Raw genomic sequence first — 57,312 nt, 5'->3', positions numbered from 1 at the left:
CGTCCGCGCAGCCGCCCGCGATGGCCGCGTCGATGTCCGCGCGGGTCACCGCGTTGCAGGAACAGACCTGCGCGGAAGCCGGCAGCGCCCCCACCGTCGCATCGCCCGCACCGGCCGGGGCGAGCAACGCCAGCGGGGGCGCCGGCAGCGGTGCGCCCACGCTCGCCCGCAGGGTCGGGTACGCGCTGGCGTCACCCACCAGCACCCCGCCGAGCAGCGTCGTCGCGTCGTCGGAGAGGACCAGCTTGGCGTAGACCCGGGTGGCCGGATCGGTGTACGTCACGTCCAGGCAGCCCGGCGTGGTGCCGTGCGCGTCACCGAACGAGGCCACGTCGACGCCGAGCAGCTTGAGCTTGGTGGCGGTGTCCGCGCCGGGGAAGGTGGCCGCCCCGCCGACCAGCCGGTCGGCCACCACCTCGGCCATCGCGTACCCGGGCGCCACCAGGCCGTAGCAGGTCCCCTCGACGGCCGCGCACTCGCCGACCGCGTAGATCCGCTCGTCGCAGGTGCGGCAGGAATCGTCCACCAGCAGCCCGCCGCGCGGGCCGACGTCGAGCCCGGCCGCGCGGGCCAACTCGTCGCGGGGGCGGATGCCGGCGGCCACCACCACCAGGTCGGCGTCGAGCAGCGAGCCGTCGGCCAGCTCCAGGGCGGCGACCGTACCGTCCGGGCCGGGTCGCAGCGCGGTGGTGGCCACCCCGAGGTGGCAGCCCACCCCCAGTTCCTCCACGTAACGGCGCAGCAGGGCACCCCCGGCGGTGTCGATCTGAGCCGGCATCAGCCGGGGGGCGAACTCCACCACGCTGGTGGACAGGCCGAGCAGGCGCAGGGCGTTGGCGGCCTCCAGGCCGAGCAGGCCGCCCCCGATCACCGCGCCGGTCCGCCGGCCCCGGGCATGCTCCTCGATCGCCGCCAGGTCGTCCAGCGTCCGGTAGACGAACACCCCGGGCAGGCCGACGCCGTCCACCGGAGGCACGAACGCCGACGAGCCGGTGGCGAAGACCAGCACGTCGTACGGGTAATCGCCGCCCGCCGTGGTCACCACCCGGCGAGCCCGGTCCACCCCCAGGGCCGCCTCGCCGAGGCGCAACCGCACCCCGTCGTATGCGGTGTGCAGGTTCAGTTCGTCAGCCGAGACGCCGTCGAAGTACGCCGAGAGCCGCACCCGGTCGTACGCCGGCCGGGGCTCCTCGGCGAGCACGGTGACCCGCCAGCGGCCCTGCGGGTCCCGCGAACGCAGTGCGTCCACGAACCGCTGCCCGACCATGCCGTTGCCGATCACGACCACGTTGCCGCCGGTCATCGTCCCACCTCCACCGGATCCGCTCTGGACAACCAGTCGACGATGCCGGCGACGGCGTCCCGGCAGCTGCCGCAGCCGGTACCGGCCCTGGTCCCGGCGACGACCTCGTCGAACGTGCGCGCCCCGCTCCGCCAGCAGGTCACCAGCGCGCCCTTGCTGACCGTGTTGCACTGACACACCGTGGCCGTGTCGGGCATCAACGCCGGGGAGGCGGCCGGAGCCGCGACGGCCCCACCCACGGCCCGGCCGAGCAGCAGTGCCCGCCGGTCGGCGGGTACCGGGTGACCCCGGTCGAACAACTGGATGACCGTGCCCACCGACGGGTTGTCGCCGAGCAGGATCGCGGCGGCCAACCGCTCGTCGTGGATGCGCAGCCGGGCGTAGGTGCCCCGGGCCGGATCGGCGAAGGTCAACTCCTCGCCGGGGCCACTCGTCGGGTCACCCATCGCCGCGAGGTCGATGCCGGCCGCCTTGAGCCGGGTGACCACCGGCCGGGCCCGGTACCGGGCCTGCGGGTCCTGCCCGGTCAGCAGTTGGGCCACCACCCGGGCCTGCGCCCAGGCCGGGGCGACCAGCCCGGTCGGGGCCGTGCCGTGCTGCGCGCAGTCGCCGATCGCGGAGATCCGCGGGTCGCTGGTACGCAGCCGGTCGTCGACCAGCACGCCCCGACCTACCGTCAGGCCGGCCGCCTCGGCGAGCGTGGTGTCGGGACGTACCCCGCAGGCGAGGACCAGCAGGTCGGCGTCGAGCGTACGGCCGTCGGACAGGCTCAGCCGGACCCCGGAGGCGTCGGCCGTCAGGCTGGTCGGGGTGACGGCCAGGTGGGTGGTCACCCCGAGTTCGGCGAGGGTGCCGGCCAGGATCTCGCCGGCCATGGCGTCGAGTTGGCGTTCCATCAGGTGCGGCACCCGGTGCACCACCGCGACGTCCAGCCCTCGTGCGGCCAGCCCGCGGGCGGCCTCCAGGCCGAGCAGCCCACCGCCGAGCACCAGGGCGCGTCGCGCGCCGTCGGCCAGGGCGAGGATGCGCCGGCAGTCGGCCAGGGTCCGGAACGCGACCACCCGTTCCGGCGGCGACGTCGGGTCGAGGCCGGGCAGCGCCGGCACCACGGCCCGCGCGCCGGTGGCGAGCACCAGGTGGTCGTAGCCGATCCGGTCGCCGTCGTCGGTGCGTACCTCCCCGGCGGCACGGTCGATGGCCCGTACCGCGACTCCGGTACGCAGATCGACGCCCCGCCCGGTGGCCTCGGTCAGCTCCACGTCCGGCTCGCCGATCTTCCCGGCGAGCAGCGTGGACAGCATGATCCGGTTGTACGCCCGGTGCGGCTCCGCCCCGACCACTGTGACCTTGTCCTGGCCCCGGGCGTGCAACTCGGCGGCGAGGCGGGCTCCGGCCATGCCGTTGCCGACCACCACCACCCGCTCGCCGCGCATGGCGCTCTGCCCGGTCACGACGCCACCCGCTCCACCCGGACCGCGCAGATCTTGAATTCGGGCATGCCGGAGATCGGGTCGACGGCGTCGTTGGTGACGGAGTTGGCCCGGGCGGCGCCACCCCAGTGGAACGGTGCGAAGACGGTGTCCGGCCGGATCGCCGGGCTGAGCCGGGCCGGCGCGCGGAACTCGCCCCGCCGGGAGAGCACCCGCACCGGTTCGCCGTCGGCCACCCCGAGCCGCCCGGCGAGGTCGGGGTGCAGCTCCACGAAGGCGTCGGGAGCGGCCTGGCGCAGCGCGGCCACCCGGCGGGTCTGGGTGCCGGACTGGTACTGGGCGAGCACCCGGCCGGTGGTGAAGTGCAGCGGGTACTCCGCGCAGACCTCCTCGGCCGGCGGTCGGTGCTCCACCGGATGGAACCGGGCCCGCCCGTCGGGGGTGGCGAAGCCGTCGGCGAACAGTCGTGGCGAGTCCGGCCCGTCCTCGCGGGGGCACGGCCAGAACACGCCGTCCGCGGCGTCGATCCGCTCCCAGTCGATCCCGGCGTAGTCGGCGATCCCGCCGGCCGAGGCCCGCCGCAACTCCGCGAAGACGGTACGCGGGTCGGCGGCTAGCGCCGCTCGTTCGCTGTCGGCGGCTGCTTCGGCGTCGCTGTCGGCTGTTAACAGGGGGCCCTTGCTATGCACGAGGCGATAAGAAGGTGCCCCTCCTTCCAACCGGGCGGTGAGGGTGGCGAGGATGGCGAGGTCGGTGCGGACGCCGGGTGGGGGCGGGCGCAGGGCACGGCGACGCAGCACCCGACCCTCCAGGTTGGTCATGGTGCCGTCCTCCTCGGCCCACTGGGCGGTGGGCAGCACCACGTCGGCCAGCGCCGCCGTCTCGGAGAGCATCAGGTCGGCGACGACCAGCAGGTCCAGGTCGCGTATCCGGCTCTCGATCTTCGCCGCCCGAGGGGCGGAGACCACCGGGTTGGAGCCGAAGACCAACAGCGCACGCGGGCCGTCGTCGGTGCCCAGCGAATCCAGCAACTGGTACGCGGGCACCCCGGGGCCGGGCAGTTCGTCGGCGGGTACGCCCCACACCTGCGCGACGTGGGCGCGGGCCGCCGGGTCGTCGATCCGGCGGTATCCGGGCAGTTGGTCGGCCTTCTGCCCGTGCTCGCGGCCACCCTGCCCGTTGCCCTGCCCGGTCAGGCAGCCGTACCCGGAGCCGGGGCGGCCGGGCAGGCCGAGCGCCAGGGCGAGGTTGACGAAGCCGGTGACCGTGTCGACGCCCTTGGCGTGCTGTTCCGCGCCGCGTGCGGTGAGGATGATCGCCCGTTGCGCGGTGCCGAGGGCGCGGGCGGTCGCCTCCAGGTCGGCCACCGGCACGCCGGAGAGCGCCTCGGCCCGCGCCGGCCACCAACCCGCCACCGTGCGCCGGACGTCGGTGAAGCCGGTGGTACGGGTGGCCACGTAGTCGTGGTCGACGTAGCCCTCGGTCAGGGCGATGTGCAGCAGCGCGTTGGCCACCGCCAGGTCGGTGCCGGGCAGTGGTTGCAGGTGCAGGTCGGCCTGCCGGGCGGTGGCGGTGACCCGGGGGTCGACCACGATCAGCGTGCCGCCGCGCTGCCGCATCTCGGTGAGCCACCGCACCAGCGGGGGCATGGTCTCCGCCGGATTCGCGCCGACCAGCAGCAGGGTGTCGGCGTGCCCGAGGTCGGACAGCGGGAACGGCAGTCCACGATCGACACCGAAGGCGCGCATCCCGGCGGCGGCGGCCGACGACATGCAGAACCGTCCGTTGTAGTCGATGTTGCGGGTGCCCAGCGTGACCCGGGCGAACTTGCCCAGCGCGTACGCCTTCTCGTTGGTGAGCCCGCCGCCACCGAAGACGGCGACCGCGTCGTGGCCGTGCCGTCGCTGCACCTCGCCGATGCCGGTGGCGATGCGGTCCAGCGCGGCCTCCCAGCTGGCCGGGCGGAGTTCGCCGCTGGCCGGGTCGCGCAGCAGCGGGGTGGTCAGCCGGTCCGGGTGGGTCAGCAGCTCGGCCGAGGTCCAGCCCTTCTGACACAGGCCGCCGCGGTTGGTGGGGAACTGCCGGGGGAGTACGGACACCCGGCCGTCCTGCTCACGCAGCGTCATCCCGCACTGAAGGGCGCAGTACGGGCAGTGCGTCGCCACCTCCCGGGGCGTGCGCCCCGGTGCTGTCGCCGACCGTGCACCGTCTGTCATGTCGGCAAAGCGTGCCGCCGCCCAGTTTCCGGCCCGCGTCCCGTTTGTTTCGGTCCTGTCAAGTGCCGCTCACACCGCACGGCGGCAACGCATCGGATCGCATGGCCTGGAATGTGGAACGACACTTCCGCATAATGGGAGGTCGGAGGTGGTTGCCGTGGACGTGACTGAGGCGTTCGACGCCACAGCCGGTAGTTACGCTGCGGCCCGGCGACGTCTGGCTTCGGCGGACACGCCCCGGACCAGTCCGACGATGTACGGATCGGATGACTGGTGGTCATACCGGCGGTAGTCTGTCTGGCATGACAGCCAAGGTGACTCTGTCGTTCTCCGACGAGACGATCGCGGACGCCCGACGGTTCGCCAAACGGGAAGGGCTCTCCCTCTCCGCCTGGATGGACCAGGCCGCGCGGGAGAAGGCGCTGCGTGAGGTCTTCGCGGCCCACGCCGCCGCGGTGGGCCGGGCCGGGCTGGATCTGGAGGCCGCCTCGCTGGCCGATGCGCAGGAGGTGGGCCTGGTCGACGACCTGCTCTTCGGTGGTCGCCCACGTGCTGCGTAGGGGCGAGGTCTGGCGGATCGAGGGGGCCCGCGAGCGGCTCGGGCTGGTGATCAGCTCCGACGTCTACAACTCCACCGCCGTGCCCATCGTGATCGTCGCCGAGGTGGTCGAGGCGGCACTGCTGCGTGACTCACCGCTGGCGGTGCCGATGGGTGGCTGGGTGGTGATGCCCGACCGGATCTCCTCGCCGATGAAGAAGTGGTTCACCGAGTGCGTGGACGTGGCCGACGCCGAGACGATGCGCCATGTCGATCGGGCGCTGCGCATCATCCAGCAACTCTGAACCGGCGCGTCTCACCGCGCACCCCGGCCGGTGGTGCGCTTCCCGTTGCCGGGTCGACCCGAAGGACGAACGCCGCGGTAACTGTCGATTCCTAGCTTCAGCGCCATGACCACGACGAGCGCGCAACCCGAGGTCGTCCAGGAGGAGATCCTGGACCGCCGCCCCGGCCGCTGGATCGGGCACTGGGCACCGGAGGACCACACCTTCTGGCGTACGACCGGCAGCCGGATCGCCCGCCGCAACCTCATCTGGTCGATCTTCGCTGAACACGTCGGCTTCTCGGTGTGGTTGCTGTGGAGCATCGTCGTCGTCCGGCTCGGTGACGCCGGTTGGCAGTTGACCACCAGCCAGGCGCTCTGGCTGACCGCCGTGCCGAGCGGAGTCGGCGCGTTGCTGCGGTTGCCGTACACCTTCGCCGTGCCGGTGTTCGGCGGCCGGAACTGGACGATCGTCTCCGCCCTCCTGCTGATCGTGCCGTGCGCGGGCCTGGCCTGGGCGGTCGAGCGGCCGGAGCTCGGCTTCCCGGTGTTGTTGCTGATCGCCGCCACCGCCGGGTTCGGCGGCGGCAACTTCGCCTCCAGCATGGCGAACATCTCGTTCTTCTATCCGGAGCGGGAGAAGGGCTGGGCCCTGGGCCTCAACGCCGCCGGTGGCAACATCGGCGTGGCGGTGGTGCAGTTCCTGGTTCCGCAGGTGATCGTGCTCGGTGGCGGGCTGGCACTGGCCCGGGCCGGGCTGATGTACATCCCGCTGGCGGTGATCGCCGCGGTCTGCGCGTACCTGTGCATGGACAACCTGGTCGAGGCGAAGGCCGACGTGCGGCCGGTCTGGTCGTCGCTGCGGCATCGGGACACCTGGATCATGTCCCTGCTGTACATCGGCACCTTCGGCTCGTTCATCGGCTACTCGGCGGCCTTCCCGACCTTGCTCACCTCGGTGTTCGGTCGGCCGGACGTCGCACTGACCTGGGCGTTCCTCGGCGCGGCGGTCGGCTCGTTCTGCCGCCCCTTCGGCGGTCGGCTCTCCGACGTGGTGGGCGGTGCCCGGGTGACGATGGTCAGCTTCGTGCTGATGGCCGTCGGCGCCCTGGCCGCGCTCTGGTCGGTCGAACAGCGCAGCCTGGGGGTCTTCTTCGTGGCCTTCCTGATGCTGTTCGTGGCCACCGGTGTCGGCAACGGCTCGACCTACCGGATGATCAGTCGGATCTTCCAGGTGAAGGGGGAGGAGTTGGGCGGCTCGCCGGAGGTGATGCTGGCGATGCGCCGGCAGGCCGCCGGCGCGTTGGGCATCATCTCGGCGGTCGGTGCCCTCGGCGGTTTTCTGGTGCCGATCTGTTACGCCTGGGCCCGGTCGACCTATGGTGGGATCCAGCCGGCGCTGCGGTTCTACGTGGGCTTCTTCCTGGTGCTGCTCCTGCTCACCTGGGTGGCGTACCTGCGTCCGGGGGCCCGATTGGCGCGGGCCGGGGTGTGATCAGGGCCATTCCCGACGCCGTCGGTACGCCTGTCGGACCCCGTTTTGACCGGCCGGGCAGGCTGCGGGTATCGTTGCCTGCTGTTGTACGACATCTGTGGGCGTGCCGCCTGAGGTACGCTTGGTCGTTCGTGCGCGCTGGTCCGGCTGGGGGAAGTCCTGGTCACCTCGGCGCGCGACCCCAGACCGACGACGAGACAAGGTAGACCTGTGCGTACGTACAGCCCGAAGCCGGGTGAGATCGAGCGTCAGTGGCACGTCATCGACGCCTCTGATGTCGTGCTGGGCCGCCTGGCCACCCACGCCGCCACGCTGCTGCGGGGCAAGCACAAGCCGACTTTCGCGCCGCACGTTGACACGGGCGACTTCGTCGTCGTCGTGAACGCGGGCAAGGTCGCGCTGACCGGCAACAAGCGCCAGCAGAAGATCGCTTACCGGCACTCCGGTTACCCGGGTGGCCTCAAGCAGGTCGGCTACGAGGAGTTGCTTTCCAAGCGCCCCGAGCGGGCCATCGAGCTGGCTGTCAAGGGGATGCTCCCGCACAACAAGCTCGGCCGTCAGCTGATCAAGAAGCTGAAGGTCTACGCCGGTGCAGAGCACCCGCACGGCGCGCAGCAGCCGGTGCCGTTCGAGATCAAGCAGATCGCGCAGTGAGCGCGGGCGAAGGAAGCAGCATGACCGACATCACCGCCACCGAGGTCGCCCCTGAGGCCACCGAGGCGCCGGCGCCCGTCGCCCGCGCGCCTCGTGGTGACCGCCCGATCCAGACCGTGGGCCGCCGCAAGGAAGCCATCGTCCGGGTCCGGATCGTGCCGGGCACCGGCAAGATCACCTGCAACGGCCGGGAGCTTGAGGCCTACTTCCCGAGCAAGGTGCACCAGCAGCTGATCAAGGACCCGCTGGTCACCGCCGAGAAGCCCGAGGCGTTCGACGTCATCGCCAACCTGCGTGGCGGCGGCACCACCGGCCAGGCCGGTGCGCTGCGGCTGGCCATCGCCCGGGCGCTGATCGTCAACGAGCCGGACGACCGCCCGGCCCTGAAGAAGGCCGGCTTCCTGACCCGGGACGCCCGGGTCAAGGAGAGCAAGAAGTACGGCCTCAAGAAGGCCCGTAAGGCTCCTCAGTACTCGAAGCGCTGATCTTCAGCCGCACCTTGTACTTCTGACGGACGGCCGGTCCGCCTCCCTCGACTGGGAGGTGGGCCGGCCGTTTCCGCCTCTGCGTCACAGGGCATTTCCCTCCTTCTCGCAGGGTATTTTCTCCCACAACGGTTGTTTAATCGGAGGTTGGCGGGTATGGGCCGGTTGTTCGGTACGGACGGGGTACGCGGGCGGGCGAACGCCGATCTCACCCCGGAGTTGGCGCTTTCGGTGGCGATCGCCGCCGCCCACACCCTTGCCGAATCCGACCGCAGTCATGCCCCCATTGCCGTGGTCGGGCGGGACACCCGGGCCAGCGGCGAGATGCTGGAGGCCGCTGTGGTGGCCGGGCTGACCAGCGCAGGCGCGACCGTCATCCGGGTCGGTGTGCTGCCCACCCCGGCGGTGGCCTTCCTCACCGCAGAGGCCAAGGCGGACCTGGGGGTGATGCTGTCGGCCTCACACAACCCGATGCCGGACAACGGGATCAAGCTTTTCGCGGCCGGTGGGCACAAGCTGCCCGACGAGATCGAGATGCGGATCGAGGCGGCCATCGAGGCCAACGGCAGTGTCGCCTGGCAGCGTCCGGTCGGCGCGGGAGTCGGCCGGGTGCACGACCTGCTCGACGGCGCCGACCACTACGTGCAGCATCTCGTCGGCACGGTGCCGCACCGCCTCGACGGGATCAAGGTCGTGGTCGACTGCGCCAACGGCGCCGCCGCCGAGGTGGCTCCGGTGGCGTACCGGGAGGCCGGTGCCGAGGTCATCGCGATCCATGCCGAGCCGGACGGGCTGAACATCAACGACGAGTGCGGGTCGAACCACATCGAGGCCCTGCGTCAGGCCGTGGTCGAGCACGGCGCCCACCTGGGCATCGCGCACGACGGTGACGCCGACCGGTGCGTCGCGGTGACCGCCGACGGCGAGGAGGTCGACGGCGACCAGGTGATGGCGATCCTGGCCCTGGCCATGCGGGACGCCGGCACCCTGACCGCGGACACCGTGGTCGCCACCGTGATGAGCAACCTCGGTCTGCGCCTGGCCATGTCCGCCCAGGGCATCCGGCTGATCGAGACCAAGGTCGGCGACCGGTACGTGCTGGAGGAGTTGCGCGCCTCCGGGCTGGCCCTCGGTGGTGAGCAGAGTGGGCACATCGTGATGCCGGCGTACGCCACCACCGGCGACGGGGTGTTGACCGGACTGCACCTGATGGCCCGGATGGCGGCCACCGGCCGTACCCTGGCCGACCTGGCGGGGGTGGTGACCAAGCTGCCGCAGGTGCTGATCAACGTGCCGGTCGGTGACCGTACCGTGGGCGCCGCGGCACCGGCCGTCCGGGCCGAGGTCGAGCGGGCCGAGGCCGAGTTGGGCGAGACCGGCCGGGTGCTGCTGCGCCCCTCGGGCACCGAGCCGCTGGTCCGGGTGATGGTCGAGGCGGCCACCGAGGAGGCCGCCCAGCAGGTCGCCGAACGCATCGCCGCCCTGGTCCGCACCGCCAGCCCCGCCTCCTGAACCCGTCTCGCCACAGGGGTGCGCCCTGAGCGGGGTCAGCATCCCTCCCGCGAGTGAGTATCGGGCGAAATAGGGCATAGCTCTCCTTCCCCTACAAATGGGTCGATAGGCTGCGGCCGAATCGACATCCAGTGGGGGAAGTGAATGGGCACTCTTATTCGAACGCGGCGGGCCGGCGTCCTTCGGACATCGTGGACAGCCATCGCGGTGCTGTTCCTGGCGGCCCTGTCGCTCGGTGCCGCGCCTGCCCATGCGGCATCGGCGGTGGGTGCGGCGTCCAGGTACGCGGCACCGGCAGTGGGTGCGGCGGTCGGTCCCGTCAATCCCGTGGATCCGGCGCTGAGCTTCGGGGTGATGACCGAGGGCGACGCCGCTCTCCTCGGGGACGAGAACGAGGGCACCATCGCGGTCGGCGGCAACCTGAGGTTCGGCAACTACCAGGTCGCGAACCAGACGGCCGGCTCCTTCATCGCGCCCGGTGACAGTGTCCCCTCGGCGCTGGTGGTCGGCGGCCGCGTCGACTTCGCCAACAGCGTACCGGGCACCCGGCTCCAGGTCCTCTCCGGCGGATACGCAAAGGTCGGTGACCTGACCGGTACGTTCGTCCGGGACACCGACAACAACGGTGCGGCCGTCAACACCCGCATCCTGCCGGCCAACGACTACGAGGCCACCCCCCGGGTGGAGTTGACCGTCCGGCAGGATCCGGACGATGTCGGTCCCACCTCCCCGATCGACTTCGCGGCGGCGTTCCAGACCTTCCGCAGCACCTCGAATGCCCTCGCCACCTGTGCGAACACCGTGGTCCTGCGAAACCCCGAAGGCGAGGTGCTGCCGCGGCCGATTCCGCCCGGCAGCAATGCGGTGGTCACCCTGGCTCCTGGGGTGACAAATGTGCTGAACATCAGCGCCACCGACCTGAACAACATCGACATCCTGACCTTCGAGGACCGGCCGACGGCGAGTACGCCCCTGCTGGTGAACGTCGACACCAGTGAGGTCGGCGACGAATTCGACTGGGAGGTGCCGATCTTCGCCGGCATCGGCGGTGAGGAAGCCCGCTACATCCTGTTCAATTTCCCCACCGCCACCGAACTCACGCTCACCGCGGGGTCAGCGAGCCTTGAGGGAACCATCTACGCCCCCAACGCGGACCTGACCGATCTGGCGTCCTCCAACACCGAGGGCACCATCATCACCCGCACCTTCGAGCACCGCAGCGGTGAGGTCCACTACTTCCCGTTCGCCACCACGCTCACCTGCAACGGGGAGGCCCCTGCCGGAATCAGCGTGGTCAAGTCGTCGACGACGACGGTGATCAACGAGGTGGGTCAGCAGGTGCCGTACCGGTACCTGGTGACGAACACCGGTGAGGTGACGCTGACGGAGGTCACCGTGACGGACGTGCGGACCCCGCCGTCCTCGGGTGCCGATCTGGGCCCGATCAGTTGCCCGGACACGGAGCTGGCACCCGGTGAGTCGGTGACGTGTACGGCGACGTACACGGTGACGCAGGCGGATCTGGATGCGGGCGAGGTGGCGAACACGGCGACGGCGTCGGGGGTGACCCCCCAGGGTGAGACGGTGACGTCGCCACCCTCGTCGGTGAGGATTCCCGCGCAGACCGGTACGGCGTCGATCTCCCTGGTGAAGTCGTCCTCGAAGAAGATCGTGCACCGCGTCGGCGAGAGTGTCGTCTACCGGTTCCTCGTCACCAACACCGGCTCGGTTCCGCTGACCCAGGTGACTGTCACGGACACCCTCGCCGCGCCGGCGGACCCGGCGAACCTCAGCCCGATCGTCTGCGGGCCGGATCAGACCCCCAACGGTCAGGTCACCCTGGCCGCCGGCGCGTCGGTGACGTGTACGGCCACCTACACGGTGGGCAAGGCGGACCTCCGCAATGGTGCGATCACCAACACGGCAACCGCGACCGGCACGCCCCCGTCCGGACCGGCGCCGGTCTCGCCGGAGTCCCGCCTGACCATCCGGGTGAAGGGAATGCTGCCGGTCACCGGCAGCTCGTCACTGATGCCGCTGCTCGGCATGGGTGCGGCAGCGCTGGGCGCGGGTTCGGTCCTGCTGCTGATCACGCGACGGCGCGTCCGGCACGAGCTCGGGGCGTAATCGCCTGACCTGTCGGTGGGCCGGGACCTGGACGGTCCCGGCCCACCGGTGCGTGACTGCCGCGAGCACTCCTCAGGAGCCGAGGGCCAGGCGATGCAGCCGGGTCACCGCCTCGGCCAGCACCTCGGTGCGTTTGCAGAAGGCGAACCGGACCAGCCGTCGGCCGGCCTCGGGGTCGTCGTAGAAGACCTGGGTCGGTACGGCCACCACCCCGCACCGCTCGGGTAGGGACCGGCAGAACTCCACCCCGTCGGAGCCGCCGAGGCCGGTGATGTCGGCGGTGACGAAGTAGGTCCCCTCCGGGGTGAGCACCTCGAACCCGGCCTCGGTCAGCCCACCGATCAGTTGGTCCCGGCGGGCCTGTAGGTCGGCGCGGAACTCGGTGAAATAGGTGTCGGGGAGACCGAGGGCCACCGCCACGGCCGGTTGCAGAGGAGCGGCGTTGACGAAGGTGAGGAACTGCTTGACCCGCAGCACGGCGGAGACCAGCGCGGCCGGTCCGCTGACCCAGCCCACCTTCCAGCCGGTGCAGGAGAAGGTCTTGCCGGCCGAGGAGATGCGCAGCGTGCGCTCACGCATCCCGGGCAGGCCGGCCAGCGGCACATGTGCGGTCGCCGCGTCGGTGAAGATCAGGTGTTCGTACACCTCGTCGGTGACCGCGTACGCGCCGTGCTCCTGGCAGAGGTCCGCGATCATCGCCACTTCGGCCGGGGTGAAGACCTTGCCGGTCGGGTTGTGCGGGGAGTTCAGCAGCACCAGCCGGGTACGCGGGCCGAAGGCGGCCCGCAGCGCGGAGGGGTCGAAGACGTACCGACCGTCGGGGCCGGGGCGCAGGGTCACCGGGCGGCGCACCGCACCGGCCAGGGCGATCGAGGCCGCGTAGGAGTCGTAGTAAGGCTCGAAGCAGACCACCTCGTCGCCGGGCTCGCAGAGGGCGAGGATCGCGGCGGCCACCGCCTCGGTGGCACCGGCGGTGATGACCACCTCGCCGTCCGGGTCGTACTCCAGGCCCCAGAAGCGACGTTGGTGGGCCGCCACCGCCGTGCGCAGCTCGGGGATGCCGGGGCCCGGGGGGTACTGGTTGTGCCCGGAGCGCAGTGCCTCGGCGGCGGCGGTGAGCATCTCGGGCGGGCCGTCGGTGTCCGGGAAGCCCTGCCCCAGGTTCACCGCACCGGTGCGGACGGCCAGGGCGGACATCTCGGCGAAGATCGTCGTCCCGAAGGGGCGCATCCGGTTCACCAGCGGGTCGACATCGGTGCTCGTCACGCTCGTCAGGGTACGGGGATCAGGTGGCGGGGCGCTCGACCCCGTCGGGGAGCTTTGTGACCCCGATCACCGAAACTGCGCCAATCGCTCAAGTTCGGTGATTGTTTACCCGACTTTCGAGCAGGCGGGTTGAGCAAAACTGGGTTAGGCTGCCACCCATGTGTGGAATCGTGGGTTTCGCCGGTGGTCGACCGGCGCTCGGCATCGTGCTCGACGGTCTGCGGCGGTTGGAGTACCGCGGCTACGACTCGGCCGGAGTGGCGATCGCCTGCGACGGGGAACTGCTGACCGAGAAGAAGGCCGGCAAGCTGGCCAACCTGGAGAAGGTGCTCTCCGAGCGCGCCGCCGAGGACCCGCAGGGTTGCGGCGCCAGCCCGATCGGCATCGGCGACGGCACCACCGGCATCGGCCACACCCGCTGGGCCACCCACGGCGGACCCACCGACCGCAACGCCCACCCCCACCTGTCCCCGGACGGACGGGTCGCGGTGATCCACAACGGCATCATCGAGAACTTCGCCAAGCTCCGTGCCGAGCTGGAGGACGAGGGCGTCACCTTCGTCAGCGACACCGACACGGAGTGCGCCGCGCACCTGATGGCCAAGGCGCTCGCCGAGCTGCGCGCGGCCGGTCAGCCGGAGGGGCCGCACCTGCTCTCCGCCGCCATGCAGGTGATCTGCCAGCGGCTGGAGGGCGCCTTCACCCTGCTGGCCGTGGACGCCGGAATACCCGGTGCGGTGGTCGGTGCCCGGCGCAACTCGCCCCTGGTGGTCGGCCGGGGCGACGGGGAGAACTACCTGGCCAGCGATGTCGCCGCCTTCATCGAGCACACCCGGGAGGCGGTCGAGCTGGGTCAGGACCAGATCGTCCTGATCACCGCCGACACCATCGAGATCACCGATTTCGCCGGTCAGCCCGCCACCGGCAAGGACTTCCACATCGACTGGGACTCCTCGGCCGCCGAGAAGGGCGGTTACGACTGGTTCATGCTCAAGGAGATCGAGGAGCAGCCCCAGGCCGTCGCGGACACGTTGCTCGGCCGACTGACCGACAGCGGCGAGATCGTGCTCGACGAGGTCCGGCTCAGCGACCAGGATCTGCGCGACGTCGACAAGATCTTCATCGTGGCCTGCGGCACGGCGTACCACTCCGGGCTGGTGGCCAAGTACGCCATCGAGCACTGGACCCGGATCCCCTGCGAGGTGGAGCTGGCCAGCGAGTTCCGCTACCGCGACCCGGTGCTGGACCGCTCCACCCTGATCGTGGTGATCTCGCAGTCCGGCGAGACCATGGACACCCTGATGGCGCTGCGGCACGCCAAGGACCAGAAGGCCCGGGTGCTGGCCATCTGCAACACCAACGGCTCCACCATCCCCCGCGAGTCCGACGCGGTGCTCTACACCCACGGTGGGCCGGAGATCGCGGTCGCCTCCACCAAGGCGTTCCTGACCCAGCTGGTCGCCTGCTACCTGATCGGCCTGCACCTGGCCCAGGTGCGCGGCATCAAGTTCGCCGACGAGGTGGCGGCCGTGGTGGAGCAACTGCACCAGGTGCCGGACAAGCTGCGGCAACTGCTCGGGCGCATCGAACCGGTGCGGGAGCTGGCCCGCGAGCTGGCCGACGAGCCGACGGTGCTGTTCATCGGCCGCCATGTCGGCTACCCGGTGGCCCTGGAGGGAGCCCTCAAGCTCAAGGAGCTGGCGTACATGCACGCCGAGGGGTTCGCCGCGGGCGAGCTGAAGCACGGCCCGATCGCCCTGATCGACCAGGGCACCCCGGTGATCTGTGTGGTGCCCTCCCCGGTGGGGCGCGGCCTGCTGCACGACAAGGTCGTCTCCAACATCCAGGAGGTACGCGCCCGAGGCGCCCGCACCATCGTGATCGCCGAGGAGGGGGACGAGTCCGTGGTCCGGTACGCCGACCACCTGATCTACGTGCCGCGTACCCCGACCTTGCTCGCGCCGCTGCTGACGACCGTGCCCCTGCAGATCTTCGCCGCGGAGATCGCCGCAGCCCGGGGGCACGACGTGGATCAGCCGCGCAACCTGGCCAAGTCCGTCACGGTCGAGTAGTCGCCGGGCCGGGGGGTCCTCGGACCGGCCCGGCCGGGCCGGGCCGGTAAAGACTCTTGGTGCGGGCGACGAGTCCGCCTCCGGTCGGCCCGGCCGCACCTGCCCGGTCAGCCGCCGACCACGATCCGGGCCATGCCGTCCAGGGCCGGATTGTCCGGATGCCAGTAGCCGCTGTGGCCGTACCGGCCGCTGGGGAAGCGGCGGCCCCCGAAGGAGGGGGCGGCGGGATCCCGCCCGAACCAGCGCTGGTCGTCGTCGCTGGCCAGCATCCCGGCGATCGCGGCGACCGGGGAGAGACCGACCAGCGCCTGTCGGGCCAGCTCACCGGGCGGGCGGGTCAGGCGGATCACGTCGTCGGGTGCGGCACTGGCCCACACCTGCCCGGCGGGCACCCCCAACTCGTCGGCGTGCCCCACACCGACCCCGGGCGAGCCGACGAAGATCAGGGCGTCCGCAGCCAGCCCGTGATCCCGGGCGGCGGTGCCCACCACCAGGGACCCGTAGCTGTGCCCCAGCACGGTCTGCCGAGCGGGCGGCCCGTCATGGGTGGCCCGCAACCCTTCCTGGAACCGGTGCAGCGCCTCACCGGCCGCGTGGGCCTGGCGGTCCCAGGCCGCCTCGTGCAGGAAGTCCGGGGCGTCGTAGTCCAGCCAGAGCACCGCCGAGGTCTCCTGTCCAGGTGCCAGGTCGGCGCCGCGTGACAGCACCCGGGTGGCCCGCCCCAGCTCGCCGGTGGCGTCGTCGAGCCCGGCGGTCGTGCCCGGAACGTGGGTCAGGATGGCGGTGGCCCGATCGGGGTTGCCCAGGGCCACCACCGTCCGCCCCTCACCCCCGACGTCCAGCCCCAGCAGGTACGCCCGCGGGGGCTGCGGCGAGGCCAGCCGAGCGGTCAGGGCGTCCAGTCCGCGCAACGCGGCGTCGACCGTCCGTAGCCCGAGCACCTCGGCGGGCCCGCGTGGCACCCGGTTCAGCAACTGCTCCCAGCGTCGCACCAGCTCCTCTCGCCGGGCCTCCAACAGCAGCCGGTTGGCCTGGTCGCGGGCGGCGGCCGGAACTCCGTCCAGCCGACCGACCAGCTCCGGCTCGTGGCCGATCAGCCACCGGCGCTGGGCCGGGCTGAGCCCCGCCCACCAGAGGTTGACCTGGGCCGGATCGGCGTGCGGGGCGGGTCGATCCGGTGGTGGTCGGGTCATCCAGCCCGACTCGGCCTCGGCGGCCAGCTGGTCCAGCCGGGCGGCGGCCTCCCGATCCGCCGCAGTGGCCAGGGCCAGGGCGTCCCGGATGGCCGCCGTCACCGGAGCCACCGTCTGCACGGCCCGGTGCGGTGGCACCCGAGAAGGATCGGGGCTGGTCCGACCCCAGCGGTCGATCAGCACCCCGACGGTGGCGGCCAGGGTCACCGCCGCCGTCAACCGTGCCCGAGCCGCCGCCAGCCGGGCGGCGAACTCCGCCAGCACCTGGTCGATCTCGATCGCCACCGGGGCCAGGGAGAGCAGCTGAGCCCGCAGGTCGGACAACTGGCCCTGGGCTGTGGTCGCGGCCAGCCCCGACCACTGGGCGCGCAGGGCCGCCGCGTCGTCGGCGAGCTCACCGGCCCGTCGTCGGGTCAGGCCGCACAGCCCCGCCCAGGCCGTCCCGGTGGCCTGCCAACCCGCCGGATCGGCCGTCGAGAGCTGGGCGTAGCCGACCTGGCCGGCCGCCTCGGGGCCGGTCACCGGGGCAGGCCGGACAGTCGGGTGGCCGCCCGAGCATCCGCCGACTCGTACGACCGGGCGGCGGAGCGTACGGCTTCACCGGTCTGGGTTATCCGGCCGCCCAGCCGGGCCGACCAGGACTGCACGGCCGCCTCCAGGGCGCCCAGCGCGGCCCCGGCGGACCAGCCGGGGGTCGGCGCCGCCAACCCCGGCAGCCCGGCCAACCCGCTCGCCACCCGTTGGCCGTGATCGCCCAGCGACCGGCCGATCCGGTGCAGCTGCTCCGGCTGCACGGTCACCTCCTGCTGGTGCAGCACACCCGGCTGCCCGGTCGATCCCTGCTGGTGCATCGCCCCTCCCGTGGTCCCGTACCGTCGACTCACCGGACGCTAGGCGGCCCAGGCGGCAGCGGGGGTGCCCTGTGGACAACCGGTGCCGAAGGTGCCGCCGGGTTGTCCACAGGCATTGCCGGGCGATCGGCGGAGGGCTACCCTGCGGCCCCCGCGCCGGTAGGGTGAGCCGGGTGAGATCGGTCTGGCGGGTGGCGGAGGTACGGGCGGCCGAGGCGGCACTGATGGCCGAACTCCCACCGGGCACCCTCATGCAGCGCGCCGCCGCCGGACTGGCGCGCCGGTGCGCGCTGCTGCTCGCCGAGCGGGGCGGGGTGTACGCCGCCCCCGTGCTGCTGCTGGTCGGCTCCGGGGACAACGGTGGTGACACCCTGTACGCCGGTGCGCGCCTGGCCCGGCGGGGAGCGGCGGTGTCGGCGTTGCTGCTGACCCCGGATCGGGTCCACACCGAAGGGCTGGCCGCGTTGCGGGCCGCCGGTGGACGCGTCGTGCCGGACCCACCGGCCGTGCTCGACCTGGTGCTGGACGGCATCGTGGGCATCGGCGGGCAGGGTGGGCTGCGAGAGCCGGCCGCCCGGGTGGTGGCGAGTCTGCCGGACCATCGGGGGCGCGACGGTGCCCGGCCGACCGTGGTGGCGGTGGACGTGCCCAGCGGGGTGGTGGTGGACACCGGAGACGTGCCCCTGACCCCCTCCGGTCGACCCGACGCGGTCTCCGCGGACGTCACGGTCGCCTTCGGTGCGCTGAAGCCGGCCCTGGCGGTCGGCCCGGCCGCCGCCCTGGCCGGGCAGGTGGAGCTGGTCGACATCGGGCTCGCGCCGTGGCTGCGCGGCACCCCCGCCCTTGAGGTGGTGGAGTGGTCGGATGTGGCCGAGTGGTGGCCCCGGCTGGACGCCGCCTCGGAGAAGTACACCCGGGGGGTGGTGGGGGTGGCCACCGGTTCGGCCACCTATCCGGGTGCCGCCACCCTCTCGGTCGGTGGCGCCCTGGCCGGGCCCACCGGTCTGGTCCGCTACGCCGGTGGGGCCCGGGAGGAGGTGGTCCGCCGGCATCCGTCCGTGATCGCCACCGGTCGGGTGGCGGACGCCGGCCGGGTGCAGGCCTGGGTGTGCGGGTCGGGGTTGGGCACGGACGAGCGGGCGGTCACGGAACTGCGGACCGTGCTTGCCGCCCCGGTGCCGGTGGTGCTGGACGCGGACGCGTTGACCCTGCTCGTCGACGGCTCCCTCGCCGACCAGCTGCGGCGGCGGGACGCCCCGATCGTGGTCACCCCGCACGACCGGGAGTTCACCCGGCTCTGCGGTGAGCAGCCCGGCGGCGACCGGGTGGCCGCCACCCTCCGACTGGCCGCCTGGATGAACGCCGTGGTGCTGCTCAAGGGGAACCGCACGGTGATCGGCACCCCGGACGGTCGGGCGTACGTCAATCCGAGCGGCACCCCCGTACTGGCCACCGGCGGAACCGGGGACGTGCTGGCCGGGCTGCTCGGTTCCCTGCTGGCGGCCGGACTGCCGGCGGAACGGGCCGCCGCCGCGGCGGCGTACGTGCACGGCCTGGCCGGTCGTGAGGCGGCCCGCAGCGGCCCGGTCACCGCGCCCGAGGTGGCCACCGCCCTACGGGCTGTGCTCGCCCGGCTGCCCTGACCCCCTGGGTCGACCCGCCCGCACCCGCCGGACCTGTCCGGTGCGCAGCGCGCTGATCAGGGTGGAAAGTAGGGTGGAGGCATGTGGCAGGCCGAGGTGCGCGTGGATCTGGACGCGATCCGGGAGAACGTGAGTCGGCTGTGTGCCGGCACCAGCGCCGAGCTGATGGCGGTGGTGAAGGCCGACGGCTACGGCCACGGGATGGTTCCGGCCGCCCACGCCGCCCTCGATGCCGGGGCCGCCTGGCTAGGGGTCTGCACCCTGGACGAGGCGCTGGCCCTGCGCGCGGCCGGCATCGAGGCCCCGGTCCTGGCCTGGCTGCTGGTGCCGGGTTTACCCCTGCACACCGGCATAGCGGCCGAGGTGGATCTGGGGGTGGCGAGTCTGCCGCAACTGGAGGAGATGACCGAGGCGAGTCGACAGGCGCGACGGCCCGCCCGGGTCCACCTGAAGATCGACACCGGGTTGTCCCGGGGCGGAGCGATCCTCGACGACTGGCCCGCGCTGCTGGACGCCGCCGCCAAGGCCCAGGCCGACGGTCTGGTCGAGGTGGTCGGGGTGTGGAGCCACTTCGTGTACGCGGACATGCCCGGTCATCCGACCACGGACCGGCAGTTGGCGGTCTTCCACGAGGGGCTGGCCATGGTCGAGCGGGCCGGACTGCGTCCCCGCTACCGCCACCTGGCCAACTCGGCGGCCACCCTGACCCGACCCGACACCCACTTCGATCTGGTCCGCCCGGGGTTGGCCGTCTACGGGCTCTCCCCGGTGGCCGGCCAGACCCACGGGCTGCGTCCGGCGATGACCGCCCGGGCCCGGGTGATGCTGACCAAGCGGGTCCCGGCCGGCACCGGGGTCTCCTACGGCCACACGTACACCACCGGCAGCGACGCGAACCTGGCGGTGGTGCCGCTGGGATACGCCGACGGGGTGCCCCGGCACGCCTCCAACACCGGCCCGGTGCAGCTCGGTGGACGCCGCCGGACCATCTCCGGGCGGGTCTGCATGGACCAGTTCGTCCTGGACTGCGGCGACGACCCGGTGGCCGCCGGTGACGTGGCCACCCTCTTCGGCAGCGGTGCCGAGGGCGAACCCACCGCGGACGACTGGGCCGAGGCGGTCGGCACCATCAACTACGAGATCGTCACCCGCTTCGGCAGCACCCGGGTCCCCCGGGTCTACGACGGGGTGACCACATGAGCAACCGTTTCCACATCCCCCGGCCACGCACCGCTGCGGGTCGGGCCGCAGGTCTGGTGGGTGCGGCCCTCGGGGTGGCCGCCGCGGTGACCGCGGTCGGAGTCGCCACCGAGCGGGCCCTGGTCCGTCGACTGAAGGCCGATCCCGCCGACCCGTACGCCGACGAGGTCTTCGGCCGGCAGCGCTACGACGAGTCGTACCGGCTGGAGATGCCGGACGGTACGGACATCCATGTCGAGGTGGTCGAGCCGACCCGCCCGGTGGAGGGCAACCCGACCGTGGTGCTGGTGCACGGTTTCTGCCTGGACATGGGCACCTTCCACTTCCAACGCAAGCTGCTCGCCCAGCGGGGCGAGCACCGCATCGTCGCGTACGACCAGCCGGGTCACGGCCGTTCGGGTCGGCTGGAGAGCGGTGAGTACGACCTGGACGCCCTCGGCCACACCCTGCGCCGGGTCATCGAAGAGGTGGCGGCCGAGGGGCCGCTGGTGCTGGTCGGCCATTCGATGGGCGGGATGACCATCATGGCGCTGGCCGAGCTGTATCCGGAGATGTTCGGCGACCGGGTGGTGGGCACCGTGCTGATGGCCACCTCGGGCGGGTTGCTGGCGGAGACGAAGCTGGTCGCCCCGGCCCTGCTGGGACGGGTGAGCAGCCCGGTGCTCTACATGGCCGGCAATGTCACCCGGTACGGCGGGGCGGCGATCGACCGGGCCCGCAGGTCGACCACCAATGTTGCCTGGCTGCTCACCCGCAAGTACGGCTTCGGCACGGACAACCCGAGTCCCGCACTGGTGTCGTACGTGGAGCAGATGAACTCGCGTACCTCGGCGGACACGGTGACCCGCTACCTGCGGACGATCGCCACCCACTCGCGGTTTCCGGCGCTGGCGGCGCTGGAGGGTACTCCGGTGCTGGTGATCGTCGGGGACAAGGACATGATCACACCCGTGACTCATTCCGAGGAGATCGTCCGGCGGCTGCCGCACGCCGAGTTCGTCAAGATCCATGACAGTGGGCACGTGGTGATGCTGGAGCACGCCGACGACGTGAACGAGGCCCTGATGGCGTTCCTCGGCAGCTACGGGCCGGGATCGGCGTGACCCGGTTCGTCCTGCCGACGGCCGCCGACACCCACACCTTCGGTCGGCGGCTGGCCGGGTTGCTGCGCGCCGGTGATCTGGTGCTGCTCACCGGCCCGCTGGGGGCCGGAAAGACCGCGCTGACCCAGGGCATCGGGGCCGGCCTCGGGGTGCTCGGTGACATCACCTCGCCGACGTTCGTGATCGCCCGGGTGCACCGGCCCGATCCCGTCTCAGGACGGCAGGTGGCGCTGGTGCACGCCGACGCCTACCGGCTCGGCGACGCGACCGATCCTCGGGCCGAGATCGACGACCTGGACCTGGACGCCTCGGTCGACGAGTCGGTGACCGTGGTCGAGTGGGGCGAGGGGCTGGTCGAGCAGTTGGCCGACGCACATCTGTGGGTCCGGCTGGACCGGCACGACGACGACACCCGGGTCGCGGAACTGGTGCCGGTCGGCGGCGACTGGGCGCAGCGGCTGATCGCCCTGGACTGACCCTCGGCCCGGCCAGCGGACAGTGCCGTCGGACCGTGCGCCTACAGTGCCGGGGACCGACCTCACCGCGCGGAAAGGCCGCCGATGCCCGACGATCTCGCCCCCCTGGACCTGCCCGCACTGCTGCCCGAGGCCTGGCGGGAGGTGCTGACCCCGTACCTCGACCCGACCCGCACGGCCGCGCTGGGCGAGTTCGTCGCCCGGGAGTACGCCTCCGGCGCGGTCTTCCCGCCGGTGGAGGACCTGTTCTCCGCCTACCGGCTGTGCGCCCCGGCCGACTGCCGGGTGCTGATCCTGGGCCAGGACCCCTACCACCGGGTGGGCCAGGCGCATGGGCTGAGCTTCAGCGTGCGGGAGGGGGTGTCCGTGCCGCCGTCGCTGCGCAACGTCTTCAAGGAGTTGGGTGAGGACCTGGGCGTGCCCAAGCCGCGCAGCGGCAACCTGGACGGCTGGGCCGCGCAGGGTGTGCTGCTGCTCAATTCGGTGTTGACGGTGCGGCAGGGCGCCCCGGGCTCGCACGCGAACCGGGGTTGGGAGGAGTTCACCGACGCCACCATCCACGCTCTCGACGCGATGGCGTCCCGGGTGGTCTTCCTGCTCTGGGGCGGTTACGCGCGCAAGAAGGCAGCGCTGGTCAGCAATCCGCAGCACGTGGTGCTGGAGGCGGGGCACCCGAGCCCGATGAATCCCCGCGGCTTCCTCGGCAGCCGGCCGTTCAGCGCCGCCAACAAGGCGCTCGCCGACGCCGGCCTGCCCACAATCGACTGGGAGCGGTCGGCCGGCTGAGCCGTCTGCTCCTCCCTCCACACTGCCGGCACGTACCAGGTGGTGGCCTCCGCCTGGTTGATCGCTGGAGTCGGTCGGACGACATTCCTTGACTGGCGTCGATATTTGGATAACGATATCGAAAGATAGATGCCAGCGAACGCCTTCAGTCTGGGAGGTCAGTGGCGACGCAACGTAGCAGTGGAGCACCCACACAACCGACAGTTCGGAAATTCATACAACCAAGGCGCAGCATCGACGCGCGGTGACCGTCCCTCAACCACCCACACCCCGTCGATTACGCCACGCCGCCTCTCTCAAGGAGAAGCACGCCACCATGAACGAAGTCCCCACTCACCGCAAGAGTCGCCGACGCGGCCGCATCAGGATGCTGGCTGCCGCCGCCTTCGCCGCAGTGTTGGCCACCACCGGCACCATCGCGATCACGGCCGGCCCCGCCCACGCCGAGGCCGACCGGCAGGTCTGCTCGAACACGGAAGGCACCCACAACGGGTTCTTCTTCTCGTTCTGGAAGGACAGCGGCGACGCCTGCATGGTGTTGCGCGAGAACGGCCGCTACTCCAGCTCATGGGGCAGGAGCACCAACAACTGGGTCGGCGGCAAGGGCTGGAACCCCGGAACCCGCCGCACGATCACCTACTCGGGCAACTACAACCCGGGCAACAACAACACCTATCTCGCCCTGTACGGCTGGACCCGTAACCCGCTTGTCGAGTACTACATCGTCGAGAACTTCGGCAACTACAACCCGAGCAGCGGCGCCACCCGGCTCGGCAGCATCACCACCGACGGCGGCACCTACGACATCCTGCGCAGCCAGCGGGTCAACCAGCCCTCGATCGACGGCACCGCGACGTTCTACCAGTACTGGAGCGTCCGGCAGCAGAAGCGCAGCAGCGGCACCATCACCACCGCGAACCACTTCGACGCCTGGGCCCGCGTTGGCCTGAACCTCGGCAACCACTACTACCAGATCATGGCCACCGAGGGTTACCAGAGCCAGGGAAGCTCCGACATCACCCTGTCGGAAGGCGGTAACTCCGACCCCGGCAACCCGGGCAACCCGACCACCCCGCCGCCCGGTGGCGGTAGCGGCCAGATGCTCGTCGGTCAGCAGTCCGGCCGGTGTCTGGACGTGCCGAACTCGAGCACCAGCAACGGCACCCAAATCCAGTTGTATGACTGCTGGGGTGGCGCGAATCAGCGGTTCACCCACACCTCGAGCCGGCAGCTGACGGTGAACGGCAAGTGCCTGGACGCCCAGGGTCAGGGCACCAGCAACGGTACGCGGGTGGTCCTCTACGACTGCCACGGCGGTGCGAACCAGCAGTGGAACATCAACTCCAACGGCACGATCACCGGAGTGCAGTCAGGGCTGTGCCTTGACGCCGGTGGCAGCGGTAACGGGGCGCTCATCCAGCTGTACAGCTGCTGGAGTGGAGCAAACCAGCAGTGGAGCCGCCGCAACTGATCCGTCGCTACGGGGCCAGGCGCTGACGGGCCTGGCCCCGTGCCTCCTTGAGAACCGCAGCAATATTGAATATTGATTGCTCTGTGCAATCACAGCGCCGGTACCTGGTGCGACTGACGCCGTTCAATGTCCTGACTACTCACCGTCATGGGTGCGGTGCGCGCGAGCGCTACGGCGATGGCGGGCGGGCGTCCAAGGGCCGCAGGCGATGCGGCTAGGCTGGGTCATTGTGCTCGTACTGGTGGTGGACAGCTCGACCCCGGCGGTGACCGCGGCGCTCGTCGAGGTCACCGCGAGTGGCGTCACGACCCGGGCGCACCGCTGCACCGTCGACGCTCGGGCGCACGGCGAACTGCTCGCCCCGCAGGTCGATGCGGTGCTCGCCGACGTCGCCGCCAGGCCGGCCGACCTGCACGCGATCGTCGCCGGGGTCGGCCCGGGGCCGTTCACCGGGCTGCGGGTGGGGCTGGTCACCGCTGCCACCATGAGTCAGGTGCTCGACATTCCGGCGTACGGTGTCTGCTCCCTGGACGCCATCGGTCACCCGGCGGCGGCCGGTGAACCGGTGCTGGCGGCGAGCGACGCGCGCCGCCGGGAGATCTACTGGGCGATCTACGACGGTGCCGGTCAACGGCTGGTCGGGCCGGAGGTCTCCGCGCCCGGCGTCGCCGCGCAACGGGCCCGCGACCTGGCCGTGACGGTCGCGGTCGGCGACGGCGCGCACCGCTACGCCGACCAACTGGGCCTGCCGCTGCGGGCCGAGCCGCGCTACCCGGAGGCGAACGCCCTGGCCACCCTGGCCGCCGAGCGGATCCGGGCCGGGGCCCCTGGGGACCCGTTGACCCCGCTGTACCTGCGTCGGCCGGACGCCGTGGCGGCGACCGCCCGCAAGTCGGTCCTGCCGTGACCGAGGTACGGCTGGACCGGTTCCGCTGGTGGCACATCGAGGAGGTACTGGCCATCGAGGCGGACCTCTTCGGTGCCGAACAGTGGTCCGCCGCGATGTTCTGGAACGAACTGGCCAACGGGCACCACTACCGGGTCGCCACGGACGAACAGGGTGGGGTGCTCGGCTACGCCGGACTGGCCGTGGCCCCGCCGGACGAGGCCTGGGTGCAGAACATCGCGGTACGCCGGGAGGCCCAGCGGCGGGGGATCGGGCGACTGCTGTTCGAGGAACTGCTGGCCGAGGCGGAACGGCGCGGCCTGCGCTCGGTGCTCCTGGAGGTCGCTGCGGACAACGCCCCGGCCCAGCGGCTCTACGCCAGCTACGACTTCGAACCGATCGGCGTACGCCGTGGCTACTACCAACCGAGCAACACGGACGCACTGGTGATGCAGCGGATCGAGGATGCGAGACCCCATGGCTGACGAACCGTTGATCCTCGGCATCGAGACCTCGTGCGACGAGACCGGGGTCGGCATCGTACGCGGGCACACCCTGCTGGCGGACGCCCTGGCCTCCAGTGTCGACCAGCACGCCCGCTTCGGTGGGGTGGTGCCGGAGGTGGCCAGCCGGGCCCACCTGGAGGCCATCGTGCCGACCATGCAGCGGGCCCTGACCGAGGCGGGGGTGACCCTGGCCGACATCGACGCGATCGCGGTGACCGCCGGGCCGGGCCTGGCCGGTGCCCTGCTGGTCGGGGTGGCCGCCGCCAAGGGCTACGCGGTCGCCGCCGAGAAGCCGGTGTACGGGGTCAACCACCTGGCCGCGCACGTGGCCGTGGACACCCTGGAGCACGGTCCGCTGCCCGAACCGGCGGTGGCGTTGCTGGTCTCCGGGGGGCACTCCTCCCTGCTGATGGTCGACGACCTGGCCCGGGGGGTGACCCCCCTGGGCGCCACCATCGACGACGCGGCCGGTGAGGCCTTCGACAAGATCGCCCGACTGCTCGGGTTGCCCTTCCCCGGTGGCCCGTACATCGACCGGGAGGCCCGCTCGGGTGACCCGGCGGCCATCGCCTTCCCGCGCGGGTTGACCGCCGCCAAGGATCTGGCCGCCCACCGCTACGACTTCTCCTTCTCCGGGCTGAAGACCGCGGTGGCCCGCTGGGTGGAGGCCCGGCAGCGGGCCGGTGAGTCCGTTCCGGTCGCCGATGTCGCCGCCTCCTTCCAGGAGGCGGTCTGTGACGTGCTGGTGGCCAAGGCGTTGGACGCCTGCCGCAGCAACGGCATCGAGACCCTGGTGATCGGTGGGGGAGTGGCGGCCAACTCGCGACTGCGGGCGATGGCCGAGCAGCGCGCGGCCCGCCACGGCATCCGGGTACGCGTGCCCCGACCGGGGTTGTGCACCGACAACGGCGCGATGGTGGCGGCGCTCGGCTCCCACCTGGTCGCCGCCGGGGTAGCGCCGAGCCGACTGGATCTGCCGGCGGATTCGGCCATGCCGCTGACCACGGTCAGCGTCTAGAGGGAGGACGGCTACGTGATCGTACGGATGTGGGAGGCGCGGGCCGAGCCGTACGCGCTCGCCGAACTGATCACCTGGGTCTGCGACACGGCGCTACCCGAGTTCGAGCACGATCCCCTGCACGTCTCCAGCGAGGTCTTCTCCTCCACGGATCACCGGGTGGTGGTGATCTCCAAGTGGCGCAGCAACCCTCGCCCGCTGCCCGAGCCCCCGGTGATGCTGCTCGCCCGGCCGGCGCACTCCTGGGACTTCACCCAGGTCGACCGCTGAGCACTCAGCGGATGGTCACCGTGGTGGTGGCGGTGGAGCGGTCGATCTCGCTGGTCCGGGCGGCGATGCGCAGGGTCCAGTCACCGGGTACCGGGAAGTGGATCTCGGCGCTGCCGTGGTGTGGTTCCAGCGCGAAGACCTGCACGGTGATCGGCTCGATGCCGGCCTCCGGCAGGGCGGCCGTGATCGTCCACTCGGCGACCGGCAACTCCCGCGCCTGGGGCGTGTACACGTAGGCGTGCAGGCTGTTCGTGGTGCCGGCGGCGGCCGGGTAGATGTCGAACTGGAGGGTGAACAGGTCGGTGGTCACCGACTGGGCGACCCCCTCCCGGGTGACCCCGGCGGCGGCCGTGCCAGCGGTACGGCCCGGTGGGGTCTGCACCAGCAGGGCGGTCACGGCCAGGATCACCGCAGTCACCCCGAGTTCCACTCCGGCCGCGCGGGCTACCCGTCGGGGCTGGACTGCGGCGGCCCGGCGGCGGATCAGTCGGCGCTGCCCGGCGGCCACCGCCAGCACCACGGCCAGCAGCCCGGCCTTGGCACCGAGCAGCCGCCCGTAGGTGCTGTCCAGCAGGGCTGAGGGTCGACCCAGTTCGATCGCGGCCTGGACCAGCCCGGCGGTGAGGAACCAGGCCACCGCCACGGTGGCCCACCGGGACCAGGCCGGCAGGATCCGGGCCAGGACCCGCTCGTGGGTGCCCGGCAGCAGGAACACCGTCAGGGTCAGCAGGCCGCCCAGCCACCCGACGATCCCGATGAGGTGCACCGTGGTCAGGGCGATGCTCACCGGCGGCACCGGTGCGGCCACCGGATGCCCGGCCAGCGGCCAGGTGGCCAGGGCGGCCACCCCCACCACCGCCAGGGCAGCCGTACGACCCCGCCCCGCGCTGCCCCGGGTCACCGCCGGCAGCAGGGCCACGGCCAGGCAGACCAACCCCAGGCGTACGGCCAGCACCAGCCCGATGTCGCTGTCGGCGACCGCCCGCAGGTCCGCCGGAGACAGCCGCCCGACCGGTGCGCCGACCACCTGGGCGGCCTGCCCTACCCAGGTGCCCACGGTGGCGACGGCCACCAGACCCAGCCCGACCAGGGCCATGATCGTGGCGCGGCGGCGGGACCGTCGGCGCGGCCACATCGTCGCCGCCAGCAGGGGTGGGCCGACGGCCAGCAGCAGCCCCAGGTAGCCGACATACTTGGCCACCGGCACCAAACCCCCGCCCGGTGACCCGGCTGCGGCGTCCTCCGGCAGGGGTGGGGTGGCCGAGGGTGCCCCGGCGGCGAAGGTGAGGCTGCCGGAGATCGGGTGGCTGTCCGCCGAGACCACCCGGTAGCTGACCAGGTAGGTGCCCAGCGGCCGGTCGGCCGCCCGCAGGGCGATCCGCATGGTGCGGTCGCGGACCTCCGGGTCACCCACGTTGATCCGCTTGCCGTCGGGGGCCAGCACCTGCACCCGGCCGGGCACCACGGCCACCGGCTCGCTGAAGGTGACCAGCACCTCGCGCGGGGCGTAGCCGAGCACCTCGTCACGCTGCGGGGTGGTGGCGACCACCACGGCGTGCGCCGCCGCCGGACCGGCCGCCCCCAGCACCGCGCCCAGGGTGGCGCAGAAGGTGGCCAGGACCAGCCCGAACAGAACCCCGGCCCGGGTACGGGTGGGCATCTGGCGCGGTCAGTTGCGGCGCAGCAGGCGGTAGCTGAGGAAGCCGCCGGTGCCGATGGCACCGAGGAAGATCACCCAGATCACGGTGTTGCTGATGCCGACCTGGGGGCCGGTGTTGGCCGAGGCGGCGGCGATCAGCCCGTCGTTGCCGGGGGCGGGCAGGGCGGCCGGGGGCAGTTCGGCGTACCGGACCAGACCGGTGCTCTCCAGCATCAGCATGTGGTCGCCGACGAACTTGTTTGTGGCGTTGGCCAGATCCCGGATGACCTCGTTGCGGGTACTGGCCCGGACCGCGCCGACCACCGGGAAGATCTTGCCGTGGGCCACCCGGAGGCGGGTGACGAAGATCTGGTCGAAGCGGGCCCCGGTGGCGTCCTTCATCTCCGTCAGCCACTGCTGCTGTTCGGCGGTCGGCTGGTTGGGGATGGTGGCGCCGAGCTTGTTGGCGGCCTCCACGGTCAGCCGGTCCAGCTCCTCGTGCTGACGGGCGATCTCCGCACCGATCTCCCGGACCACCCGGGACTGGCCCTTCTCGGCGGCCATCTGCCCGGCCGGCATCTCCCAGAGCCCGGCCAGCCGTACACCGTCGAGCAGGGCCTGGTCGGCGGCGGCGAGTTGCTGACCTGTGGGCGCGGCCAACGCCACCCCGGGCAGCACGACGAGGGCCGCGGCGATCGTGGTGAGCAGCACCGCCAACCGGGGGGACCGATTGCCCTGCCGGCGACGAGCGGAATCCAGCGATGCCATGTCTGCGGTGCCTCCTCGGTCGAGAACCGAACATCTGCCCGACGAGCGTCCGCACGCCGTTGGTCGCCCGTCCGCACACTGGTACGGATCGACCGGCCGATCAGTTCATCGCTCGCGGATCCACCTCATCGCGCGGCTCGCGTACCTGGTCAGCCGACGTCGAGGGGGTCGGCCAGCAGCCGGTCGAAGGCCAGTTCGGCCGCGCCGATCAGCGGAGCGTCCGCGCCGAGCAGGGGAGTGCGCAGGCGTACGTGCTCCAGGCAGGCGGGCAGCCCGTTGGAGTTCAATCGGCTGCGTACCTGAGCGGCGGCGGCCAGGTAGAGATCCCGCATGGTGCCACCGAAGATGACCATCTCCGGGTTGAAGATGTTCACCAGGTTGGCCACGCCGAAGCCGAGCCAGTCGCCGGCCTGGCGTACCGCCGTCTGGGCCCGGGCGTCCCCCCGGTCGGCGGCGTCGAAGACCGCCAGCAGGGCCTCCCGGCCCCGGGCGTCCGAGCGCCCGGCGGCCCGCAGCAGGCCGTGCTCGCCGATCTCGGTCTCCCAGCAGCCCCGGTTGCCGCACTCGCAGCGGGCCCCGTCCCGGACCACCACCATGTGACCGACCTCGCCGCCGTACCCGCCGTGCCCGGTCAACCGCCTCCCCCCGGCGATGATTCCGGCCCCGACCCCCACGTCGCCGTAGAGGAAGATGACGTTGTCGCAGCCCGCCGCCGTGCCCCGGGCGTGCTCGGCGAAGGCGGCCACCTCGGCCACGTTGCCGACCGTCACCGGCACCTCGGCGCCGAGTTCGGCGCTGACCGCCGCCCCGATCGGCTCGTCCACCCACCCGGTGGTCGGCCCGAGCCGCACCAGGCCGTCGTGGCGACGCACCATCCCGCAGACCGCGATGCCGGCCCCGACACAGACGGCGTCGGCCGGCAGCGCCTGCCGCATCTCCTTGACCGCCCCGGCCAGCAGGGGGGCGGCCTCCGCGGCGGTCAGACCCCGGGGCCGGTCCAGCTCCCGGCGGTCGAGCACCGCGCCGCCCAGGCCGACCCGGGCGGCCCGCAGCCGGTCCACCTCGATGCTGTACGCGTACGCGAAGATCCGTTCCGACTCGGGCCGGACGACAAGTGAGGGTCGTCCGGCCCGGCCGGTCTCCTTCGGCGCCCCCTCGGTCACCAGGCCGGCGGCGGCCAGGTCGGCGGTGAGCGCACCGATGGTGCTGCGGTTGAGTCCGAGCGCGTTGGTCAACTCGGCGCGGGTGGTCGCGCCGTGCAGATGCACGTAGCGCAGTAGCGCGCCGAGATTCTGCCGGCGGATCTCGTCCTGGCTGGGTCCTACGCGCATCGAATGGTTACTACTTTCGGTGGTGCGTTCAGCGGTTTCCGGTGGCCGATGCTCGTCGTCGGGACAGCGCGTCGACACTGGCCGCGAGCAACAGCACCACGCCGGTGACCACGTACTTGACGCCGGAGCTGTAGCCCATCAGACCCATCCCATTGTCGATCACGGCCACGACGGCGCCACCGAGAACCGCGTCCAATACGCGGCCTTTGCCCCCGAACAGACTTGTGCCGCCGATCACCGCCGCGCCGACGGCGTAGAGCAGCACGTTGCTGCCGCCGGTGTTCGGGTCCACGGAGTTGGCCCGGCTGGCCGCCACGATGCCACCGACCGCGGCCATGGTCGAGCAGATCATGAAGGCCGAGATGCGGATCCGGTCCACGTTGATGCCGGCCCGCCGGGCCGCCTCCCGGTTGCCGCCGACCGCGTAGATGTGCCGACCGTAGCTGGTGCGCTGGAGCACGAAGGTCAGGACCACCAGCAGTACGGCGACGATCGGTACCACGATCGGCACCCCCTTGAGGGAGGTGATCAGCACGTTGAGGCTGCGCTCCAGGTTGAGCACGTAGACGGCGAGGCCCAGGACCAGCGCCAGGGCGGCGATGCGACCCAGCACCACCGGGAACGGATCGTTGATCAGGTTCCGGGCGGCGCGGCTGCGGTAGCGGAGCAGTTGCACCACGGCGAATCCGGCGACCGCGATCGCGGCGAGGGTCCAGCCGAGCGCGACCGGCATGTTGCGGTTGACGATCGCCACCACCACCGGCTCGCGGACGGAGATGTTGCGGCCCTCCTTCATCAGCAGCAGCACCACCCCCTGGAAGGCGAGGAAACCGGCGAGGGTGACCACGAAGGAGGGGATGCCCACCTTGGCGACCAGGAAGCCCAGGGTGGTGCCGATGACCATGCCGGTGAGCAGGGCGGCGAGCACCGCGACGTACCACGGGTAGCCCAGAACGGTGACCAGGTTGGCCAGCACGGCCGCGCAGACCCCGCTGGCGAAGCCGGCCGACAGGTCGATCTCGCCGAGCAGCAGGACGAAGACCAGCCCCATCGCGATCAGGGTGACAGCCGCGCCCTGGGTGAACAGGTTGGCGAAGTTGCCGGCGGTGAGGAACGACGGCCGCATGATCGAGAAGATCGTGCAGAGGACGAGCAGACCGGCGACCGCAGGCAGGGCGCCGATGTCTCCGCCGCGTACCCGCTGCCAGTAGTCGCGGAGGTGGCTGCCGATGGTCGGTGCCGGTGCGACGGCGGCGGGGCCCTCCTTCGTGACGGCGGTGATGCTCATGACACGCCTCCAGTGGTGCTGTCGGCCGGCGCCGCGCCGTTGCCGTTGACGCCCGGGTCGGCGGCGAGTCCCAGCTCGCCGGAGCGGCCGGCGGTGATCAGCTCGACCACCTGGGCGTGCGTGATGTCAGTGGTCCTCACCTGGGCGACCATCTGGCCGAGGTAGAGCGCGGCGATGCGGTCGGAGACGGCGAAGACGTCGTTCATGTTGTGCGAGATGAGGACGACGGCCAGGCCGTTGTCGGCCAGCCGGCGAACGAGTTCGAGGACCTGGGCGGTCTGCGCGACGCCGAGCGCGGCGGTCGGCTCGTCCAGGATCACCAGCTTGCTGTTCCAGAGCACCGCCTTGGCGATCGCCACGGTCTGGCGCTGACCACCGGAGAGGCTGGAGACGTGCTGGCGCAGGGACTTGACGGTGCGTACGGAGAGCCCGGCCAGGGTCTCCGCGGCCATCTGTTCCATCGTCGGCTCGTCCAGCACGATGCCGTTGCGCTTCTCCCGCCCGAGGAACATGTTCTGCACGATGTCGAGGTTGTCGCAGAGCGCCAGATCCTGATAGACGACCTCGATGCCGAGTGAGGCGGCGTCCCGCGGGCTGTTGATGGTCACCGGTCGACCGTCGAAGACGAACTCGCCGGCATCGGTGGAGTAGATGCCGCTGATGCACTTGACCAGGGTCGACTTGCCGGCACCGTTGTCACCGACGAGGGCGGTGACCTCGCCCGGGTAGGCGGCGAAGGCGACGTCACGCAGCACCTGGACGGGACCGAAGCTCTTGTCGATCCCGCGTAGCTCCAGCAGTGGGGTCGCGGACACGGGGTTCTCCTTATTCCACGGAGGCGATCGGGGCCCGTCCAGCGACGCCGCCCGGTACGGGATTGCCGTACCGGGCGGCGTCGCTTCGGCGGGGACGGGTCAGCTGATGCCCGCGTCGGTGCAGAGCTTGGCGTAGTCGCCGGTGCAGATCTGCTCCTTGGTCACGTAGCCGTCGGCGATGACGTCCTTGACGTTCTCCTTGTAGATCGCCGCCGGGGTGAGCAGGACGGCGGGCACGTCGCGGTTGCCCTCCGGGTCCCGGACCGTCTGGCCGGTCTCCTTGCGCTCGCCCTTGGCCAGCGCGATGGCCAGCTCGGCGGCGGCGTCCGCCTCCTTCTTGACCGCCTTGTAGACCGTCATGCACTGGTCACCGGCGAGGATGTTCTGCAGGGCCTGCGGGTCGGCGTCCTGCCCGGTCACCGGGACCTTGCCGTTGAGGTTGTTCTTCTTCAGCACCGAGATGGCGGCGTTGCCGAGGCCGTCGTTCGCGGAGAGCACGCCGTCGATCTTGCCGCCGGTCTTGGTGAGCTGCTGCTCGAAGATGGTCGCGGCCTGCGTGTTGTCCCAGTCCGGCACGGAGTCGTCGGCGGCCTTGGTGTACTCGCCGGAGTCGAACTTCGGCTTGAGGACCGAGTCGTAGCCCTCCTTGAACAGGGTCGCGTTGTTGTCGGTCGGCGAGCCGTTGAGGTAGGCGATCGCCGGCTTCTCCGCCTTCGCGTCGGTGAGGCACTTGACCAGGCCCTCGCCCTGGAGCTTGCCGACGGCCACGTTGTCGAAGCTGACGTAGTACTCCGCCGAGCCGCCGAGGGTCAGGCGGTCGTAGTCGATGGTGGCGACACCCTGGGACTTGGCCTTGTCCAGGACGGCCTTGCCGGTGCCGGAGTCCAGGTTGACGATCATCAGCACGGTGACGCCGTTGGTGATCATCTGGTCGGCGAGGGTCTGGAAGGCGTTCTTGTCGCCCTGCGCGTTCTGGATGATCGCTTCGATGCCCGCGGCCTTGAACGCCTCCCCAAGGAACTTGCGGTCCGCGCTCTCCCAACGGACCGAGGAGCTGCTGTCCGGCAGGATCACGCCGATCTTCGGGGTCTTGCCGGAGCCGCCGCCGGCCTGGTCGCCGGAGTCGTCGCCGCAGGCCGTCAGGCTGCCGAGGGCGAGCAGGCCCACGGCGCTGACGGCGAGGAAGCCCTTGCGCATGTGCAGGGTCCTTTCGAGAGTGGGAAGGTGTCGGTGTGTCGATGGCGTTCTTTTGTTGTGCCCGGCAACGTATTGCGCCCCGAGCCGTCGGCACAAGGGCGCGGCGGGGGCTAGTTTGTTGTCGGCGGTAACAATTCGGCAACGTCGAAGACACCTCCGCTCGCCGGTGTCCCGAGATGGTCGACCCGGCCGTGTCCCGGGTGGTCGACCCGGCGGTGTCTCGGGTGATCGACACCGTTTCGGCGAAGTGGCGGTAATCGACCGGCAGGGATACCGCCGTTGCGGCGTAACGGTGGTGGGCCTCACCCGGTGGTGGCCCCGGCCCGGTAGTGGGCCTCGGCCCGGCGGCGGGCTGTCTCAGCGGGCCTCAGCTGGCGGCGGGCCTCAGCTGGCGGCGGGCCTCGGCCGGTGGCGGGCCTCGGCCGGTGGCGGGCCTCGGGCGGTGGCGGGCCTCGGGCGGTGGCGGGCTCGGCCCGGTGGTGGGCCTCAGGCGGTGGCGAGGGCGGCGGTGTGGGCGTCGGTGAGGGCGACCAGGTCGGTCGGGGCCAGCTCCACCTGAAGGCCGCGCCGACCAGCCGAGACGTACACCGTGTCGTGCTCCAGGGCGGAGGCGTCGAGCACCGTGGGCAGCCGCTTCCGTTGCCCCAGCGGGCTGATGCCGCCGCGTACGTACCCGGTGGCGCGTTCGGCCGCCCCACGATCGGCAAGTGTGGCCCGCTTGCCACCGACTGCCGCGGCCAGTGCCTTGAGGTCCAGTTCCCCGGTGACCGGCACGATCGCCACGGTGAGAGCGCCGTCCACCTCGGTCACCAGGGTCTTGAAGACCCGGCCGGGTGCCACCCCGAGGGCGGCGGCGACCAGGGCACCGTAGTTCGGTGACTCCGCCGGGACGTCGTACGAATGGGTGCGATGGGCGATGCCGCGCTTGGCCAGCAACACCGTCGCCGGCGTACCCCGTCCCGTCATGTGCGCCAACCTAACCCCGACCCGGAGCCCGGGATCTCCCGGGTAGTCCCTGCCCAGGCGGTGGGGTTCAGAGGACCGGCTGGCAGACCAGCACGGTCGGGGCACCGGCCACCCGGGTCAGCACCAGGCTGGCCGGCTGGTCACCGGTCAGGCGCAGGTCGTGCCGGAGTCGTTCCGGTTCCAGCGCGGAGCCGCGCTTGAGGATCTCCACCCGGCCGATCCGGCGCTCCCGCAGCAGGGCCCGCAGGCGCTTGAGCGAGAACGGCAGCACCTCGGTCACCTCCAGACAGCGGGCGTACGGCGTCGGGGTCGGCGTGTCGGCGTAGAGGTAGGCGATGCTCGGGTCGGCCAGGGTGGCATCCAACTGGGCGGCCAGTTCGGCGACCAGGTGGGCACGTACTACCGCAGAGTCGGGGTCGTACACGAAGCGGCCCACCGCCCCGACCGGCGCCTCCTCCCGACCCGACCCGACGAGCTCGTGCACCCTGGTCCCCTCGACCTGGTGAGTGCCGTTGGTCTGGTGATAGGAAGGGGCCCTTCTACTACCGGAGGCGTTAAGAAGGGGCCCTTCCTTCACGACGGTTGCGCGGCGGGGGGTTTGGGCCAGCGGGCCGCACCAGAGGGCGGCCTCGACCAGGTCGCCGCCGACACTCACCCACTCCGCCTCGGCACCGGCGGGGATGAGGGCGTGATCGAGACCGGGGGCCACCTTCACCACCGTGTACGGCACCCGTTCGGCGAGTCCGGTGACGAAGTCCCACGGCGGCGAGTACGCCTTCGGGTCGAAGATCCGGCGTCCGGTACCGGCTCGACGTCGGGCCGGATCACAGAAGACCCCCTCGACCCGGGTCACGTCGAACGCGGTCGCGTCGCCGCACTCGACGGTGAACAGCTCGGCCAGCCCGGCGGCCTCCGCGTTCGCCTCTGCCAGGGCGGCGGTGAGGGGGTCGGCCTCCACCCCGTACACGCGGATGCCGGCACGGGCGGCGGCGAGGGCGTCGGCTCCCAACCCGCAGCCCAGGTCGGCGAGGCTGGTCACCCCGGCCTCGCGCAGCCGGTGCGTGCGGCGTTCCGCGACCACCTTGCGGGTGGCCTGCTCCAGGCCGGGCCGGGTGAAGAACATGCCGCTGGCCGCCGTACCGAACTTGCCCACTGCTCGCCGGCGCAGTTCCGCCTGGGTCAGGGCTGCCGCCGCCAGCCCGGCCGGAATCCCGGCCGAGCGCAGCGCCACCGCCGCGGCCAGGGGATCGCCCCCGGCCACCCGGGCCGCCGCCGCGAGGGCGGCCGACCCTTCAGGGGTACGCAGGGCGGCAAGCTGCTCCAGATCCACCCGCCCATTGTCCCGGCCCACCAATCGCCCTCACCCAACCGGCCCGGCTCGCCCCGGCCCGGCTTGGCCCGCCCCGGCCCGGCTTGGCCCGGCTTGGCTCGGCCCGGCTCGGCCCGGCTCGGCCCGGCTCGGCCCGGCTCGGCCCGGCTCGGCCCGGCCCGGCTCGGCTCGGCCCGGCTCGGCCCGGCTCGGCCCGGCTTGGCCCGGCCCGGCTTGGCCCGGCCCGGCTTGGCCCGGCCCGGCTTGGCCCGGCTCGGCTTGGCCCGGCTCGGCTCGCCCCGGCCCGGCTTGGCTGGTCCGTCCGGCTCGGGCTGGCCAGCTTGATCGACTCCGTTACGCCGTAATGGCGGTATCCGGGCGCGAGGGTTACCGCCATTACGGCGTAACGGAGTCGATCACGCGCTCCACACACCCGAGGGCCGGGGTGAGGGAGTCGATCGCGGCTCCACACCGCCGGGACGGGGTGGGGGAGTGGATCACGTCCTGGGTGGCCGGGAGGGAGTGGGGTGGTGGGAGGTGATGAAGGCGCGCCAACTGGTGGGGGTGAAGGCGAGCACCGGGCCGGTCGGGTCCTTGCTGTCGCGTACGGCGATCACGTCGGGCAGGTTGTCGGCGACCTCGACGCAGGCCCCGCCGTTGGCGTTGCTGCGGGAGGACTTGCGCCAGGTGGCACGGGTCAGGTCCATGACTTCGCCACTTCCTCGATCAGGCGGGCGGTCTGCCGGCGCGGCAGCGCCTCACCAGCCACAGTCTCCCAGCGCCGCCCCAGTGCGGCAAGGTCGTTCGGGCTGTCCACGGTGTGCCCGCGCAGTTGGTTGTCCAGGTGGGCCACCTCGGTGCCGTCGGCGAGCCGGGCCAGCACGAAGGGACCATGAAGCCCGATGTACCAGGGAGTCGCGGCCGGAATGATCCGCACCTGGACGAATGGCCGGTCGGCAAGGGCACGCAGGTGCTCACATTGCTCGACCATGGTCGCCCGGTCGCCGACCTGCCGACGCAGCGCCTGCTCGTCCAGGATCGCGATGAGGTGCGGTGGCTCGTCGCGACTGAGCACCTCCTGCCGGGCCATCCGGGCCAGCACCCGCTTCTCGACCTCCTCGTCGGTCAGCGGCGAACCTGCTCGCAGCATCTCCCGGGCGTACGCCTCGGTCTGGAGCAGGCCCGGCACCACGGCCGGGTCGTACCAGCGCAGCGAGACGGCCTCCCGTTCGATCTCACCCCACGGCCGGAACCAGTCCGGCTCGGCGTGCAGGCGGATCAGCTCCAGCATCCCGACGAAGAGGCCACCGGTCTCCAGCACCTTGTCGAACCGGGCCAGGTAGTCCGCGCTGAGCTGGCTCTGCCCGAGCTCGATCGCGCTGATCGAGGAGGGGGCGTAGTTGATCAACTTGCTCAGGTCCTCCTGGCTGAGCCCGCGTGTCTTGCGGGCCCGGCGTAACTGGTCCCGGAGAAACCCCAGGGTCGGTACCTCGGTCATGCCGTCTCCCTCCGTGATGTGGTCGTGCCGCACCGTAGGCAATCGGCTGGCCGGATGGAAGACAGAACCGGCATGTTGCGGTAACCCCTGGCGAAGGAGTGGAGAACAGGTGGCGGGGATGGCGAAAAGCTGGCGGAAAGATGGCGACACGAGGGGTGGTCGTTGGCACTCTCCTTGACGGAGTGCTAGCCGGGGCATAACCTGCGATTAGCACTCTCACCCTGAGGGTGCCAACGCTCGGGCCTTCGTGTCCGGGTGTTGAACGCCAGGCGGACCGGCACCCGCGACGACGGCCCCGCCCGGTGGCATGTGGCAGATTGACGCTGGTCGGCACGCCGACCGGTAACGAAACCAGTACCCCAGGAGGGTATGCCCGTGACTACCGCGACCAAGGTTGCGATCAAGCCGCTCGAGGACCGGATCCTGGTCCAGGCGAACGAGGCTGAGACCACCACTGCGTCGGGCATCGTGATTCCCGACACCGCCAAGGAGAAGCCGCAGGAGGGCACCGTCCTCGCTGTCGGCCCGGGTCGTTTCGACGACGACGGTGACCGGATCCCGATGGACGTCAAGGTCGGCGACACCGTCCTCTACTCGAAGTACGGCGGCACCGAGGTCAAGTACGCCGGCGAGGAGTACCTGGTGCTCTCCGCCCGCGACGTCCTCGCGATCATCGAGAAGTAAGCAACCGATCAGTGTCGTTGCCCCGGACCGGCTCGCCGGGCCGGGGCAACGTCGCTTCGAAGGGACATACATGGCGAAGATCCTGAGCTTCTCGGATGACGCCCGGCACCATCTGGAGCACGGTGTCAACGCGCTCGCGAACGCGGTAAAGGTCACTCTCGGGCCGCGAGGGCGCAACGTCGTCCTGGACAAGAAATTCGGTGTGCCGACGATCACCAACGATGGTGTGACCATCGCCAAGGAGATCGAGCTCACCAACCCCTACGAGAACCTCGGTGCGCAGCTGGTCAAGGAGGTGGCGACCAAGACCAACGACGTCGCCGGCGACGGGACCACCACCGCCACCGTGCTGGCCCAGGCGATGGTCCGCGAGGGTCTGCGCAACGTGACCGCTGGTGCCAACCCGGCCGGTCTCAAGCGGGGCATCGACGCCGCCGCGGCCAAGGTCTCCGAGGCCCTGCTCGGCAAGGCCGTCGAGGTCTCCGACAAGAAGTCCGTCGCCCACGTCGCGACGATCTCGGCCCAGGACGCCACCATCGGCGAGCTGATCGCCGAGGCGATGGAGAAGGTCGGCCGGGACGGTGTGATCACCGTCGAGGAGGGCTCCGCCCTGCACACCGAGCTGGAGGTCACCGAGGGACTCCAGTTCGACAAGGGCTTCATCTCGCCGAACTTCGTCACCGACGCGGAGGCGCAGGAGTCCGTCCTGGAGGACGCGTACATCCTGATCACCACGCAGAAGATCTCGGCGATCGAGGAGCTGCTGCCGCTGCTGGAGAAGGTCCTCCAGAACAACAAGCCGCTGCTGATCGTCGCCGAGGACGTCGAGGGTCAGGCGCTGTCCACCCTGGTGGTCAACTCGATCCGCAAGACCCTGAAGGTCTGCGCGGTCAAGGCCCCCGGCTTCGGTGACCGCCGCAAGGCGATGCTCCAGGACATGGCGATCCTCACCGGCGCCGAGCTGGTCGCCCCCGAGCTGGGCTACAAGCTCGACCAGGTCGGCCTGGAGGTGCTCGGCACCGCCCGGCGCATCGTGGTCGACAAGGAGAACACCACAGTCGTCGACGGCGGCGGGCAGGCCAGCGAGGTCTCCGACCGGGTCGCCCAGATCCGCAAGGAGATCGAGGCTTCGGACTCCGACTGGGACCGGGAGAAGCTGGCCGAGCGGCTGGCCAAGCTCTCCGGCGGCATCGCCGTGGTCAAGGTCGGCGCGGCCACCGAGGTCGAGATGAAGGAGCGCAAGCACCGCATCGAGGACGCCATCGCCGCGACCAAGGCCGCGGTCGAGGAGGGTACGGTGCCCGGCGGTGGCGCCGCCCTGGCCCAGATCCTGCCGGTGCTCGACGACGACCTCGGCTTCACCGGTGACGAGAAGGTCGGTGTGTCGATCGTGCGCAAGGCGCTGGTCGAGCCGCTGCGCTGGATCGCGCAGAACGCCGGGCACGACGGGTACGTCGTGGTGCAGAAGGTCACCGAGGGCAAGTGGGGCCACGGCCTCGACGCCGCCATCGGCGACTACGTGGACCTGACCGCCTCCGGCATCATCGACCCGGTCAAGGTGACCCGCAACGCGGTCACCAACGCCGCCTCGATCGCCGGCCTGCTGCTGACCACGGAGAGCCTCGTGGTGGAGAAGCCCAAGGAGGCGGAAGCCGCCGCCGCTGGTCACGGCCACGGTCACGGCCACAGCCACCAGCACGGCCCGGGCTTCTGAGCAGTCCGCGACACGGTACGGCGGGTGCGCCGCTCCCCCGGAGCACCCGCCGTACCGCGTGACGACTGTCAGCTGCCGGGCACCTCCCGCCAGGCGACCTCGGGGTCGAGCAGGGGTGTCCAGGAGGGGTGATATTCCGGTGCCCGACGGGCCAGCTCCGACCGCAGGTCGGTGAGGCTCAGGGTGTAGCGCTTGGCCGGGAACCAGTCCGGCCAGGAGTCGTGGCGCCGCTCGACGGTGTAGCCGTCGGTCGTGGTCGCCAGCCGAAGGAAGAACCAACGCCCGTACTGCGGGTGGGTCTCCGCCTTCCGCAACGCGCGTACCGAGTGGGTGATCTCGTCGAACCCCGCCCAGTCGGTCTGCCGCCCGGCGAGGGCACGCGGCGGTCGAGGGCCCGGCTGGGTGCCGAGGCTGCTGTCGGTGACCCCGACGATCAGGGTGCAGCAACCATCCTCGGCGGGCGCCTGTGCGCGTACCAGGTCCACCAGGGCCGCCAACTCCGCTCCCGGCGTCGGCTCGGGCCGTTGCCGCTCCGGCTCCTCGCGCATCGCGGAGCGCACCAACTCCTCGTGGCCGTCCTCACTGAGCACCCGGATCCGGCGGGGCGGGACGATGGTGCCGGCCGGTACCACCGGCGGGGCCCCGCTGCCGGGGGTGATCCCGGCAGCCTGCGCGACCGTCATGGCGGCGGTCAGGTTCACGGTGTCGGCCGGCAGCCGACCCAGTAGCCCGTCCAGGTCCGCCACCTCCAGGGCACCGGTTTCGGCCGCGGCGAGCAGCCGGGTGGCGGCCTCGGCGACCGCCGACCGCTCGGCCGGGTCGTCCCGCTCGTGTTTGCCCCAATCGAAGACCATCTCGCCGAGCTGCTGCCGGGCCCGCTCGGGGTCGAGCACCGCACGGGCGATGGCGAGCAGGCCGTCCGGCAGATCCTCCTCCGGGTACCCCACCCGGGACCAGGTGCCGTTCTCGTACCAGTAGACGAAGCCGAGCTGGTCCTCGCCCTGCCAACGGACCAACTCCGGCCAGGGCAACCAGGCCGGGGCGTCGGCGAGCAGGTCGATCGAGGGCGTGAGGTGCACGGTCTCGCTGTACTCGTGGTCGTAGCCGAAGATCACCGCCCGCCCACCCTCGACGAGGACCAGTCGGCACCAGTTTCCGCCGTGGTCGTCGTGGTGGGCGCCATCGTCGGCACACCTGTGGACATCGTCGACACCCAGGGCGGACAGGGCGCTGGCGAACAGGGCCCAGCGGTTCCAGACCAGTCCGGGCGCGGGGAGATCGAGTGACATCACGCCATGGTGCCGCAAGCACGCTGCCGCGCCCTGAACAGGGCGCGGCAGCGGTGGTTACGGGTGGATCAGGCGACGTTGCGTTGGGTGGGGAGGGTCGACCGGTGGCTGCTGCCCAGCCGGGCCTCCAGCCGGGCCACGTCCACCCGGGTCTGTCGACGGTCGGCGAGATCCTCCCAGCCGACCGCCAGCAGCCGCAGCCGCTCGGATTCGCTGAAGCCGCCCCACACCCCGTACGGCTCCCGCACGGTCAGGGCGTGCGCGGCGCACTCGGCCCGTACCGGGCAGGCGCGGCAGACGGCCTTGGCTCCCGACTCCCGGCGCAGCCGCGACGAGCCCCGCTCGCCGTCTGGGTGGAAGAACTGCGCGCTGTCCCGGCCTCGGCAGGCGCCCAGCCGTTGCCAGTCCCAGAGGTCGACGATGGGTCCGGGAAGTCTACGTACGTTCGACATCAGCACCCCTCCTCTCGCGCGGCACCGCGAGATGCTTGTTGGCCGGCTGTCCGGGTGGCGGGCCGCGCAGGGCACCGTTCCCGGCCTTGAGCCCCCGGTACCCCCACTGTTGTCGGCTCACACGTCTTGTGATCAAAACGCTTCGGCGACTTGGGGCAAATGACCTATCTGTCGGAAAAGTTGGGAGGATTGCCCGGAACCTCCTCCCGAGGATGCCCGGCCATGGTCTGCTCGTCTGCGGAGAGGAGATCGTTGTGCGTACCGTTCTTGTGTGCGTTCGGACGCCGCTCGCTGCACAGCACTTGACTTCCGCAGCGGCGCGGCTGGGGTTGTCCGGTGCTGTCCGGACGGCCGTCTCCGATCCCGAGGTGATGCTGCGACTGGCCGAGCGTCCCGCCGACGTGGTGCTCGCCGACACCGCCCTCACCCGACCGGACAGCGCCGGCTTCGTCCGGCGGGTGCTGGCCCGCGCGCCGCAGGCCGCCGTCCTGCTGCTCGGCATGGAGGAGTCCGAGGCCGCCGCAGCGACCATCCACGCTGGAGCGCGCGGCCTGATCCAGGGCGTCGACCACGACCTGACCAGCGCGGTCGCCAAGGCCCTGCTGCTGTTGGCCGCGCCCGGCCGGGCCAACCGGCACCGGATCGCCGACCCCGCCCGGGACACCGCCACGGTGGGCAGTACCCGGCCGGCACCCAACGGTCGGCCCGCCGGGGAGAGTTCCCCGACCTGGCCGGCCACGGACCCGGCCGGTGGCCCGGCGGTGGTGCCGGTGCAGCGGGGCGAGGACCCGGCCGAGCCGGAGGCCGCGGCCGAGGCGGGCACTGTCGCCCGGCCGCCCCGCGCCGACCGGTCCACGGTCGGGCTCACCGAACGCGAGTTGCAGGTGCTGCTGGGCATGGCCGAGGGCAAGAGCAACGCCGAGATCGGCCGGGAGCTGTTCGTCTCCGAGGACACCGTGAAGACCCACGCCCGACGGCTGTTCCGCAAGCTCGGGGCCCGGGACCGGGCCCACGCGGTGGCCGCCGGCTTCCGAGCCGGCCTGGTCGCCTGACGCCCACTACACCGCCCCGACACGCATCGGCCCGCCGGGCATGCGGTTGCCGGGCATGCGGTTGCCGGGCATGCGGTTGCCGGGCATGCGGTTGCCGGGCATGCGGCTGCCGGGCGTACGCCGGTCGGGTTGTGCTTCCGGGCGCCATGCGGCGGCCGGGCGTGCGTGGGTGTGTGGGGCGGGGCGGGTCAGTCCCGGGAGGTGGCCTCGTCCTCGGTGCCCTCGCTCAGGGTGTCGTGCACCCCGTCGGCGTAGCCGCGCGCGTAGTCCCAGGTGACGTAGTGATCTGGATCCGGGTCGAAGGCCGGTTCGTGCACCCGGGGTCGCCCGGAGCTGAGCAGGTGCCGCAGGTTGCCCCGCAGCAGGTCCCAGTCGAAGTAGTGCGGCTCCCGGCAGTCCTCGCACTCGATGACGAGCCCGCGCACCCCGATCGGTGCGAGCAGTGCCTGGTAGATCTCCAGATCGGCGAGATCCTCCAGTACGTCCTGGCGTTCGACGTCGGTCAGCGGGTCGATCGCGGAGTCGCGGTCAGGGTCGTCCAACCCGGCTGCCGGATCGGCGGGATCACCGGTGAAGGGGTCGATGGGCTCGTCTTGCACCCCCTCACCGTAGACCTAAGCACCCGCCGATGCCCGTCCCCCTTCGCGCAAGGCAGGCCGAAGACGTTGCCTCGCCGGGTGGACCGCCGGACGCGGGTGCCACCGGAGCCACTAGGTACGATGGGGGCGACGCCTTCCTGCCTGGCAGTAGCCGGTGCCGCCAAGCCACCTCACTGAAGCCCGATCGAGCAGCTCAGGAGAGCAATCGTGGAGATTTCGCCCCAGATCGACCTTTCCGCCAGCGCCGAGGCTGGCGAGCTGGGCGGTCATCTGCCCGAGCTGCCCGCGGGCTCGGCCCGGGTGGTGCCCTTGGGGCTGACCTTCGACGACGTGCTGCTCCAGCCCGGCGAGTCGGACGTGGTGCCCAGCCGGGTGAATACCGTCACCCGGTTGACCCGCAACGTCACCCTCTCCATCCCGCTGCTGTCCAGCGCGATGGACACGGTGACCGAGGCCCGGATGGCGATCGCGATGGCCCGCCAGGGCGGCATCGGTGTGCTGCACCGCAACCTCTCCGTGGAGGATCAGGCGCTCCAGGTCGACCTGGTGAAGCGTTCCGAGTCGGGCATGATCACCAATCCGGTGACCGCCAGCCCGGACGACACCCTGCGCGAGGTCGACCAGCTCTGTGGGCGTTACCGGATCTCCGGCGTGCCGGTGGTGGACGCGCAGGGGCAGTTGGTCGGCATCGTCACCAACCGGGACATGCGGTTCGTCTCCGACCCGGCCACCCCGGTCCGCGACATCATGACCCGGTCCCCCCTGGTCACCGCGCCGGTAGGGGTCAGCAAGGACGAGGCGCTGGGTCTGCTGCGCCAGCACAAGGTCGAGAAGCTGCCGATCGTCGACGGTGCCGGCAAGCTGCGCGGGCTGATCACCGTCAAGGACTTCACCAAGAGCGAGCAGTACCCGAACGCCACCAAGGACGACGCCGGTCGACTGCGGGTGGCCGCGGCGATCGGGGTCGGCGAGGACGCCTACAAGCGGGCCCGGGTGCTCGTCGACGCCGGGGTCGACGTGCTGATCGTGGACACCGCCCACGGCCACCAGCGGGCCGTGCTGGAGATGGTCGCCCGGCTGAAGAAGGACGTCGCCATCGACATCGTCGGCGGCAACGTGGCCACCTACGCCGGGGCCAAGGCCCTCGTGGACGCCGGTGCCGACGGGGTGAAGGTGGGCGTGGGCCCGGGTGCCATCTGCACCACCCGGATCGTGGCCGGTGTCGGGGTGCCGCAGATCACCGCGATCATGGAGGCCGCCCGGGCGGCCCGTCCGGCCGGGGTGCCGGTGATCGGCGACGGTGGCATCCAGTACTCCGGCGACATCGCCAAGGCGATGGTCGCCGGGGCCGACACGGTGATGCTCGGCAGCCTGCTGGCCGGCTGCGAGGAGAGCCCCGGTGAGTTGATCTTCGTCAACGGCAAGCAGTTCAAGGCGTACCGGGGGATGGGTTCGCTCGGCGCGATGCAGTCGCGTGGGCAGGCGAAGTCGTACTCCAAGGACCGTTACTTCCAGCAGGACGTGACCAGCGACGAGAAGCTGGTCCCGGAGGGTGTCGAGGGCCAGGTGCCCTACCGTGGGCCGCTGTCCCGGATGGCCCACCAGTTGGTCGGTGGGCTGCGGCTGGCGATGGGGTACGCGGGCGCGGAGAGCATCAGCGAACTGCACCAGCGTGGCCAGTTGATCCGGATCACCGCGGCCGGGCTCAAGGAGAGCCACCCGCACGACATCCAGATGACCGTCGAGGCACCGAACTACCACACCCGCTGACACCCCTTTCGTTGGAAACTGGAGCCCCCCATGCGTGACGTGGTCGAGATCGGGCTGGGCAAGACCGCGCAGCGCGGATACCACCTGGACGACATCGCCATCGTGCCGAGCCGTCGTACCCGGGACGTGGACGACGTCTCCACCGGCTGGCAGTTGGACGCGTACCAGTTCGGCATCCCCTGCGTGGGGCACCCCTCGGACGCGACGATGAGCCCGGCCTCCGCAGTGCGACTGGGCCAGCTCGGTGGCCTGGGGGTGCTCAACGTCGAAGGGTTGTGGACCCGCTACGAGAACCCCAGCAAGGTGCTGGAGGAGCTGGCCGGACTGGACGAGGACGCCCGCGCCACCAAGCGGCTCCAGGAGGTGTACGCCGAGCCGATCCGGCCCGATCTGATCACCGAGCGGGTCCGTGAGCTGCGTGCCGGTGGCGGCACGGTGGCGGTACGGGTCTCCCCGCAGCACACCCTGGCGTTGGCCCCGGTCATCCTCGACGCCGGCGTGGACATCCTGGTCATCCAGGGCACCATCGTCTCGGCCGAGCACGTCTCGACCACGGACGAGCCGCTGAACCTCAAGGAGTTCATCGCCGACCTGGACCTGCCGGTCATCGTCGGCGGCTGCACGGACTACAAGACCGCCCTGCACCTGATGCGTACCGGCGCGGCCGGTGTGATCGTCGGCATCGGTGGCGACGAGTGGTCCACCACCGAGTCGGTGCTCGGCATCCGGGTGCCGATGGCCACCGCCATCGCCGACGCCGCCGCCGCCCGGCGGGACTACCTGGACGAGACCGGCGGCCGGTACGTGCACCTGATCGCCGACGGGGACATCCGTACCTCCGGGGACATCGCCAAGGCTCTCGGCTGCGGGGCGGACGCGGTGATGCTCGGCGAGCCGCTGTCGCTCTGCGACGAGGCCCCGGCCGGTGGTGCCTGGTGGCACTCGGCGGCCAGCCACCCCTCCCTGCCCCGGGGTGCCTTCGAGACCGCCGGTGGTTCCATCGGCTCGATGGAACGTCTTCTCTTCGGCCCGGCCGACGAGCCCGACGGTCAACTCAACCTCTTCGGCGGCCTCCGCCGCGCCATGGCCAAGTGCGGCTACCGCGACCTCAAGGAATTCCAAAAAGTAGGCCTGGTCCTAGACCGCTGACCCCACCCCACCCGCACCCGCACCCGCACCCCTCCGCGCCCTCGCCCCGCGCCCCCTCGCCCCGTCGATCATGCACTTCTGGTCGCCGGTTCGTGGTGGTTCGGGATGGTTCGCCGCGACCGTAAGTGCATGATCGGCGAGGGCTGGCGGCGGTAGGCTCGGCGAGTGACTGGGGTGAACCGGGTGGTTGGGCGGGGGGTGCGGGCGACGGCGGTCGCGGTGGTGGCTGCCGTTGTCCTGGTCGGCTGCACAGGGGACAGTGACGACGGGTTCCGGCCGGGCAGTGTGGACCTCGCCGATCCGTACGCCCCGGGCAGCGGCAACGGTGGCTACGACGTGGACCACTACCGACTGAAGGTGCGCTACGACCCGGCCGAGGACCGGCTCACCGGGCAGGCCGTCGTCACGGCGACCGCCACCCAGAACCTGTCCCGGTTCAACCTGGACCTGACCGGTCTCCAGGTCGATCACGTCACTGTGGACGGTGACGTGGCCGAGCATCGGCAGGACGACGGCGAGCTGATCGTCACCCCTGGCCGGAGACTGAAGAACCTGAGCCGCTTCACCGTCGAGGTGGGCTACGGCGGGATACCCCAGGCGATCGGAGACGGGGTGCTGGGCGGCAGCGGCTTCCACCACACCGACGACGGGGCGATCGCCCTGGGGCAGCCGCACTCGGCGGCCACCTGGTTCCCGGTCAACGACCACCCCTCCGACAAGGCGACCTACGACATCGAGGTGACCGTTCCGCAGGGGCTGGCCGCGCTGAGCAACGGGGTGCCGGGGGAGCGGACCACGGCCGACGGGTGGACGACCTGGCGTTGGGCGGAACGGTCACCGATGGCCAGTTACCTGACCACTCTGGTGATCGGCGACTACCGGCTGAATGTCGCCACCCACGATGGCAAGCCGATGGTCACCGCCGTACCCGCCGCTGTGCCGGCCACCGGTCCGCAGGCCCGGACCCTGTCGCGTACCGGGGAGATCGCCGACTTCCTGGCCGGTCTCTTCGGGCCGTACCCCTTCGAGTCGTACGGCGGGGTGGCGGTGACCGACCCGAGGATCGGGTACGCGCTGGAGACCCAGTCCCGGCCGGTCTACGGGCCGGGCTTCTTCCGCAGCGGCCAGCCCAACTACACAGTGGTCGTCCACGAGGTGGCGCACCAGTGGTTCGGCAACAGCGTGGCCCTGAAGCGGTGGAGCGACATCTGGCTCAACGAGGGCTTGGCCAGCTACGCCGAGTGGCTCTGGACTGAACACGACGGCGGGCGCAGCGCTCAGCAGACCTTCGAGCAGCAGTACGACTGGACGAACTGGTCCCAACCCGCCCTGGATCCCGGCCCCGACCAGATGTTCAGCACCGCCGTCTATCGGCGGGGTCCGGTGGTCGTGCACGCGCTTCGGCGTACCGTCGGTGATGAGGCCTTCTTCCAGATCCTGCGGACCTGGACCAGCGAGCGGCGGGACCGCACCGCTACCACCGAGGACTTCATCGCCCTGGCCGAGCGGATCTCCGGGCGTCAGTTGGGCTCGTTCTTCGACGCCTGGCTGTCCGGGACCACCGCACCGCCACTGCCCTGACCCGCCGCCGCGCCCTGACTGGCCGCCCCGCCCTGACTGGCCGCCCGGCGGCGCAGCGCCCGGCGGACGGCATGCTCCCGGCGCCAACTGTGGCGGACCGTCACGCCGCGAGCCGCCAGACGGTCCGCGACCTCCGGTTCGTCGAGGTCGGCGTAGTGGACGTCCAGGTTGCGCAGTTGCGGTAGTGACTCCAGCGCAGCCGAGGAGCAGAAGCCGGTCAGTCGCAGCACCGACAACCTGGGGTGGCCGGTCAGCGGGGTCAGGTCCAAGGGGGTCGAGCGGTAGCCGTGGCCGTCCAGATCCAACGACTCCAGGCCGGACAGGGCCTGGATGCCCTCCAGCGATGTCACGTTGTAGTCGTCGGACTCACCGCCGGTGTCGATGTCCAGGGTCTTCTCGATGAGCAGGTAGATCTCGTTGCCACCGTCGAAGTACAGGTGGGTGATCGCCGCCGCCTCGGTGGCGGGCACCGCGACGGCGTGCAGCAGGTCCAGCGACCTCGCCAGGCGTGGACCGGGGCCGGGATAGCCGTCGTCCGGGCCGTCCGGCCCGGTCGACTCCACGATCGCCACGAGGTCGGCCGAGTCGAGGGCACCTGAGGTCAGCAGGGCGTTCAGCACGCCGAGGTGCAGGCCACGGTCGGGGAAGACGAGATCCACGATCTTGACCGTATCGCGCTATCGGGGCACCACCAGTTTCGGGTGCTCGGCGAGGAACTCGTCTACCCGGCCGGCCCGCAACTCGGTGAGGAACCGACGACCGGTAGCGGTCAGTTCCTCGCCCCGGTAGGCGTTGCCCCGACCGATCGCCGCCCCAGGCAGGGTGATCGGGGTCAGTGCCTCCGGGGACAACCCACCCAGGGCGTACGCGAACTCCACGATCCGCCGTCCACCGACGTAGAGCAGCATGTCGCCGAGGGCCGCCACCACCCGTTCCACCTGCTCCGGTTGCCGGGCCAGGTCGGTGTCGAGGATCTTGCCGACCAGCGACCGGATCAACTGCTGCTGGTGGCGTTGCCGGGTGTAGTCGCCACCGGGCAGGTAACGCTGGCGGGCGTAGTCCAGCGCCTGCCAGCCGTTGAGGTGTCGGTCCCCGGGCTCGTAGACCATCTGCGGCCCCACGTACCCGCCGACCCCCGGGCCGGGGGAGCGGTGCTTGCCGTCCGGCTGACGATGCCGCGAGACCACCCGCTGCTCGACGGTGATGTCGACGCCGCCGAGACTGTCCACCAACTCGTCGAACCCGCCGAAGGTGAGCACCGCCCCGGCGTCCAGGCGCAGCCCGGTGTACTCGCTGACCACCTGGCTGAGCAGTTCGTACCCCTGGGCGGGGTCGGGTTGCTTCGGCCGGTCCGGGACCCGACTGCCGTAACTCATCGCGTTTGTCAGCTTCGTCCGCCCGCCCCGGTAGCCGGCCGGCTCGAAGGCCGGGATGTCCACCACCAGGTCGCGGGGGAGGGAGAAGAGGTACCCCCGGGACAACCCCGCCGGTACGTGCAGGATGAGCACCGCGTCGGCGTGCGGCTCCCAACCCGGCACGCTGACCCGGGTGTCGATGCCGACCAGCAGCAGGTTGAGCGGACCGGTGATGTCGGCGCCCGGCGGCGGGGCGCTCGGGCTCGGGCTCGGTGGCACCTCGGGCGACCCGGAGCCGGACGGCGCCGCGGTCGGTGTGCTCCGGTCGGTGCCGACGGTCCGGGTGATGACCACCGCACCGACGGCCACCACCGCCACCGTGACCAGAGCGGCCAGCACCAGGGTCAGCCGTCTCCGGTCGACTCCGAGCCCCATCTCTCCCGCCTCCTTCGAACAACTGTCGATCCAACGCCGTGAGGTGGGCTCAGGGTTGCCTCTCGAATCGGCGCAGCCGGCCTGGCTTCGATCTCGCCGGGACCCACCCCCGCCGGGCCTGCCGATCTGGCTGGGCAGCATGATGCCGCCCGCATAGCTGCTGGCGCGAGGGCTACCCGAGAGTAATGATGCCCGTATGCGGTACGACGTGGTCGTCATCGGGTCGGGCTTCGGCGGTAGCGTGGCCGCGCTTCGGCTGGCCGAGAAGGGCTACACGGTCGGGGTCCTGGAGGCGGGCCGGCGGTTCGCCGACGACGAGTTCCCGAAGACCTCCTGGCAACTGCGCAGGTTCCTCTGGGCCCCGAAGCTGGGCTGCTTCGGCCTGCAACGGATCACCCTGCTGCGGGCGGCCGACCGGCGCGCCGGGGGCGGGGTGCTGGTGCTGTCCGGGTCCGGGGTCGGCGGCGGCTCGCTGGTGTACGCCAACACCCTGTACGAACCCCTGGACGCCTTCTACGCCGACCCCCAGTGGCGGGACATCACCGACTGGCGGGCCGAACTGGCCCCGCACTTCGCGCAGGCGAAACGGATGCTCGGGGTGACCACGTACCCCTTCGTCACCCCCGCGGACCGGGCGATGCGGCGGGTGGCCGACCGGCTGGGGGTGGGGGACACCTTCCACGCCACCCCGGTCGGGGTGTACATCGGGCGGCCGGGGGAGCGGGTCGCCGACCCCTACTTCGGGGGTGCCGGGCCGGAGCGTACCGGCTGCACCAACTGTGGTGGCTGCATGACCGGCTGCCGGTACGGCGCGAAGAACACCCTGGTCAAGAACTACCTGTGGCTGGCCGAACGGCTCGGGGTCCGGGTGCACCCGCTGACCACGGTGACCGCCGTGCGGCCTTCCGGCGACGGGTACGCCGTGCACACCGAATGCACCGGCGCCTGGCTGCGCAAGCGCCGGCAGGTGATCCACGCCGACCAGGTGATCTTCGCCGCCGGTGCCCTGGGCACCCAACGCCTGCTGCACGAGATGCGGGAGCGGGGCGCCCTGCCCCGGCTGTCGCCTCGGCTGGGGGAGCTGACCCGTACCAACTCGGAGGCCATCCTCGGCGCCTCGGTGTCCCAACGCCAGGCCCGCGCCAGCGGAGTCGACTACACCGAGGGGGTGGCCATCACCAGTTCCTTCCACCCCGACCCGCAGACCCACATCGAGCCGGTCCGCTACGGCCGAGGCTCCAACGCGATGGGCCTGCTCCAGTCCCTGCTGGTCGACGGCGGGCCACACCGGGTCCGCCGCTGGCTGGGTCAACTGCTGCGGCACCCCGGGCAGACAGCCCGGACCCTGTCGGTGCGGAACTGGTCGACCCGTACGGTGATCGCCCTGGTGATGCAGTCGGCGGACAACTCGCTGACCACCCGGCTGCGGCGCGGCCTGTGGGGTCCCCGACTGGTCGCCGCCCCCGGCCACGGCGAGCCCAACCCGACCTGGATCCCGGTCGGCAACCGGGCGGCCCGACTGCTGGCCGAGGAGATCGGCGGCACCCCCGGCGGTGCCCTGACCGAGCCGTTCGACATCCCGATGACCGCCCACATCCTCGGCGGCGCGGTGATCGGCGCGACCCCGGAGGAGGGGGTCATCGACCCGTACCACCGGGTCTACGGCCACCCCGGCCTGCATGTCGTCGACGGCGCCGCCGTCTCGGCCAACCTGGGCGTCAACCCCTCCCTCACCATCACCGCCCAGGCCGAACGCGCCATGTCCCTCTGGCCCCACAAGAACACCCCCGACCCCCGCCCCCCACTGGGCACCCCCTACAACCCCCTACCCCCCATCCCCCACCCACCCCCTGACAGCCGCACCCACCCCGCAAACCCCGCACCCCGATCTCCTCGTCGATCTTGCACTTTTGGTCGCTGATGCGCGGCTTATATACCTTTCGCCCCGACGAAAAGTGCAAGATCGGCGGGGCGGGGGTGGGGCGGGGGTGGGGTGGGGGTGAGCGGCGAGCGGGGAGTGAGCGGGAGGTGGGGTGGGGGTGGGGGAGGGGGTGACGGTGGGTAGGCTTGCTGCACATGAGCCTGCCGCGTCCTGTCCTGGTGGTCGACTTCGGTGCCCAGTACGCCCAGCTGATCGCCCGTCGAGTGCGTGAGGCCAAGGTCTACTCCGAGATCGTGCCGCACTCCATGCCGGTGGCCGAGATGCTGGCCAAGGATCCGGCCGCGATCATCCTGTCCGGCGGTCCGGCCAGCGTCTACGAGCCGAACGCTCCGCAGGTCGACGACGGGCTGTTCACCACCGGGGTGCCGGTCTTCGGCATCTGCTACGGCTTCCAGGCGATGGCCCGGGCCCTGGGCGGCACGGTGGCACGCACCGGCAACCGGGAGTACGGCGGCACCCCGCTGCGGCCCCGCCTGCTGGACCCCGGGGTGCTGCTCCGGGATCTGCCGGCCGACCTGCCGGTCTGGATGAGCCACGGCGACTGTGTCACCGAGGCGCCGGAGGGCTTCACGGTGACCGCCGAGTCCGCCGGCGCACCGGTCGCCGCCTTCGAGGACTTGGCCGGGCGCCGGGCCGGTGTGCAGTTCCACCCCGAGGTGGGACACACCGCGTACGGGCAGGAGATGCTGACCCGTTTCCTGTACGAGATCGCCGGGATCGAGCCCACCTGGACGCCCGAGAACATCATCGACGAGCAGGTGGCCCGCATCCGCGCCCAGGTCGGTGACAAGGAGGTCATCTGCGGCCTCAGCGGCGGGGTGGACTCCGCAGTCGCCGCCGCCCTGGTGCACAAGGCCGTCGGTGACCAGCTCACCTGTGTCTTCGTCGACCACGGCCTGCTGCGGGCCGGCGAGGCCGAGCAGGTGGAGAAGGACTACGTGGCGGCCACCGGCATCAAGCTCAAGGTGGTCGACGCGACTGACCGGTTCCTCGGCGCGCTGGCCGGGGTGACCGACCCGGAGCAGAAGCGCAAGATCATCGGCCGGGAGTTCATCCGGGTCTTCGAGGCCGCCGCCCGGGAGATCGCCTCGCACGGTGATGTCGAGTTCCTGGTGCAGGGCACCCTCTACCCGGATGTGGTCGAGTCCGGCGGCGGCACCGGCACTGCCAACATCAAGAGTCACCACAACGTCGGCGGGCTGCCGGAGGACCTGAAGTTCGCCCTGGTCGAGCCGCTGCGCACGCTGTTCAAGGACGAGGTTCGTACCCTCGGTCTGCAACTCGGCCTGCCCGAGGCGATGGTCTGGCGGCACCCCTTCCCGGGCCCCGGCCTGGCCATCCGGATCATCGGCGCGGTCGACCAGGAGCGCCTGGACGTGTTGCGCCGGGCCGACTTCATCGCCCGGCAGGAGTTGAGCGCCGCCGGCCTGGACCGGGACGTGTGGCAGTTCCCGGTGGTGCTGCTGGCCGACGTACGCAGCGTAGGGGTGCAGGGCGACGGGCGCACCTACGGTCACCCCGTGGTGCTGCGTCCGGTCTCCAGCGAGGACGCGATGACGGCCGACTGGTCCCGGCTGCCCTACGACGTCATCGCCCGGATCTCCACCCGGATCACCAACGAGGTAGCCGAGGTGAACCGGGTGGTCCTGGACGTGACCAGCAAGCCGCCGGGCACCATCGAGTGGGAGTGAGGCCGACTCACACCGGCGGCTGAGGCGCCGTCCGGGGCTGCGGCTCCGGCGTCACCAGGCCGGACTGGGGCGCCGGTGTGACCAGACCGGGCTGGGACGTCGGTGTCACCGGGCCGGACTGCGGCGTCGGTGCGCCGGGGGCGGGAAAGGGCCACGCCGGGTGCGGGCCTGCCGGTCCGGCAGGGTACGGCGGTCCGGCAGGGTGTGGCGGGCCGCCGGCCGGACCCTGTGGCGCGGGGCCCGCCGGGTGCGGCCAGGCCGGCGCGCTGGCCGGCTCCTCCGGCATCAGGAACCACATGATCGGGTACGCCAGTGCGGCGATCCCGCCGGTGAGCAGGGTGGCGACCGCGAAGACGACCCGGACCAGGTTCGGGTCGACCGCGAAGTAGCGGCCTAGGCCGCTGGCCACCCCGGCGACCATCCGGTCGGTCTTCGGGCGGCGTAGTTGCTTGTACGGGGCCTGGGGTGTGGAAGTCATGCCTCCACGGTCCTCGCCGCGGGGCGCATCGACCTCGGTGACCGCCCGGATCAATACCCTGACTTGCCTCTCAGGGGTAAGTAATCAGTCAGGAATCCGACTCTTTTCCGCAGCCTTAACGGGCCGGAGGGAGAATTTCACCCCGTGACCACCATGCTGGAGCCGCTTCGCAGGATCGCGGCATACGCAGTCTGTACTGATTCGGTAGACCGAGTGTTGCTGGTCCGCGCCTCCGAGCGCTCCGGCACACCTGGTACGTGGTCCCTGCCCGGCGGGGCGGTCGACCACGGCGAGGATCCCAAGCACACCGTCGTGCGCGAGACCGCCGCCGAGACCGGCTTGTCGGTCTCCGTCGCCGGCCTTCATGACGTCCTCGCCGACATGCGGGCGCTGCCCGAACGTGGCATCACCATCCACACCGACCGGCTGGTCTACCAGGTCTCGGTCCGGGGTGGTTCGCTGACCGACCGGGTCGACCGGCCGACCGATCTGGCCCGCTGGTTCACCCGCGAGGAGGCCCGGCAGCTGCCCCTGCGCTCGTTCACCGCCCGGGCCCTGGGGCTGCCGACCTCCTCGGCGGACATCGTGCCCGACGAGCCGCCGGAGTTCCCCTCCTTCTACGCCGTACCGGGCCCGGACGGTCTGCACCGGGCGCAGCGCTTCGCCGCGTACGCGGTGGTCACCGATCCGGATGACCGGGTGCTGTTGACCCGGGTCTCGGACGGCTACCCGGGCGCGGGTTGCTGGCATCTGCCGGGGGGCGGTACGGACTATGGCGAGCAGCCGGGTGCCGCCCTGATCCGGGAACTGGTCGAGGAGACCGGGCAGACCGGGCGCCTGGTCGGGCTGCTCGGGGTTGCCAGTCACCGGGACGCGGCCTCCCTGGGCCCGGAGGGCTACCCGATCGACTGGCACGGGGTACGCGCCTTCTACCGGGTGGTCGTCGACAAGCCGGCTCCCCCCACGGTCGCCGACGTCGGTGGCTCCACCTGTGAGGCTCGCTGGTTCGCCCGCGAGGAACTCGGTGCCCTCCCCACCGACCGGCTCACCGAGGTGACCGCGGAAGCCGTCCAGGCCGCCCGCCTGACCTGACCCCGGCCCACCCACTCCCCGCCCGGCCACACGATCATGAAGTTATTGTCGGGGCACGTCACGACGGGTGGCGACAACTGACCGACAACGGCCGGGCGGCCGGAGGCGGTCGTGGGCGGGAGTCGGTGTGGAGCAGATGCGGCGGGTGGGGGCGTACGGCGTGCTGCGCGACCCCGAGGGGCGGGTGCTGCTGGTACGGGGCTCCGAGCGGGCCGACTTCCCGGGCGTGTGGTCGTTGCCGGGCGGTGGGCTGGAACATGCCGAGCATCCGGCGCAGGCGGTACTGCGCGAGGTGGCCGAGGAGACCGGGCTGGTCGTCGAGGTGGCCGGGTTGCGGTCGGTGGTCGCCGACGTGGTGCCGTACCCCGACCTGGGGGTCGCGCTGCACACCGATCGGGTGCTGTTCGAGTTGACGGCCGTGGGTGGCACGCTGCGCGCCGAACGGGACGGCACGACCGATCTGGCGCGCTGGCTGGCGCCGCAGGAGGCGGCCGGGTTGCCGCTGCTGCCGTTCACCGCCGAGGCGCTGGCCCTGCCGGTCGTACCCCTGCCGTCCGGGGCGCTGCGTCGGCGGGAGCCCTTCGTCGCACCCCAGGCCGCTCGACGGCAGCGCTTCGGGGCGTACGGGTTGGTCACCGACCCCGCCGGGCGGGTGCTGCTGGCGTTGATCGCGGAGGGCTATCCGGGTGCCGGACAGTGGCACCTGCCGGGTGGCGGTACGGATCATGGTGAGCAGCCGGTGACCGCCCTGCTACGGGAACTGGTGGAGGAATCCGGCCAACTGGGTCGAGTGAGCGAGCTCATCGGGCTGGACAACCTGCACAATCCCGCCGCGCTGGGTCCGGAGGGCTACCCGATCGACTGGCACGGCATCCGAGTCGTCTACCGGGTGCAGGTCGACCGCCCGACCGAACCGGAGGTGACCGAGCTGGCCGGTGGCTCCACCGCCCGCGCCACCTGGTTCACCCCTTCCGAGCTGCACGAACTCCCCCTGACGGAGATCGCCGCCGAGGCGCTGAGGGCTGCCCGATGAGTCTCGCCGCCGGGTCCCCGGCGCCTGCTCGGGAGCCCCGGATGACGATCTCCGGTACAGTCGGAGGAAGGGCTGGCGAAGGAAAACGGGCGATGAAGCCCTAGATGGGAACAACTGCCTGGTTCGCGCGGTTAGGGGAGATATAAGCACCACCGGCAGCTATCGCCAATCCCCACTCGCCTATGCGATGGTGTACTCCGCAAAATGGGTTGCCGGGCCAGAAAGGTCCGGCACGAGACAGCCGGACACCCGCCCCGCACAGGCGGCCAGCTGATCCGGTGATGGAGGAAGCGTGCCGAGAGCCCCATGGCGCCGGCGTCGTACTACTGACAGCCCGCGTCCCGCAGGGCGAAACTGGACAGGCCCCCTGCGCCGCAGCGGTAGCCTGGCCCGTCAGGTCCTGCTGGTCCGCGTCGGCCGCCGCGATGGCGAGCTGCACGGCGCGGCCGATGTTCTGCCCGAGCCCCGGTATTCGGACCGTCCCCGCCGTCGCTACGGCCTGAAGCGGTTCCACCGGACCCGGATCGAGGCGATCGCCCCGACCGCCCCGGTCGAAGCCCCGACAGGGGACGAGGCGACAACCGCCCCGGGCGCGCTGCTGCCCGGTGAGCGGACCATGGCGCGTCGGGTGAAGTTCGCCCTGGTCAACGCCTGCACCCTGGCCAGCCTGGTGCTGGGCATCAACGCGATCTTCGTCGCCATGGGCGGGAACGTACGACTCGCCGCCCTGCTGCTCATCGCCTGTGTCGCCTTCGACGGCCTGGACGGGGCGCTGGCCCGCAAGCTCGGCGTCTCCAGCCCCTTCGGCGCCCAGATGGACTCGCTGGCCGACATGTGCTCCTTCGGCCTGGCCGCGCCCGTCGTGGTCTACGCCTCGCTGGCCGGTGAGGTGCCGACCGCTGCCGCCGGGGTGGCCGCCGCCCTCGTCGCGGCCTGCGCGGCGATCCGGCTGGCCCGGTTCAACGTCTCGCCCCAGGACGGCCGCTTCTTCAGCGGGGTACCCACCACGATGGCGGCGGCAGTGCTCGCCCTGATGGTGGTGATCGGCCTGCCGGTGCCCGGCGCGGTGCAGATCGCCGGGGTGGCCCTGCTCGCCTTCACCATGGTCAGCAGCTTCCCGTACGCCAAGCTCGCCCGGCTGGTCAAGCTGCCCCCGTGGGTCTGGCTGGCTCTGGTGATCGGTGCCCTGATCGACGTCCGGCTGACCTTCGGCCTGATCGTGATCGGCTACCTGATCAGCGGGCCGGTGCTCTGGCTGCACCAGCGTCGCACCATCTGATCTCCGTACCGACGAAAAGGGCGCCGCGGTCGACCGCGGCGCCCTTTCTCGGCCTCGATCAGCGCCAGCGGGCGATGACGGTGGCCCCGCCGACCACCTTGTCGCCGGGCCCGACCACCGGG

Annotated in this window: 48 protein-coding genes and 5 pseudogenes (1 of these 53 only partly in view); 30 read left to right on the top strand and 23 right to left on the bottom strand. The window is 71.5% G+C overall.

Features of this window, described 5'->3' with window-relative positions; genetic code table 11:
* The 4 genes and pseudogenes from nirB to ACLQ2T_RS03005 form a co-directional block, all read right to left on the bottom strand.
* Window positions 1-1,303 carry the 5' portion of a nitrite reductase large subunit NirB gene (gene nirB, locus ACLQ2T_RS03020; RefSeq protein ID WP_425764458.1) on the bottom strand. Its footprint begins 1,220 nt before the window's first position, so only the first 1,303 of its 2,523 coding nucleotides appear in the window; it begins with the start codon at window positions 1,301-1,303; its stop codon lies beyond the left edge, outside the window.
* Window positions 1,300-2,736: an FAD-dependent oxidoreductase gene (locus ACLQ2T_RS03015; protein ID WP_425764857.1), complete on the bottom strand. Its 1,437-nt coding sequence runs from the start codon at window positions 2,734-2,736 to the stop codon at window positions 1,300-1,302. The genes nirB and ACLQ2T_RS03015 overlap by 4 nt, the downstream gene beginning before the upstream one ends.
* Before the next feature lie 14 nt (window positions 2,737-2,750).
* Window positions 2,751-3,347 (bottom strand): annotated as a pseudogene (locus ACLQ2T_RS03010) (molybdopterin oxidoreductase family protein); the annotation flags it as partial.
* Window positions 3,348-3,448: 101 nt separating this feature from the next.
* A pseudogene (locus tag ACLQ2T_RS03005) lies at window positions 3,449-4,949 on the bottom strand (molybdopterin oxidoreductase family protein); the annotation flags it as partial.
* Between the two features lie 302 nt (window positions 4,950-5,251).
* Here ACLQ2T_RS03005 and ACLQ2T_RS03000 point away from each other — a divergent pair.
* The 8 genes and pseudogenes from ACLQ2T_RS03000 (at window position 5,252) to ACLQ2T_RS02965 (ending at window position 12,043) form a co-directional block, all read left to right on the top strand.
* Window positions 5,252-5,509, top strand: a complete 258-nt coding sequence (locus ACLQ2T_RS03000) for a hypothetical protein (protein WP_425764457.1) — start codon at window positions 5,252-5,254, stop codon at window positions 5,507-5,509.
* Window positions 5,487-5,792: a type II toxin-antitoxin system PemK/MazF family toxin gene (locus ACLQ2T_RS02995; RefSeq protein ID WP_425764456.1), complete on the top strand. Its 306-nt coding sequence runs from the start codon at window positions 5,487-5,489 to the stop codon at window positions 5,790-5,792. The genes ACLQ2T_RS03000 and ACLQ2T_RS02995 overlap by 23 nt, the downstream gene beginning before the upstream one ends.
* Window positions 5,793-5,897: 105 nt before the next feature.
* Window positions 5,898-7,265: an MFS transporter gene (locus ACLQ2T_RS02990; protein WP_425764455.1), complete on the top strand. Its 1,368-nt coding sequence runs from the start codon at window positions 5,898-5,900 to the stop codon at window positions 7,263-7,265.
* 210 nt (window positions 7,266-7,475) lie between these two features.
* Window positions 7,476-7,919, top strand: a complete 444-nt coding sequence (gene rplM / locus ACLQ2T_RS02985) for a 50S ribosomal protein L13 (RefSeq protein WP_013735896.1) — start codon at window positions 7,476-7,478, stop codon at window positions 7,917-7,919.
* 20 nt (window positions 7,920-7,939) lie between these two features.
* Window positions 7,940-8,404, top strand: a complete 465-nt coding sequence (gene rpsI / locus ACLQ2T_RS02980) for a 30S ribosomal protein S9 (RefSeq protein ID WP_425764454.1) — start codon at window positions 7,940-7,942, stop codon at window positions 8,402-8,404.
* Between the two features lie 156 nt (window positions 8,405-8,560).
* The gene (glmM, locus tag ACLQ2T_RS02975; protein ID WP_425764453.1) at window positions 8,561-9,916 is read left to right on the top strand and encodes a phosphoglucosamine mutase; all 1,356 of its coding nucleotides are present in this window, start codon (window positions 8,561-8,563) and stop codon (window positions 9,914-9,916) included.
* A gap of 207 nt (window positions 9,917-10,123) precedes the next feature.
* Window positions 10,124-11,497: pseudogene (locus tag ACLQ2T_RS02970) on the top strand (collagen-binding domain-containing protein); the annotation flags it as partial.
* Window positions 11,480-12,043: a DUF7507 domain-containing protein gene (locus ACLQ2T_RS02965; protein WP_425764856.1), complete on the top strand. Its 564-nt coding sequence runs from the start codon at window positions 11,480-11,482 to the stop codon at window positions 12,041-12,043. The pseudogene ACLQ2T_RS02970 and the gene ACLQ2T_RS02965, both read left to right, overlap by 18 nt.
* Window positions 12,044-12,115: 72 nt before the next feature.
* On the opposite strand, the gene ACLQ2T_RS02960 is transcribed toward ACLQ2T_RS02965, so the two are convergent.
* A complete protein-coding gene (locus tag ACLQ2T_RS02960) occupies window positions 12,116-13,309 on the bottom strand; it encodes a pyridoxal phosphate-dependent aminotransferase (protein WP_425764452.1) in 1,194 nt (397 codons plus the stop codon).
* A gap of 158 nt (window positions 13,310-13,467) precedes the next feature.
* Between ACLQ2T_RS02960 and glmS the strand changes: the two genes are divergently transcribed.
* Window positions 13,468-15,381, top strand: coding sequence for a glutamine--fructose-6-phosphate transaminase (isomerizing) (gene glmS / locus ACLQ2T_RS02955; RefSeq protein ID WP_425764451.1), 1,914 nt, complete (start codon window positions 13,468-13,470; stop codon window positions 15,379-15,381).
* Window positions 15,382-15,488: 107 nt separating this feature from the next.
* Here the strand turns inward: glmS and ACLQ2T_RS02950 are convergent, their stop codons facing one another.
* Together ACLQ2T_RS02950 and ACLQ2T_RS02945 are read right to left on the bottom strand one after the other, a co-directional pair.
* Window positions 15,489-17,096 (bottom strand): alpha/beta hydrolase, encoded by a 1,608-nt coding sequence (locus ACLQ2T_RS02950; protein WP_425764450.1) that lies wholly within the window; start codon window positions 17,094-17,096, stop codon window positions 15,489-15,491.
* Entirely contained in the window at window positions 17,093-17,425 is a 333-nt protein-coding gene (locus tag ACLQ2T_RS02945; protein ID WP_425764449.1) for a hypothetical protein, read from the bottom strand. Before ACLQ2T_RS02945 ends, ACLQ2T_RS02950 begins: the two co-directional genes overlap by 4 nt.
* Before the next feature lie 173 nt (window positions 17,426-17,598).
* Here ACLQ2T_RS02945 and ACLQ2T_RS02940 point away from each other — a divergent pair, with 173 nt between their 5' ends.
* From ACLQ2T_RS02940 to ACLQ2T_RS02895, 10 genes are all read left to right on the top strand, one after another.
* Entirely contained in the window at window positions 17,599-19,068 is a 1,470-nt protein-coding gene (locus ACLQ2T_RS02940) for an NAD(P)H-hydrate dehydratase (protein WP_425764448.1), read from the top strand.
* 81 nt (window positions 19,069-19,149) lie between these two features.
* The gene (gene alr / locus ACLQ2T_RS02935; RefSeq protein WP_425764447.1) at window positions 19,150-20,268 is read left to right on the top strand and encodes an alanine racemase; all 1,119 of its coding nucleotides are present in this window, start codon (window positions 19,150-19,152) and stop codon (window positions 20,266-20,268) included.
* The gene (locus ACLQ2T_RS02930) at window positions 20,265-21,371 is read left to right on the top strand and encodes an alpha/beta fold hydrolase (RefSeq protein ID WP_425764446.1); all 1,107 of its coding nucleotides are present in this window, start codon (window positions 20,265-20,267) and stop codon (window positions 21,369-21,371) included. Before alr ends, ACLQ2T_RS02930 begins: the two co-directional genes overlap by 4 nt.
* Entirely contained in the window at window positions 21,368-21,847 is a 480-nt protein-coding gene (tsaE, locus tag ACLQ2T_RS02925; protein WP_425764445.1) for a tRNA (adenosine(37)-N6)-threonylcarbamoyltransferase complex ATPase subunit type 1 TsaE, read from the top strand. The genes ACLQ2T_RS02930 and tsaE overlap by 4 nt, the downstream gene beginning before the upstream one ends.
* Before the next feature lie 84 nt (window positions 21,848-21,931).
* The gene (gene ung, locus ACLQ2T_RS02920) at window positions 21,932-22,633 is read left to right on the top strand and encodes a uracil-DNA glycosylase (protein ID WP_425764444.1); all 702 of its coding nucleotides are present in this window, start codon (window positions 21,932-21,934) and stop codon (window positions 22,631-22,633) included.
* Between the two features lie 316 nt (window positions 22,634-22,949).
* Window positions 22,950-24,104: a glycoside hydrolase family 11 protein gene (locus tag ACLQ2T_RS02915; protein ID WP_425764443.1), complete on the top strand. Its 1,155-nt coding sequence runs from the start codon at window positions 22,950-22,952 to the stop codon at window positions 24,102-24,104.
* 229 nt (window positions 24,105-24,333) lie between these two features.
* Window positions 24,334-25,011: a tRNA (adenosine(37)-N6)-threonylcarbamoyltransferase complex dimerization subunit type 1 TsaB gene (gene tsaB, locus ACLQ2T_RS02910; protein WP_425764442.1), complete on the top strand. Its 678-nt coding sequence runs from the start codon at window positions 24,334-24,336 to the stop codon at window positions 25,009-25,011.
* Entirely contained in the window at window positions 25,008-25,475 is a 468-nt protein-coding gene (rimI, locus tag ACLQ2T_RS02905) for a ribosomal protein S18-alanine N-acetyltransferase (RefSeq protein ID WP_425764441.1), read from the top strand. Before tsaB ends, rimI begins: the two co-directional genes overlap by 4 nt.
* Entirely contained in the window at window positions 25,468-26,514 is a 1,047-nt protein-coding gene (tsaD, locus tag ACLQ2T_RS02900; protein WP_425764440.1) for a tRNA (adenosine(37)-N6)-threonylcarbamoyltransferase complex transferase subunit TsaD, read from the top strand. Before rimI ends, tsaD begins: the two co-directional genes overlap by 8 nt.
* A gap of 15 nt (window positions 26,515-26,529) precedes the next feature.
* Window positions 26,530-26,784, top strand: a complete 255-nt coding sequence (locus ACLQ2T_RS02895) for a hypothetical protein (protein WP_425764439.1) — start codon at window positions 26,530-26,532, stop codon at window positions 26,782-26,784.
* A gap of 4 nt (window positions 26,785-26,788) precedes the next feature.
* On the opposite strand, the gene ACLQ2T_RS02890 is transcribed toward ACLQ2T_RS02895, so the two are convergent.
* The 10 genes and pseudogenes from ACLQ2T_RS02890 to ACLQ2T_RS02845 form a co-directional block, all read right to left on the bottom strand.
* A complete protein-coding gene (locus ACLQ2T_RS02890; RefSeq protein WP_425764438.1) occupies window positions 26,789-28,444 on the bottom strand; it encodes a copper resistance protein CopC in 1,656 nt (551 codons plus the stop codon).
* Window positions 28,445-28,453: 9 nt separating this feature from the next.
* On the bottom strand, window positions 28,454-29,191 hold the full coding sequence (locus ACLQ2T_RS02885) for a DUF4142 domain-containing protein (RefSeq protein WP_425764437.1): 738 nt from the start codon (window positions 29,189-29,191) through the stop codon (window positions 28,454-28,456).
* Between the two features lie 149 nt (window positions 29,192-29,340).
* Window positions 29,341-30,522: an ROK family transcriptional regulator gene (locus ACLQ2T_RS02880; RefSeq protein ID WP_425764436.1), complete on the bottom strand. Its 1,182-nt coding sequence runs from the start codon at window positions 30,520-30,522 to the stop codon at window positions 29,341-29,343.
* 28 nt (window positions 30,523-30,550) lie between these two features.
* Window positions 30,551-31,810 (bottom strand): sugar ABC transporter permease, encoded by a 1,260-nt coding sequence (locus ACLQ2T_RS02875; protein WP_425764435.1) that lies wholly within the window; start codon window positions 31,808-31,810, stop codon window positions 30,551-30,553.
* A complete protein-coding gene (locus ACLQ2T_RS02870; protein WP_425764434.1) occupies window positions 31,807-32,625 on the bottom strand; it encodes an ATP-binding cassette domain-containing protein in 819 nt (272 codons plus the stop codon). Before ACLQ2T_RS02870 ends, ACLQ2T_RS02875 begins: the two co-directional genes overlap by 4 nt.
* A gap of 99 nt (window positions 32,626-32,724) precedes the next feature.
* Window positions 32,725-33,822: a sugar ABC transporter substrate-binding protein gene (locus ACLQ2T_RS02865; protein WP_425764433.1), complete on the bottom strand. Its 1,098-nt coding sequence runs from the start codon at window positions 33,820-33,822 to the stop codon at window positions 32,725-32,727.
* Window positions 33,823-34,308: 486 nt separating this feature from the next.
* Window positions 34,309-34,788: a Cys-tRNA(Pro) deacylase gene (gene ybaK, locus ACLQ2T_RS02860; RefSeq protein ID WP_425764432.1), complete on the bottom strand. Its 480-nt coding sequence runs from the start codon at window positions 34,786-34,788 to the stop codon at window positions 34,309-34,311.
* Between the two features lie 73 nt (window positions 34,789-34,861).
* Window positions 34,862-36,118 (bottom strand): annotated as a pseudogene (locus tag ACLQ2T_RS02855) (THUMP-like domain-containing protein); the annotation flags it as partial.
* Between the two features lie 476 nt (window positions 36,119-36,594).
* Window positions 36,595-36,804, bottom strand: a complete 210-nt coding sequence (locus tag ACLQ2T_RS02850) for a DUF397 domain-containing protein (protein ID WP_425764431.1) — start codon at window positions 36,802-36,804, stop codon at window positions 36,595-36,597.
* Complete coding sequence (locus ACLQ2T_RS02845) at window positions 36,795-37,595, bottom strand: helix-turn-helix domain-containing protein (RefSeq protein ID WP_425764430.1); 801 nt, start codon at window positions 37,593-37,595, stop codon at window positions 36,795-36,797. Before ACLQ2T_RS02845 ends, ACLQ2T_RS02850 begins: the two co-directional genes overlap by 10 nt.
* Window positions 37,596-37,964: 369 nt before the next feature.
* Between ACLQ2T_RS02845 and groES the strand changes: the two genes are divergently transcribed.
* Together groES and groL are read left to right on the top strand one after the other, a co-directional pair.
* Entirely contained in the window at window positions 37,965-38,279 is a 315-nt protein-coding gene (gene groES / locus ACLQ2T_RS02840; protein WP_193386273.1) for a co-chaperone GroES, read from the top strand.
* Between the two features lie 70 nt (window positions 38,280-38,349).
* Window positions 38,350-39,993, top strand: a complete 1,644-nt coding sequence (gene groL, locus ACLQ2T_RS02835; RefSeq protein ID WP_425764429.1) for a chaperonin GroEL — start codon at window positions 38,350-38,352, stop codon at window positions 39,991-39,993.
* A gap of 68 nt (window positions 39,994-40,061) precedes the next feature.
* Here the strand turns inward: groL and ACLQ2T_RS02830 are convergent, their stop codons facing one another.
* A complete protein-coding gene (locus ACLQ2T_RS02830) occupies window positions 40,062-41,282 on the bottom strand; it encodes a hypothetical protein (protein ID WP_425764428.1) in 1,221 nt (406 codons plus the stop codon).
* Window positions 41,283-41,350: 68 nt separating this feature from the next.
* Window positions 41,351-41,734 (bottom strand): WhiB family transcriptional regulator, encoded by a 384-nt coding sequence (locus ACLQ2T_RS02825; protein WP_327024099.1) that lies wholly within the window; start codon window positions 41,732-41,734, stop codon window positions 41,351-41,353.
* Window positions 41,735-41,988: 254 nt separating this feature from the next.
* On the opposite strand from ACLQ2T_RS02825, the gene ACLQ2T_RS02820 reads away from it, so the two are divergent.
* Window positions 41,989-42,786, top strand: a complete 798-nt coding sequence (locus ACLQ2T_RS02820) for a response regulator transcription factor (RefSeq protein ID WP_425764427.1) — start codon at window positions 41,989-41,991, stop codon at window positions 42,784-42,786.
* 188 nt (window positions 42,787-42,974) lie between these two features.
* Here the strand turns inward: ACLQ2T_RS02820 and ACLQ2T_RS02815 are convergent, their stop codons facing one another.
* Window positions 42,975-43,385: a DUF5319 domain-containing protein gene (locus ACLQ2T_RS02815; protein WP_327024101.1), complete on the bottom strand. Its 411-nt coding sequence runs from the start codon at window positions 43,383-43,385 to the stop codon at window positions 42,975-42,977.
* Window positions 43,386-43,592: 207 nt separating this feature from the next.
* Between ACLQ2T_RS02815 and guaB the strand changes: the two genes are divergently transcribed.
* The 3 genes from guaB (at window position 43,593) to ACLQ2T_RS02800 (ending at window position 47,885) form a co-directional block, all read left to right on the top strand.
* Window positions 43,593-45,155 carry an IMP dehydrogenase gene (gene guaB / locus ACLQ2T_RS02810; RefSeq protein WP_425764426.1) on the top strand — a complete coding sequence of 521 codons (1,563 nt, stop codon included), beginning with the start codon at window positions 43,593-43,595 and terminating at the stop codon, window positions 45,153-45,155.
* Between the two features lie 30 nt (window positions 45,156-45,185).
* Entirely contained in the window at window positions 45,186-46,304 is a 1,119-nt protein-coding gene (locus tag ACLQ2T_RS02805) for a GuaB3 family IMP dehydrogenase-related protein (protein ID WP_425764425.1), read from the top strand.
* Window positions 46,305-46,478: 174 nt separating this feature from the next.
* On the top strand, window positions 46,479-47,885 hold the full coding sequence (locus ACLQ2T_RS02800) for a M1 family metallopeptidase (protein WP_425764855.1): 1,407 nt from the start codon (window positions 46,479-46,481) through the stop codon (window positions 47,883-47,885).
* Here the strand turns inward: ACLQ2T_RS02800 and ACLQ2T_RS02795 are convergent.
* Entirely contained in the window at window positions 47,825-48,544 is a 720-nt protein-coding gene (locus ACLQ2T_RS02795; RefSeq protein ID WP_425764424.1) for a DUF6892 domain-containing protein, read from the bottom strand. The genes ACLQ2T_RS02800 and ACLQ2T_RS02795 overlap by 61 nt on opposite strands.
* Window positions 48,545-48,562: 18 nt before the next feature.
* Window positions 48,563-49,675 carry an LCP family protein gene (locus tag ACLQ2T_RS02790; RefSeq protein ID WP_425764423.1) on the bottom strand — a complete coding sequence of 371 codons (1,113 nt, stop codon included), beginning with the start codon at window positions 49,673-49,675 and terminating at the stop codon, window positions 48,563-48,565.
* A gap of 196 nt (window positions 49,676-49,871) precedes the next feature.
* On the opposite strand from ACLQ2T_RS02790, the gene ACLQ2T_RS02785 reads away from it, so the two are divergent.
* The gene (locus tag ACLQ2T_RS02785) at window positions 49,872-51,596 is read left to right on the top strand and encodes an FAD-dependent oxidoreductase (RefSeq protein ID WP_425764422.1); all 1,725 of its coding nucleotides are present in this window, start codon (window positions 49,872-49,874) and stop codon (window positions 51,594-51,596) included.
* Between the two features lie 155 nt (window positions 51,597-51,751).
* The gene (guaA, locus tag ACLQ2T_RS02780; RefSeq protein ID WP_425764421.1) at window positions 51,752-53,308 is read left to right on the top strand and encodes a glutamine-hydrolyzing GMP synthase; all 1,557 of its coding nucleotides are present in this window, start codon (window positions 51,752-51,754) and stop codon (window positions 53,306-53,308) included.
* Between the two features lie 175 nt (window positions 53,309-53,483).
* Here guaA and ACLQ2T_RS02775 read toward each other — a convergent pair.
* Window positions 53,484-53,786 (bottom strand): annotated as a pseudogene (locus tag ACLQ2T_RS02775) (PspC domain-containing protein); the annotation flags it as partial.
* A 144-nt stretch (window positions 53,787-53,930) separates the two neighbouring features.
* On the opposite strand from ACLQ2T_RS02775, the gene ACLQ2T_RS02770 reads away from it, so the two are divergent.
* The 3 genes from ACLQ2T_RS02770 (at window position 53,931) to ACLQ2T_RS02760 (ending at window position 57,190) form a co-directional block, all read left to right on the top strand.
* Complete coding sequence (locus tag ACLQ2T_RS02770; RefSeq protein WP_327024108.1) at window positions 53,931-54,878, top strand: NUDIX hydrolase; 948 nt, start codon at window positions 53,931-53,933, stop codon at window positions 54,876-54,878.
* Window positions 54,879-55,005: 127 nt separating this feature from the next.
* Window positions 55,006-55,911: an NUDIX hydrolase gene (locus ACLQ2T_RS02765; protein ID WP_425764420.1), complete on the top strand. Its 906-nt coding sequence runs from the start codon at window positions 55,006-55,008 to the stop codon at window positions 55,909-55,911.
* 367 nt (window positions 55,912-56,278) lie between these two features.
* Complete coding sequence (locus ACLQ2T_RS02760) at window positions 56,279-57,190, top strand: CDP-alcohol phosphatidyltransferase family protein (protein ID WP_425764854.1); 912 nt, start codon at window positions 56,279-56,281, stop codon at window positions 57,188-57,190.
* The last annotated feature ends 122 nt before the right edge of the window (window positions 57,191-57,312 follow it).

Origin of the sequence: Micromonospora sp. DT229 (genome assembly GCF_049844505.1) — a bacterium.
GTDB lineage: Bacteria > Actinomycetota > Actinomycetes > Mycobacteriales > Micromonosporaceae > Micromonospora.
This window is presented reverse-complemented; position numbering and strand designations above follow the sequence as displayed.

Coding starts and splice junctions, on each gene's coding strand:
- ACLQ2T_RS03015 (WP_425764857.1), bottom strand. CDS start 2,736: ATGCGCGGCGAGCGGGTGGTGGTGGTCGGCAACGGCATGGCCGGAGCC.
- ACLQ2T_RS03000 (WP_425764457.1), top strand. CDS start 5,252: ATGACAGCCAAGGTGACTCTGTCGTTCTCCGACGAGACGATCGCGGAC.
- ACLQ2T_RS02990 (WP_425764455.1), top strand. CDS start 5,898: ATGACCACGACGAGCGCGCAACCCGAGGTCGTCCAGGAGGAGATCCTG.
- rpsI (WP_425764454.1), top strand. CDS start 7,940: ATGACCGACATCACCGCCACCGAGGTCGCCCCTGAGGCCACCGAGGCG.
- glmM (WP_425764453.1), top strand. CDS start 8,561: ATGGGCCGGTTGTTCGGTACGGACGGGGTACGCGGGCGGGCGAACGCC.
- glmS (WP_425764451.1), top strand. CDS start 13,468: ATGTGTGGAATCGTGGGTTTCGCCGGTGGTCGACCGGCGCTCGGCATC.
- ACLQ2T_RS02945 (WP_425764449.1), bottom strand. CDS start 17,425: ATGCACCAGCAGGGATCGACCGGGCAGCCGGGTGTGCTGCACCAGCAG.
- alr (WP_425764447.1), top strand. CDS start 19,150: ATGTGGCAGGCCGAGGTGCGCGTGGATCTGGACGCGATCCGGGAGAAC.
- ACLQ2T_RS02930 (WP_425764446.1), top strand. CDS start 20,265: ATGAGCAACCGTTTCCACATCCCCCGGCCACGCACCGCTGCGGGTCGG.
- ung (WP_425764444.1), top strand. CDS start 21,932: ATGCCCGACGATCTCGCCCCCCTGGACCTGCCCGCACTGCTGCCCGAG.
- ACLQ2T_RS02915 (WP_425764443.1), top strand. CDS start 22,950: ATGAACGAAGTCCCCACTCACCGCAAGAGTCGCCGACGCGGCCGCATC.
- tsaD (WP_425764440.1), top strand. CDS start 25,468: ATGGCTGACGAACCGTTGATCCTCGGCATCGAGACCTCGTGCGACGAG.
- ACLQ2T_RS02890 (WP_425764438.1), bottom strand. CDS start 28,444: ATGCCCACCCGTACCCGGGCCGGGGTTCTGTTCGGGCTGGTCCTGGCC.
- ACLQ2T_RS02885 (WP_425764437.1), bottom strand. CDS start 29,191: ATGGCATCGCTGGATTCCGCTCGTCGCCGGCAGGGCAATCGGTCCCCC.
- ACLQ2T_RS02880 (WP_425764436.1), bottom strand. CDS start 30,522: ATGCGCGTAGGACCCAGCCAGGACGAGATCCGCCGGCAGAATCTCGGC.
- ACLQ2T_RS02875 (WP_425764435.1), bottom strand. CDS start 31,810: ATGAGCATCACCGCCGTCACGAAGGAGGGCCCCGCCGCCGTCGCACCG.
- ACLQ2T_RS02865 (WP_425764433.1), bottom strand. CDS start 33,822: ATGCGCAAGGGCTTCCTCGCCGTCAGCGCCGTGGGCCTGCTCGCCCTC.
- ybaK (WP_425764432.1), bottom strand. CDS start 34,788: ATGACGGGACGGGGTACGCCGGCGACGGTGTTGCTGGCCAAGCGCGGC.
- ACLQ2T_RS02850 (WP_425764431.1), bottom strand. CDS start 36,804: ATGGACCTGACCCGTGCCACCTGGCGCAAGTCCTCCCGCAGCAACGCC.
- ACLQ2T_RS02845 (WP_425764430.1), bottom strand. CDS start 37,595: ATGACCGAGGTACCGACCCTGGGGTTTCTCCGGGACCAGTTACGCCGG.
- groES (WP_193386273.1), top strand. CDS start 37,965: ATGCCCGTGACTACCGCGACCAAGGTTGCGATCAAGCCGCTCGAGGAC.
- groL (WP_425764429.1), top strand. CDS start 38,350: ATGGCGAAGATCCTGAGCTTCTCGGATGACGCCCGGCACCATCTGGAG.
- ACLQ2T_RS02830 (WP_425764428.1), bottom strand. CDS start 41,282: ATGTCACTCGATCTCCCCGCGCCCGGACTGGTCTGGAACCGCTGGGCC.
- ACLQ2T_RS02825 (WP_327024099.1), bottom strand. CDS start 41,734: ATGTCGAACGTACGTAGACTTCCCGGACCCATCGTCGACCTCTGGGAC.
- ACLQ2T_RS02805 (WP_425764425.1), top strand. CDS start 45,186: ATGCGTGACGTGGTCGAGATCGGGCTGGGCAAGACCGCGCAGCGCGGA.
- ACLQ2T_RS02790 (WP_425764423.1), bottom strand. CDS start 49,675: ATGGGGCTCGGAGTCGACCGGAGACGGCTGACCCTGGTGCTGGCCGCT.
- ACLQ2T_RS02785 (WP_425764422.1), top strand. CDS start 49,872: ATGCGGTACGACGTGGTCGTCATCGGGTCGGGCTTCGGCGGTAGCGTG.
- guaA (WP_425764421.1), top strand. CDS start 51,752: ATGAGCCTGCCGCGTCCTGTCCTGGTGGTCGACTTCGGTGCCCAGTAC.